Source organism: Leifsonia sp. 10N434 (assembly GCF_056394405.1).
This window is the reverse complement of sequence record NZ_JBFTHV010000004.1, coordinates 1-57,229: the sequence shown is the minus strand read 5'-3', so window position 1 is coordinate 57,229 and position 57,229 is coordinate 1. Positions and strand designations below refer to the sequence as shown.

47 protein-coding genes, 1 pseudogene and 2 riboswitches (1 of these 50 cut by a window edge) are annotated in these 57,229 nt (G+C 68.9%); of the genes and pseudogenes, 19 read left to right on the top strand and 29 right to left on the bottom strand.

Annotated features, from left to right (window positions below):
• The 4 genes from AC1DB1_RS11605 to AC1DB1_RS11590 all read left to right on the top strand — a co-directional run.
• Nucleotides 1–558, top strand: the final stretch of a protein-coding gene (locus AC1DB1_RS11605) for a hypothetical protein (protein ID WP_477200890.1). Its footprint begins 2,286 nt before the window's first position; the window shows 558 of its 2,844 coding nt (coding positions 2,287–2,844); the start codon falls outside the window, past its left edge; it ends in the stop codon at nt 556–558.
• Between the two features lie 39 nt (nt 559–597).
• A complete protein-coding gene (locus AC1DB1_RS11600) occupies nt 598–6,774 on the top strand; it encodes an RHS repeat-associated core domain-containing protein (RefSeq protein ID WP_477200889.1) in 6,177 nt (2,058 codons plus the stop codon).
• Nucleotides 6,775–6,789: 15 nt separating this feature from the next.
• A complete protein-coding gene (locus AC1DB1_RS11595; RefSeq protein WP_477200888.1) occupies nt 6,790–7,221 on the top strand; it encodes a DUF6188 family protein in 432 nt (143 codons plus the stop codon).
• Nucleotides 7,222–9,723: 2,502 nt separating this feature from the next.
• A complete protein-coding gene (locus AC1DB1_RS11590) occupies nt 9,724–9,858 on the top strand; it encodes a hypothetical protein (RefSeq protein ID WP_477200887.1) in 135 nt (44 codons plus the stop codon).
• 133 nt (nt 9,859–9,991) lie between these two features.
• Here the strand turns inward: AC1DB1_RS11590 and AC1DB1_RS11585 are convergent, their stop codons facing one another.
• A complete protein-coding gene (locus AC1DB1_RS11585; protein WP_477200886.1) occupies nt 9,992–10,534 on the bottom strand; it encodes a sugar O-acetyltransferase in 543 nt (180 codons plus the stop codon).
• Nucleotides 10,535–10,614: 80 nt separating this feature from the next.
• Between AC1DB1_RS11585 and AC1DB1_RS11580 the strand changes: the two genes are divergently transcribed.
• Both AC1DB1_RS11580 and AC1DB1_RS11575 read left to right on the top strand, forming a co-directional pair.
• Nucleotides 10,615–11,076 (top strand): phage tail protein, encoded by a 462-nt coding sequence (locus tag AC1DB1_RS11580; RefSeq protein ID WP_271175185.1) that lies wholly within the window; start codon nt 10,615–10,617, stop codon nt 11,074–11,076.
• Nucleotides 11,077–11,120: 44 nt separating this feature from the next.
• On the top strand, nt 11,121–11,687 hold the full coding sequence (locus AC1DB1_RS11575) for a GNAT family N-acetyltransferase (RefSeq protein ID WP_477200885.1): 567 nt from the start codon (nt 11,121–11,123) through the stop codon (nt 11,685–11,687).
• Here the strand turns inward: AC1DB1_RS11575 and AC1DB1_RS11570 are convergent, their stop codons facing one another.
• Nucleotides 11,688–12,068, bottom strand: coding sequence for a hypothetical protein (locus AC1DB1_RS11570; RefSeq protein WP_271175183.1), 381 nt, complete (start codon nt 12,066–12,068; stop codon nt 11,688–11,690).
• 111 nt (nt 12,069–12,179) lie between these two features.
• Nucleotides 12,180–12,836 carry an alpha/beta hydrolase family protein gene (locus AC1DB1_RS11565; protein WP_477200884.1) on the bottom strand — a complete coding sequence of 219 codons (657 nt, stop codon included), beginning with the start codon at nt 12,834–12,836 and terminating at the stop codon, nt 12,180–12,182.
• A 109-nt stretch (nt 12,837–12,945) separates the two neighbouring features.
• Between AC1DB1_RS11565 and AC1DB1_RS11560 the strand changes: the two genes are divergently transcribed.
• Entirely contained in the window at nt 12,946–14,139 is a 1,194-nt protein-coding gene (locus tag AC1DB1_RS11560) for an epoxide hydrolase family protein (RefSeq protein ID WP_477200883.1), read from the top strand.
• 64 nt (nt 14,140–14,203) lie between these two features.
• Here AC1DB1_RS11560 and AC1DB1_RS11555 read toward each other — a convergent pair whose 3' ends face one another.
• Both AC1DB1_RS11555 and AC1DB1_RS11550 read right to left on the bottom strand, forming a co-directional pair.
• Entirely contained in the window at nt 14,204–15,340 is a 1,137-nt protein-coding gene (locus AC1DB1_RS11555; RefSeq protein ID WP_477200882.1) for a chitinase, read from the bottom strand.
• 147 nt (nt 15,341–15,487) lie between these two features.
• The gene (locus AC1DB1_RS11550; protein WP_477200881.1) at nt 15,488–17,923 is read right to left on the bottom strand and encodes an arylsulfatase; all 2,436 of its coding nucleotides are present in this window, start codon (nt 17,921–17,923) and stop codon (nt 15,488–15,490) included.
• Between the two features lie 193 nt (nt 17,924–18,116).
• On the opposite strand from AC1DB1_RS11550, the gene AC1DB1_RS11545 reads away from it, so the two are divergent.
• From AC1DB1_RS11545 to AC1DB1_RS11535, 3 genes are all read left to right on the top strand, one after another.
• On the top strand, nt 18,117–18,947 hold the full coding sequence (locus AC1DB1_RS11545) for a mechanosensitive ion channel family protein (RefSeq protein ID WP_477200880.1): 831 nt from the start codon (nt 18,117–18,119) through the stop codon (nt 18,945–18,947).
• 59 nt (nt 18,948–19,006) lie between these two features.
• The gene (locus AC1DB1_RS11540) at nt 19,007–19,486 is read left to right on the top strand and encodes a nucleoside deaminase (protein WP_271175177.1); all 480 of its coding nucleotides are present in this window, start codon (nt 19,007–19,009) and stop codon (nt 19,484–19,486) included.
• A gap of 99 nt (nt 19,487–19,585) precedes the next feature.
• The gene (locus tag AC1DB1_RS11535; protein WP_271175176.1) at nt 19,586–19,873 is read left to right on the top strand and encodes a DUF4287 domain-containing protein; all 288 of its coding nucleotides are present in this window, start codon (nt 19,586–19,588) and stop codon (nt 19,871–19,873) included.
• A gap of 48 nt (nt 19,874–19,921) precedes the next feature.
• Here the strand turns inward: AC1DB1_RS11535 and AC1DB1_RS11530 are convergent, their stop codons facing one another.
• From AC1DB1_RS11530 to AC1DB1_RS11515, 4 genes are read right to left on the bottom strand one after another with little or no spacing between them, the layout of a single operon-like run.
• On the bottom strand, nt 19,922–20,872 hold the full coding sequence (locus AC1DB1_RS11530) for an NADP-dependent oxidoreductase (RefSeq protein ID WP_477200879.1): 951 nt from the start codon (nt 20,870–20,872) through the stop codon (nt 19,922–19,924).
• Nucleotides 20,869–21,966, bottom strand: coding sequence for an NYN domain-containing protein (locus tag AC1DB1_RS11525; RefSeq protein WP_477200878.1), 1,098 nt, complete (start codon nt 21,964–21,966; stop codon nt 20,869–20,871). Before AC1DB1_RS11525 ends, AC1DB1_RS11530 begins: the two co-directional genes overlap by 4 nt.
• A 43-nt stretch (nt 21,967–22,009) precedes the next feature.
• The gene (locus tag AC1DB1_RS11520) at nt 22,010–23,464 is read right to left on the bottom strand and encodes an aminotransferase class III-fold pyridoxal phosphate-dependent enzyme (protein WP_477200877.1); all 1,455 of its coding nucleotides are present in this window, start codon (nt 23,462–23,464) and stop codon (nt 22,010–22,012) included.
• Between the two features lie 23 nt (nt 23,465–23,487).
• Nucleotides 23,488–24,972, bottom strand: a complete 1,485-nt coding sequence (locus tag AC1DB1_RS11515) for a CoA-acylating methylmalonate-semialdehyde dehydrogenase (RefSeq protein ID WP_477200876.1) — start codon at nt 24,970–24,972, stop codon at nt 23,488–23,490.
• A 151-nt stretch (nt 24,973–25,123) separates the two neighbouring features.
• Here AC1DB1_RS11515 and AC1DB1_RS11510 point away from each other — a divergent pair, with 151 nt between their 5' ends.
• Complete coding sequence (locus tag AC1DB1_RS11510) at nt 25,124–26,713, top strand: PucR family transcriptional regulator (protein ID WP_477200875.1); 1,590 nt, start codon at nt 25,124–25,126, stop codon at nt 26,711–26,713.
• Here AC1DB1_RS11510 and AC1DB1_RS11505 read toward each other — a convergent pair whose 3' ends face one another.
• From AC1DB1_RS11505 to AC1DB1_RS11480, 6 genes are read right to left on the bottom strand one after another with little or no spacing between them, the layout of a single operon-like run.
• Nucleotides 26,714–27,058 (bottom strand): cupin domain-containing protein, encoded by a 345-nt coding sequence (locus AC1DB1_RS11505; RefSeq protein ID WP_477201157.1) that lies wholly within the window; start codon nt 27,056–27,058, stop codon nt 26,714–26,716.
• 5 nt (nt 27,059–27,063) lie between these two features.
• The gene (locus tag AC1DB1_RS11500) at nt 27,064–27,927 is read right to left on the bottom strand and encodes an ABC transporter permease (protein WP_477200874.1); all 864 of its coding nucleotides are present in this window, start codon (nt 27,925–27,927) and stop codon (nt 27,064–27,066) included.
• On the bottom strand, nt 27,924–28,919 hold the full coding sequence (locus AC1DB1_RS11495) for an ABC transporter permease (protein ID WP_477201156.1): 996 nt from the start codon (nt 28,917–28,919) through the stop codon (nt 27,924–27,926). The genes AC1DB1_RS11500 and AC1DB1_RS11495 overlap by 4 nt, the downstream gene beginning before the upstream one ends.
• Entirely contained in the window at nt 28,919–30,097 is a 1,179-nt protein-coding gene (locus AC1DB1_RS11490) for a polyamine ABC transporter substrate-binding protein (RefSeq protein ID WP_477200873.1), read from the bottom strand. The genes AC1DB1_RS11495 and AC1DB1_RS11490 overlap by 1 nt, the downstream gene beginning before the upstream one ends.
• Nucleotide 30,098: 1 nt before the next feature.
• Entirely contained in the window at nt 30,099–31,241 is a 1,143-nt protein-coding gene (locus AC1DB1_RS11485) for an ABC transporter ATP-binding protein (protein ID WP_477200872.1), read from the bottom strand.
• Between the two features lie 25 nt (nt 31,242–31,266).
• Entirely contained in the window at nt 31,267–32,673 is a 1,407-nt protein-coding gene (locus AC1DB1_RS11480) for an NAD(P)/FAD-dependent oxidoreductase (protein ID WP_477200871.1), read from the bottom strand.
• A gap of 217 nt (nt 32,674–32,890) precedes the next feature.
• On the opposite strand from AC1DB1_RS11480, the gene AC1DB1_RS11475 reads away from it, so the two are divergent.
• Complete coding sequence (locus AC1DB1_RS11475; RefSeq protein ID WP_477200870.1) at nt 32,891–33,319, top strand: hypothetical protein; 429 nt, start codon at nt 32,891–32,893, stop codon at nt 33,317–33,319.
• Here the strand turns inward: AC1DB1_RS11475 and AC1DB1_RS11470 are convergent.
• Nucleotides 33,316–34,785, bottom strand: coding sequence for a helix-turn-helix domain-containing protein (locus AC1DB1_RS11470; RefSeq protein ID WP_477200869.1), 1,470 nt, complete (start codon nt 34,783–34,785; stop codon nt 33,316–33,318). The genes AC1DB1_RS11475 and AC1DB1_RS11470 overlap by 4 nt on opposite strands.
• Before the next feature lie 153 nt (nt 34,786–34,938).
• On the opposite strand from AC1DB1_RS11470, the gene aceA reads away from it, so the two are divergent.
• Both aceA and aceB read left to right on the top strand, forming a co-directional pair.
• On the top strand, nt 34,939–36,240 hold the full coding sequence (gene aceA / locus AC1DB1_RS11465; RefSeq protein WP_477200868.1) for an isocitrate lyase: 1,302 nt from the start codon (nt 34,939–34,941) through the stop codon (nt 36,238–36,240).
• A gap of 43 nt (nt 36,241–36,283) precedes the next feature.
• The gene (aceB, locus tag AC1DB1_RS11460) at nt 36,284–37,927 is read left to right on the top strand and encodes a malate synthase A (protein ID WP_477200867.1); all 1,644 of its coding nucleotides are present in this window, start codon (nt 36,284–36,286) and stop codon (nt 37,925–37,927) included.
• Nucleotides 37,928–37,944: 17 nt separating this feature from the next.
• Here aceB and AC1DB1_RS11455 read toward each other — a convergent pair whose 3' ends face one another.
• The 5 genes from AC1DB1_RS11455 to AC1DB1_RS11435 form a co-directional block, all read right to left on the bottom strand.
• Nucleotides 37,945–38,298: a DUF488 domain-containing protein gene (locus tag AC1DB1_RS11455; protein WP_477200866.1), complete on the bottom strand. Its 354-nt coding sequence runs from the start codon at nt 38,296–38,298 to the stop codon at nt 37,945–37,947.
• Nucleotides 38,298–39,131 carry a GNAT family N-acetyltransferase gene (locus AC1DB1_RS11450; RefSeq protein ID WP_477200865.1) on the bottom strand — a complete coding sequence of 278 codons (834 nt, stop codon included), beginning with the start codon at nt 39,129–39,131 and terminating at the stop codon, nt 38,298–38,300. Before AC1DB1_RS11450 ends, AC1DB1_RS11455 begins: the two co-directional genes overlap by 1 nt.
• A 69-nt stretch (nt 39,132–39,200) precedes the next feature.
• Nucleotides 39,201–40,133, bottom strand: coding sequence for a PfkB family carbohydrate kinase (locus tag AC1DB1_RS11445; RefSeq protein WP_477200864.1), 933 nt, complete (start codon nt 40,131–40,133; stop codon nt 39,201–39,203).
• The gene (locus tag AC1DB1_RS11440) at nt 40,126–41,154 is read right to left on the bottom strand and encodes an ADP-ribosylglycohydrolase family protein (protein ID WP_477200863.1); all 1,029 of its coding nucleotides are present in this window, start codon (nt 41,152–41,154) and stop codon (nt 40,126–40,128) included. Before AC1DB1_RS11440 ends, AC1DB1_RS11445 begins: the two co-directional genes overlap by 8 nt.
• Nucleotides 41,151–41,900, bottom strand: coding sequence for a class I SAM-dependent methyltransferase (locus AC1DB1_RS11435; RefSeq protein WP_477200862.1), 750 nt, complete (start codon nt 41,898–41,900; stop codon nt 41,151–41,153). Before AC1DB1_RS11435 ends, AC1DB1_RS11440 begins: the two co-directional genes overlap by 4 nt.
• A 74-nt stretch (nt 41,901–41,974) precedes the next feature.
• Here AC1DB1_RS11435 and AC1DB1_RS11430 point away from each other — a divergent pair, with 74 nt between their 5' ends.
• A complete protein-coding gene (locus tag AC1DB1_RS11430) occupies nt 41,975–42,544 on the top strand; it encodes a carboxymuconolactone decarboxylase family protein (RefSeq protein WP_477200861.1) in 570 nt (189 codons plus the stop codon).
• 86 nt (nt 42,545–42,630) lie between these two features.
• On the opposite strand, the gene AC1DB1_RS11425 is transcribed toward AC1DB1_RS11430, so the two are convergent.
• The 7 genes from AC1DB1_RS11425 to AC1DB1_RS11395 all read right to left on the bottom strand — a co-directional run bounded on the left by AC1DB1_RS11425 (nt 42,631) and on the right by AC1DB1_RS11395 (nt 50,416).
• Nucleotides 42,631–42,990 carry an iron chaperone gene (locus tag AC1DB1_RS11425; protein ID WP_477200860.1) on the bottom strand — a complete coding sequence of 120 codons (360 nt, stop codon included), beginning with the start codon at nt 42,988–42,990 and terminating at the stop codon, nt 42,631–42,633.
• A 63-nt stretch (nt 42,991–43,053) separates the two neighbouring features.
• Nucleotides 43,054–44,640, bottom strand: a complete 1,587-nt coding sequence (locus AC1DB1_RS11420) for an MDR family MFS transporter (RefSeq protein WP_477200859.1) — start codon at nt 44,638–44,640, stop codon at nt 43,054–43,056.
• A 99-nt stretch (nt 44,641–44,739) separates the two neighbouring features.
• Nucleotides 44,740–45,882 carry a cysteine desulfurase family protein gene (locus tag AC1DB1_RS11415; RefSeq protein ID WP_477200858.1) on the bottom strand — a complete coding sequence of 381 codons (1,143 nt, stop codon included), beginning with the start codon at nt 45,880–45,882 and terminating at the stop codon, nt 44,740–44,742.
• Nucleotides 45,879–46,751, bottom strand: coding sequence for a carboxylating nicotinate-nucleotide diphosphorylase (nadC, locus tag AC1DB1_RS11410; protein WP_477200857.1), 873 nt, complete (start codon nt 46,749–46,751; stop codon nt 45,879–45,881). The genes AC1DB1_RS11415 and nadC overlap by 4 nt, the downstream gene beginning before the upstream one ends.
• Complete coding sequence (gene nadB, locus AC1DB1_RS11405; protein ID WP_477200856.1) at nt 46,745–48,310, bottom strand: L-aspartate oxidase; 1,566 nt, start codon at nt 48,308–48,310, stop codon at nt 46,745–46,747. Before nadB ends, nadC begins: the two co-directional genes overlap by 7 nt.
• 1 nt (nt 48,311) lies before the next feature.
• Nucleotides 48,312–49,610 (bottom strand): quinolinate synthase NadA, encoded by a 1,299-nt coding sequence (gene nadA / locus AC1DB1_RS11400; protein ID WP_477200855.1) that lies wholly within the window; start codon nt 49,608–49,610, stop codon nt 48,312–48,314.
• Complete coding sequence (locus tag AC1DB1_RS11395) at nt 49,607–50,416, bottom strand: NUDIX hydrolase (RefSeq protein ID WP_477200854.1); 810 nt, start codon at nt 50,414–50,416, stop codon at nt 49,607–49,609. The genes nadA and AC1DB1_RS11395 overlap by 4 nt, the downstream gene beginning before the upstream one ends.
• 234 nt (nt 50,417–50,650) lie before the next feature.
• Nucleotides 50,651–50,751: riboswitch (glycine riboswitch) on the top strand.
• 1 nt (nt 50,752) lies between these two features.
• Nucleotides 50,753–50,852: riboswitch (glycine riboswitch) on the top strand.
• A gap of 64 nt (nt 50,853–50,916) precedes the next feature.
• On the opposite strand from AC1DB1_RS11395, the gene gcvT reads away from it, so the two are divergent.
• Genes gcvT through gcvP form a run of 3 tightly spaced genes read left to right on the top strand, consistent with a single transcriptional unit; the run spans nt 50,917 to nt 55,423 of the window.
• Nucleotides 50,917–52,086, top strand: a complete 1,170-nt coding sequence (gene gcvT / locus AC1DB1_RS11390; protein WP_477200853.1) for a glycine cleavage system aminomethyltransferase GcvT — start codon at nt 50,917–50,919, stop codon at nt 52,084–52,086.
• 2 nt (nt 52,087–52,088) lie between these two features.
• Nucleotides 52,089–52,460, top strand: coding sequence for a glycine cleavage system protein GcvH (gene gcvH / locus AC1DB1_RS11385; protein ID WP_271175148.1), 372 nt, complete (start codon nt 52,089–52,091; stop codon nt 52,458–52,460).
• Between the two features lie 14 nt (nt 52,461–52,474).
• Entirely contained in the window at nt 52,475–55,423 is a 2,949-nt protein-coding gene (gcvP, locus tag AC1DB1_RS11380; RefSeq protein WP_477200852.1) for an aminomethyl-transferring glycine dehydrogenase, read from the top strand.
• Between the two features lie 128 nt (nt 55,424–55,551).
• Here gcvP and AC1DB1_RS11375 read toward each other — a convergent pair whose 3' ends face one another.
• Nucleotides 55,552–56,361 carry a CPBP family intramembrane glutamic endopeptidase gene (locus AC1DB1_RS11375; protein WP_271175146.1) on the bottom strand — a complete coding sequence of 270 codons (810 nt, stop codon included), beginning with the start codon at nt 56,359–56,361 and terminating at the stop codon, nt 55,552–55,554.
• Between the two features lie 271 nt (nt 56,362–56,632).
• Between AC1DB1_RS11375 and AC1DB1_RS11370 the strand changes: the two are divergent.
• Nucleotides 56,633–57,229 (top strand): annotated as a pseudogene (locus tag AC1DB1_RS11370) (ABC transporter family substrate-binding protein); the annotation flags it as partial.

The following is a 57,229-nucleotide window of genomic DNA, read 5'->3' as shown; positions in this document are numbered from 1 at the left end:
ACGGTCGCCGTCGATGCCGCGATGGTCTTTCCCGGCAGTGCGGTGCCTTCCCCGTTCGTCAACACGCAGACAGCCGTTCCCGCTGTCGACACAACGAAAAGCTTTACCGTTCGCGGTCTCGTGAAGCCGACGTCGACGAAGGTCGGTTCGATCATTTCTCAGTCTGGTGGGACGGCTTCGGGATTTGAATTACGCAGCAGCGGTGGCGGTCATTGGCAGTTCTGCATGACCCCTCAAGGCGCCACCGGAGGATCACCGGCTTGCGTAACCGGTTCCAGCCCGATCGCGGTGGGAACGTACTCGATGGTATCGGGCGTTTGGGACCAGGTGTCTGGGCAACTTCGCCTCGTGGTCAGATCGACGGTGGACAACCAGCTGTCAACAGCACAGGCGTTCTACTCCCCGCCTTCGGACAACAAGAACGCGACCGGGCGGACCGTCGTCGGCGCGGCCCAACTCAACGGTGCACTGGCCGACGTGTTCAGCGGTTCGGTCGCGGGCACGTCCATCGAGCAGGGCGTAATGACCGCCCAAGAGCTCACCTCGCCGTCCCTGTAGAACTTTGCGATCAGCTCAGATAACGGAGTCTTCTCGATCATGACAATCACGACCCCCTTGATGTCGCATCGACGCAGCCGCTGGGTAGCGGCGCTTTGCGCGACGATCGCAGCGATCACTCTCGTGTCCGGGATGATGCAGCCCTCCGCCGCGTCGGCTGCAGGCCACAAACCGGTGATCAAGATCACGAAGCCCGTTCCCGGTACTCACGCCGACGCATTGGGCGGTCGAAAGGCACCGGCATCGTCCAGTTCTGCGAAAGCACCGGCACGGGAGACCCCGGTTCACGCCGATGCCACCGTCGTGCTTCCGACCGCGAAGGCGAAGAAGGCCGTAGCACTCAAGGGCGTCGACAGCCGTCCCGGCACACACATCACCGGCGCGTGGGCAGGCGCCGCGGGCACCGACCTGCAACTGGCTGCGGCCGAGACCGTACCGACGAACGCTAAATCGCATTCGACCCCGACAAAGGTGCGCATAGTTCGCGCGACCACCCTCGACGCGAAGGCAGTCACCAAGGCAGGACTCACCGGATTGGTGTTACAGCTGCGCCGGGCGGATGGAGGAGCCGATGCTGCTCCAGTCGCGGTGCGCATCCCGAAAAGGACGCTTGCGGGTGTGTACGGCGCCGACTACTCCTCCCGTGTCCGCTGGATGCAGGTAAGCGGCACCACGCTAACTACTGCGACCGAAGCGGATGCGGTGCCAGTGCTGGCATCTATCGACCCGACCGACGGGTCCAGTGTTGTTACTCCGATGTTGGCGAAGTCCGCCATCACGATGTTCGCGGCGGCGGCACCCGTCTCAGCGGCAGGGACTGGTGATTTCACCGCTACCTCGCTGAAACCGTCGCAGGCGTGGGATGTGTCGGCGGCGACGGGAACGTTCTCCTGGTCGTACCCGTTTACTCTGCCACCGGCACCGGCCGGCAAAACGCCGGCACTATCGCTGTCGTACGATTCGCAGTCAGTTGATGGGCTCACTGGGTCCACCAACAATCAACCCTCTGCGATCGGTGAGGGTTGGTCGTTGGGCGGCGCCGGCTTCATCGAGCGCAGCTATGTCGGCTGTGCCACCGACGATGGCCCGTCGGGACCAGTGAAGACATCGGGCGACCTCTGCTGGAAAACTGACAATGCGACCGTGTCATTCGCAGGTCACTCCGGCCAGCTGATCAAAGACACCAGTAGTGGCCAGTGGCATCTCCAAGGCGATGACGGGACTCGTTTCGAACAGCTGAAGGGCGCCCCGTGCCCGTCCAACACCACATACGACTCGTCGTGCTGGCGGATGACGACGACGGACGGTACCCAGTACTTCTTCGGTATGTATCAGCTTCCCGGCCGGGTGTCTGGTCAACCCACTACCGGTTCCGTGTGGACGGTGCCGGTTTTCGGCAACGACCCGGGCGAACCGTGCCACGCGGCAACCTTCGCCGCGTCGTCATGTGTGCAGGCATGGCGCTGGAACCTTGACTACGTCGTCGACGTCCACGGGAACGCCCAGGCGTACTACTACAACGCTCAAACCAACATGTACGCCAAGAATGGGACCACGGCGACTAGCTACGTCCGCGGCGGCGAACTCAACCACATCGACTACGGGCTGACTGCCGCAACCGTGTACACCGCCAACGCTGCGAGTGGAAAAGTGGTGTTCACCTATGACACTCGTGGTCGCTGCTCGGACAGTAGCGGTGCAACCTGCACCACTCAGGCGGTGTCTGGTGCCGCCACCATACCGGCTACCCCGACTGCGTACCCGGACATCCCGTTCGACCAGTTGTGCACCACCGGCGCCTGCGCCGGCCTGCTTTCTCCGACCTTCTGGACCACGTCAGCTCTGACCAAAGTGACGACGCAGGCGCTGGTTGCTGGCGCTTACGCCAACGTGGACACGTATGCGCTGGGACACTCGTACCCGAACCCGGGCGATGGTACCACCGCCGCGCTCTGGCTGACCGGGGTGACGCACACAGGGTACGCGGGGTCGACAACACTGGCGGAGCCTTCGGTCACCTTCACTGGTGCTACTCGGCAAAACCGGGTGTGGGCTGTCGACGGGCTGGCACCGCTCGACAAGTATCGGATCACCTCGATTCAGAACGAGCTCGGCGCGGTCACGTCGATCGTCTACTCGGCTCAGGAGTGCACACCGGGCGAAGCTGCTGCGATCATGGCCGCCCCGGAGACGAACACGAAACGCTGCTTCCCGCAATGGTGGTCGCCGCGGGTCACCCCTCCTCAGGAACCGCAAGAGGACCTGTTCCACAAGTACGTGGTCACCGCCGTCACCCAGAATCCGATGACCGGTGGTGCGGGCGCAGCAACGTCGACGACCTCATACGTGTATGGGACGCCGGCCTGGCGGTACAACCCTTCTCCGTTGATCCCGGCCGGTAAGCGCACCTGGTCTATCTTCGCCGGCTTCAACACGACGGAGGTCCGCACAGGCAACTCCTCCGATCCGTCGAAACAGTCCGTCACTCGCTACACCTTCTATCAAGGGCTCGACGGGGATCGCGCTAACGCTGCGGGAGGAACAAAACAGATGTCCGTGGCCGGATCACCGGACTCCCTCTGGTTCGCAGGCCGCACCCGTCAGACCGTTACGACGGCAGGCGTCGGGGGCACCACCCTCTCCACGACGGTAGACACTCCGTGGGCGTCCTCCGTGACGGCAGACGATGGAACGTATACGGCTCGCCACACCGGTACGGGCACGAGCGTATTGACCCAGCCGATATCGGGCGGCGGCAACCGCACGACTACGACCACGACTGCGTTCGACGATGCTACCGGGCTCCCGTTGACCCAGACGGTCGCGCCGTCCGACGCTTCAAGTAAGTGCACCGTAACGGCGTACGCGGATCAGAACCCGACCGCGTGGATCATCGGCGCTGTCAAGCAAGTGACGTCTGCTGCTACTGACTGCGGACACGTCGGTACGGCCACCGCCGACCAGTTCATCAGTGGAACCCGAACCAGCTATGACAATCAAGCCGTCGGAGCCGCACCGACGTTTGGCGACCCAACCAAGATGGAAACCATCACAGGAATTACGGGGACCACTCCCGCCTGGACCACCTCGACCAGCACCGCCTACGACATCCGCGGCCGCTCGGTCAGCGTCAACGACATCCTCGGTCACACCACAACGACCGCATATGCGCCCGCAGCCGGCACGATAGGCCCGCTCACCTCCACAACGGTGACCAACACGGCACCTTTCGGCTGGACAACGACGACAACTTTCGATCCAGCTCGGGGTAGCGCCCTGACCGTTAAAGACCCGAACGCGAACGTCTCCTCCGCCAAGTACGACGCCCTCGGCCGACTCGTGAGCATGTGGAAACCCGACCGACCCCAAGCCACCAACGCATCCACGCCGTCCGCGAGATACAGCTACAGCATGTCAAAGACGGCACCATCGTGGCGGAAAACAGAAATCGCTGGCCCCGGCACCGGCTCATACATCGCGAGCTACGACCTCTATGACGGGCTCGGCCGCGTGGTGCAGACTCAAGCTCCGGCCGCTGGCGCAAACGGCGGCTCGGTCATGGTCGACACCACCTATGACGACCACGGACGGACGACCGTCACGAACAACAAATACTGGGCAACACCCGCAGTTTCAGGCACCCTGTTCGTCCCTGCCAGCCAGCAACAAGTCCCGTCGAAAACTCTCACCGACTACGACACTGCTGACAGGCCGATCAAGACCACGTTGGTCTCCTTCGGCAACGAAATCCAAAGCACCAACACGAGCTACCTTGGCGCCGACCGCGTCGACACAACCCCACCCGCCGGCGGCACCCCGAGCACAACAATCACCAACAGCGTCGGCCAGAAAACCAGCCTCACCCAATACTCTGCTGACACCATCAGCGGTACCGGCCTGAAAACGAGCTACGTCTACAACGCTCAAGGCTCCCTGTCTCAAATGACCGACCCTGCCGGAAACAACTGGAGTTGGGCTTACGACGTCCAAGGACACCAGACAACCGCCAACGATCCCGACGCCGGAACCACTACCAGCACATACGACCTGGCCGGCAACGTCCTCACTACGACGGACGCGCGTGGATCCACCGTCGCCCACACCTACGACGCCCTAAGCCGGAAGACCGGCACGTACGCTGGCAGCACCACTGGCGCGCTCCTGGCCAGCTGGACCTTCGACACGCTCGCCAAGGGCCAACTGGCCTCATCGAGCAGCTACACCGGATCCACCCCCGGACACCCCGGCCTCGCATACACCACCGAAACGACCGGATACGACTCGCTGTACGAACCGTCCGGCACCAAATACACGATCCCGACAGGTGCCCCGGCTTTCGCCGGCACCACCTACACGGTGTCGAACTCCTACACGAATGGTTACCTCGGACTGCAACTGTTCCCTGCTGTGGGTGGGATCGGAACGGAACGGGTCAGCTACCTCTACGACGCGCTTGGCAACACCGTTGCCCTTCAGGGTCTCAGCTACTACGCGTACAACGACTACGATCCCCTCAGCCGAATCGGCCTGATCACCCGCGGTACCAGCAACAGCTTGTTCTCCAGCTACGGGTACGACAACGGAACCGGTGCGATCAGCAACATCGTCGACACGACTCAAATCGGCACCACATTCGTTGACCAGGCCAACCGGCTCTACACCCGCAACCTCGCTGGGGACGTCACGAACATCAAAACGGTGAACCCGTCCAGCACCGACAACCAATGCTTCGCCTACGACCACCTCCAGAACCTCACCGCAGCCTGGACCACCACCGGGAGCAGCTGTCCGACAACCCCGACCAGCACCACCATCGGTGGACCTGCGCCGTACTGGTCCAGCTATACCATCGATCCCGCCACCGGTAATCGGACCAGCAGCACCGCCAACCCGATCACCGCCACAGGAACCGCCTCCACCCGCACCTATGCATACCCCGCGCCGGGGGACCCGAGGCCGCACGCGGTCAGCCAAATCGCCGACAGCGCTGGCACGAGCAGTTTCGGGTACGACGCCGATGGCAACACCACCACGCGGCCTGGCCAGACCCTCGCCTACAACGAGCAAGGCAAGCCCACCAGCATCACCACCGGAACCGCTACCCAGAACAACGTCTACGACGCCGACGGCAACCTGATGCTCGAGGTCGACTCCAAAACGGGCAACACGGCGCACTTCGGCCAAACCGAACTCCACACCCCAGTCGGTTCCAGCACGATCACGGCAACGCGCACCTACAGTGTGGGAGACATCCCGGTCGCCGAACGCATCAGCGCCGTGACCTACTTCATCGGGGGTGACGCGAACCACACCCAAGACATCCAAATGGTGGAATCCACCGGAGCGCTCAGTCGCCGCTACACCGACCCGTACGGCAACGCTCGGGGCGCCGCAGTTGCATGGGCAGCACCCCACGGATACCTCAACCAACCCACCAATTCCACTACGGCGCTTGCCCATCTTGGTGCAAGAGATTACGACTCAGCGCTGGGCAGATTTCTTTCCGTCGACTCTGTTCTCGCGCCGATGAGCCCTGCACAAAACAACGGGTATTCGTACTCGGTGAACAACCCGGTTACGCTGTCGGACCCCTCAGGAAACGAACCGACGGACCCGTCGTGTAAAACCGTCCAATGCCGTAACGCCTACTACGGCGGTCCTCCCGGAAACGCGAACAGTGCTCCACCTGCGGCCGGGAATACTCCGGAATCCAGCTCCGGGACTCGACCGTCCTCGCAAAGTGGCTGCGGCTCTTACTGCTCCGCCTGGGCGCCCCGACAAGAATCGACGGTCGAGCCGGTCAATCCAGAACCTGTGCTGGATGCCATTAGTCTGCTGCCAATAGCCGGAGTACTAGGGAAGCTGCTTCGGGGCGGTCTCGCCGTTAGAAAGCTTGTCGAATCGGCACCAGACCGCCCGGCTGGGGTGCCAGAAGGCTACGTTTCAAGCCCCTCACGGAACGGAGGCACTGTTTGGCGTCCTCGTGGATCGGTCACAGACCACAACTCCGTTCGATTCAGCCCGCCCAGCGAGCGTTATCCCTACGGCAATGTTCGCTTCTACAATGATCACGCCCAACCAATTGACATCAACGGCAAACCAACCGGCCCTGACAAGACGCATTTCCCCATCGACCACAACGGGAAATATCAAATGCCGTCCACCTGGCCAGGTAGCCCTCCGCCGCCTCAGGTCGGTCCGTACCCCCTGCTTTAGACTTCGACGATCGAAATGCAAAGTGACGAGCGAATGGAGATCCGGATGAACGACGCCGAGTTCGAGTCCGGCGCATTTCTTGTAGGCCAGCAGGTGTACTTGGTTAGCTTCGACGCTGCATTGACTCTGTACACGGATAGGAACACGAGCATCAAGATTGAGGGTCCGCTTCGGTTATCGGCAGGCCCGGCTGAGCTGTTCGAAGTTGAGTCGAGCGCATACTCCCAGGCTGCGGGACGTTTGGTATCGCTCTTCTTCACGGTTATTACTGGATCTTGCATCACAGACGACGGCGTTCTCACGTTGTCATTCGACAACGGTGCTTCGATCGTGGTTCCACCCGACCCGCCCTATGAGGCGTGGAGCCTAACCAGTCCTCGGGGTCTCCTGATTTGCCAGGCAAGCGGTGAGGTAAGTTACTTTCCGCCCCCGTCGGCTCAGCCCTGACGGAGCTGACGGACGCAGGAGGCATTCGTCGAATGCTCGGCAACCGTTCGATGATTGGACGGGCGCGACCCGAAATGCGCCTCAATGCGGTAGGTGCCCGAAGGGCGACGAACACGCGCGACGACATCGCGAACTCCTACCGCTAAGCCCAGAATGCTGTTGACAGTCGCGCTGAGGCTGCTGGCCGGACTCCGAAAGCGGAACCCGTCATTCCGAAGGTGGTGAACCCAGCAAGCCGTCGGCGGCAGGAGGCTGTGCGGCCGGGTATAGCTTCTTCTCATCGAACTACAACAGCGATCGATGTGTCCATAACAACGTCCTCCTAGATCGGCAGAAGCGTGAGGACAGTTTCATGGATGGCGTGGGCAACGATAGTAATGTTGCCGGACTCGTCGGAATCGTGTTTCCGTCAGCTGAATTGGTGGCACACTGTGCAGGCGGACTCGCCAGTATGTATGGCTGTTACAACGGCGGACGTCGCGGAGGTCAGTGCGTGGCAGACGTTGTGGGGCTAGGGATTCCGGTCGTCGGTAGGGGTGCGGCATCGATTTTGAGTAAGAACTATCAGGCCGCCTCGATCACATCGCAAGGGATTACAGACTTAGCGGACCGTTTGTATAGCTTGCTCGGCCTCGGAGTTTCGTTCTGGGGAGGTTCGGATGTCCAGCGACAGTAGCGCGGATCGTCCGGTTCTGGCCCTCCTTCCTGGGCCGTCCGCCAGCGGGTTGGCCCATGCAGGGACTCCGCCGTTTCTACTCGCCCTCATCGCCGGAGCATCCCTCGTTCCGATACGGAACAGTCCATTGATCAACGATTTGCCCGTCATCCTAGGGATTGGGATCGTTTTCATCGGATCCGCTGCAGTTGGATTCCTCTTACTCGGTCTTTCAAATCTCAGGGTCAAGAGGGAGCTTGCAGCCGGGTACACGACTGTGCCCGGCCATTCGGAGGTTCCTCGCCTCGACCGCAAAACGGGTCGAGTGCTTAGGTGGGCAGGCGAACCGGAACCCAGCCGAAAGAAAATTGTCGCAATTCGCGGCCGATAGTACGCCCGTGGCCCCCCCGACACGACTCAACAAGCAAGGCTTGGACGTGTCTAGGACATCCGCCAGGGTCGTCACCAGATACGGGCCTTCGCCACATACCTGCGCGGGGTGCCACCAGATGTACGACTGTGACTGAGGACCTGTCGCAAGATACCCACGAATTGTCACCAAATACCCCATGATTTCCGGAGCTCGGCGTCGCCGCGGAGTCTCGTGAGTTCCCACTTGATGCCGGCGCCACGGGAACCCGCGCGGCGGATCCACCTTTAGCTCCTTCTCGAGTGTCCGAAGGATGCGCACGGCGGTGGGAACGGAGACGCCCATTACCGTGGCAAGGAAGGCGGAGGCGATGAGGGTTTTCCTATACGAGGCCTTGATGCCGTGTGAGGCGATGATCGCGAGCGCACGACGGCACTTGACCAGCCGACGATCGCTGACAACGCCCGCGGGAACCGGAGTCGTGACGCGCGCGATCGCCAACCGCGCGTAGGCAAGGCGATTCTTGTACTCACTCTCCGCGGAGCCCTGCCGCGCAACGTGCGTGCGCTGCTCCCGCACCGTGCGCCACCAGTGGGCGTCGTCGGAGACGAGAGCAACTTGATCTGGGGAGCCGAGCGACCGGATCAAGCGGCGGAGGTCATGGGGACGGACGTCTGCGGCGATACCGGCTGCGACGGCGCGGAGGACTGTAACGCGAGAGGAGACGTCTGCATGGCTACGTGAGCGAAGCTGCGGCAGGACGACGGCGGCAACGTCGACCGGTGGAGCGGCATGAGAAGACGAGAAAGCACCCAATGAGGAGCACCTCCGGGACTAAGAGCGAACTGATAACCATCGACAACCTCCCGGCCGCGGAGCGGTCCTGGAAGGGGTGTCGATGGGTTGTGTGTGCGGCAGCTCTCCGAACCCGCAGTGCGTCCACATCACGGGCTCCCTTCGGTCGCCCGCCCGGCGCGTGGCGCGCCGGAGTCGGGGCGTAACCGTGGCGTTGGCATGTGACGAAGCGTGCGCGGCGCGGGGACGTGCCGTCGGCGAGGAGTGACGTAACAGGTGCGACGCGACGAGCGCGAGACGAGTGGCGTGGCGGTGACGCGCCGGATGCGTGGTCGACGCGTGGTTTGTTCGCGGATCGTGGCAGTTCTCTGCGAACTAGGTTAGTTCCCGGCGGACGACCTCGACGATCGCGACCGATACCGTGCGGCGGCGGCCTTGCCCTCGGCACACGGCGGCGCGGCCGGCGATGCGGTCGAGCGCGCTGCTCGGTCGCGCCAGGCCCGCGCAGTCGACGGGTTCCGGCGTTGGGTGCTGCGGTCGAGTCGCGCGGACCCGCCGCGCTCGAAAACCGTTCTACGCGGCGGCCCGTGGGATCGTCGCCTCGCGCCTCGAGGACTGGCGTGGGATCTGGGCGGCCGGCGCCGCCGACGCGGCCAACCGGACCGAGGCGTTCCTCTCCGCGATGGGGACGGGCCGCGCGGACCACCTGAACACAGCACGGCTCGAGACGCGCTCGACTCCGGATGCGCACAGCTACGGAATGTGCGGCTACCTCGACGTCTACGACCTGGCGCCACGGCCGGCGGCTGCGCTCTAGGAGGCTGTGCCGCGCAATTCCGGAACTCCTGGGCGTTCCGGGCTGACTTTCCGGAGTTACACGCGTCAGGACGGCGTGTCGTCTCGGTGTTCCGGAGTTGCGCGGCGTCTTGGCAGCGGGTCGCGCATCGCCCTCACCACTGCCGGCGGACGGAAGCCTTCGTGCCCGTGACCAGGCTCGCCGCCGGCACGTCGTCGGCCACCACGGAGCCCGCGGCGATCACCGAGTCGCGGCCGATCGTGACGCCCGGCAGGATCGTGGCGCCGGCGCCGATCCAGACGTTCTCCTCGACGACGATCGGGCCGCCGGTGAGCCACACGCGGCGTTCCTCCGTGTCGACCGGATGCCCGACCGTGATGAACGTCGCCTTCGGGCCGACCATCACGCGATCGCCCAGCCGGATGCCCGCGTAGTCGAGGAACGTGCAGTTCTGGTTGATGAACACCCGCTCGCCGAGCTCGAGCTTCAGCCCGTTGTCGCTGAAGAACGGCGGGTAGATCGTGACGCGCTCCGGCAGCGGCCTGCCCAGGATCTGCTCGAACAGGTCCGCTTTGCCGACGACGTCGTCGAACGGCAGCACATTGAGTCGGGACGTGAGCTGGGTGACCGCGAGCACCCTCTCGGACATCGCCTGGAACTCGGGACTGTGGATGCGCAGGAGCAGGTCTTTGGTCACCATACGATCCTGGCACCGGGCAGCGCAGCGGCGCGCGATCACGCTACCGTTGGGTGCATTGTTGCTGATCAGGAGGACTCATGCCGTACGTCGTCGACTTCGTGAACGTTTCCACCGTCGGGCTGGAGTCGTCTCCGGTCGCTGAAGCGCTCGCCGGGTTGCGCGCCAACGAGGCCCGCTACTTCAAGAACAAGTACGATCACGTCTTCACGACGACGCCCGCGGACGAGGATCCGGAGACGCTCGACCGGATCGCCCGCATCCTGAAGGAGGAGCGCGACATCGTGATCGCGTCGCCGGCGCTGGAGGTGACGGCGTTCGAGGTCGACGGCATCCGGATGGCCTACGTGTTCTACCAGTCCGGGCTCTCGATCAACGTGATGTACACGATCGACGATGCGGGCAAGCGCGCGGTGGGATTCAAGCTCTCCGACGGTATGGAGGTGCCCGAGGAGCTGGCGGCCTTCAAGTTCGCGCGGCAGAAGTCGAAGCTCGCGGGCACCATCCGCGGCTCGTACTTCGTGATCAAGGGCGAGTACTGAGCCGACTCCGCTCCGATATCGGTGGCCCCGGGTACGCTGCGGACATGTCCATCGACGTACTCCCCGCGACCGGGCGCTGGGACGACTTCGCCGCCTTCATGGTGCCGCGCAAACCCGGTGGCGGCGGCTGCGTCTGCATGTCGTATCGGGATGCTCGGCTCGCCATGCCCGAGCGCGTGGAGTACATGCATGACGAGTGCTCCCGCGAGCCAGGGCCGGGAGTCCTCGTCTACGTCGACGAGAAGGTCGCCGGCTGGTGCTCGGTCGCGCCCAAATCGACATACCGGCGGCTGATGCACTCGCGGACGATCCCGCACCTGGACGAAGAGCTCGATCCCTGGTCGATCGTCTGTTTCGTGGTGCGGGGTGGATTCCGCAAGCGCGGACTCATGCACGAACTGCTCGACGGCGCCGTCGAGCACGCGCGAGCATCCGGAGCGGCGATCGTCGAGGGGTACCCGGTCGAAATCGACGGCGATCGGGTCGACGTGATCAGCGGCTACGTGGGCACGGTGAAACTCTTCGAAGCGCACGGCTTCACACGGCACCAGCTCACGGATGCGCACTCGGGCGGCGCGCAGCGCTGGGTCATGCGACGCGACCTGACCTGATCAGTCCTGCGGGCCCGTGACCTGCTCGCGGATCCGGGCCGCCAGCTCGACCAGCGCATCCTCGTCGCCGGGGCCCTCGCCCGGGAGCTCCGGGCCGGTCGAGAGGTTGTACGCCCGGAGGCCGATGAAGTTGATCGCCGTGAGATAGACGGGGCTCTCCGTCTGCAGCAGGTGGTAGGTGCGATCGAACTCGTCGCTCGGCAGGAAGACGTTGGTGTACGAAGCAGTCACCTCGAGCCAGGCGGCGCGGGGCGTCGGCTCGAACGCGAGGAAGGCCGTGTGCCCGGACTCGGTCGTGAGCCGCAGAACGCGCGTATAGGTGACGACGTCGTTCTTCAGGACCGTGGCGGTGTAGTCGGTGACCTTTTCGCTGAGCGGCATGGAGGCTCCTTACTCTCACGGAGATCGCAGCGTTGCGCCTCGGCACGAAGCCTTCACCCGATCGGCGGAGGTGTCAACAGCAGGCGGGCTCTCTCGGTCGTCCGTCGATGGTCACGCGGACGCGAGCACGTCGTCGATGAAGTCGAGGACCGAGCTCGCGACGAGCTCGGCGACGGCGCGCGCGTTCACGGGCCACGACGCGAGCACCTTCATGCCGTGATCGGCGCCCGGCACCGGTATGACACGGATGTTCGCGCGGTCGGCGGACTCGGAGGCGACCGTCGCCGCGGAGCCGAAGGTGTCCCGTTCGCCCTGCAGCACCATCACCGGGACCTCCGGGGCCAGCAGTTCCTCGAGCCGTGACTTCTCGGGGCGGCCGGGCGGATGCAACGGGAACGCCAGGCACACGACGGCGACGGCATCGACGGATGCGGCGGTGCGGCAGGCGACGCGTGCACCCGCACTGCGACCGCCGACGATCAGGGGAAGCCCGTCGGCGAGGTCGGTCACCGTCGGCGCCGTCTCCTGCCACGCGATATCGAGCGCAGCCGGGCGCGCTGCCACTCGGCGGCCGGCGACGCGCCACGGCTGTTCGTAGCGGGCCACGGTGATGCCCTGCGCCGGGAGGCGGGCAGCCAGCGCGGCGAGGTCGATGGCCCCGATGCCTCCACCCGCTCCATGACCGAGCCACAGCACGGCGCGCGGGTGTTCGGCCGCGTCGACGACCAGCTTGCCTGGACCGAGAGACGTCCGCACATCGATATCCATGACTCCGACGGTACCCGCCGCGCCAGGCGGTGTCCCTTCAGGCGGTGTCCCTTCCGGGCCGTGCGGTCGCGCACTAGCGTTGGCCCGTGGGCGATCGAGGGCAGCGCTGATGATGGACGACCGCATCCGGCCGTTCGCGTATCGGGCGAGCGATCGCGAGCTCGCCGAGCTGCGCCGGCGCCTGCGCCGCACGCGCTGGCCCGACCGCGAGACCGTCGGCGACTGGTCGCAGGGTGTGCCGCTCGCGTTCCTCCAGGACCTCTGCGCCTACTGGGCCGACGGCTACGACTGGCGCGCGACCGAGGCGCGGCTGGCGCGCATCCCGCAGTTCGTGACCGCGATCGACGGTGTGGACATCCAGTTCCTCCACGTCCGTTCACGTGAGCCGGACGCGACGCCGATCGTGCTCACGCACGGCTGGCCCGGGTCGTTCTTCGAGTTCGAGGCGGCGATCGGCGCTCTGACGGATCCGGTCGCGCACGGGGGAGAGGCGGGCGATGCGTTCGACGTCGTCGTTCCCTCGGTTCCGGGGTACGGGTTCAGTGGCAAGCCCGCGACGACCGGATGGGGCATCCACCGGATCGCCGACGCCTGGGCCGAGCTGATGGCGCGTCTGGGCTACCGGCGATTCATCGCGGCCGGCAGCGACTGGGGCACGAGCATCTCCACGAGCCTGGCGCTTCAGCACCCCGACCGGATGCTCGGCATCCACCTCGTCCCGCCGCTGGCGGCCCCTGATCGCGACGCTCCCGACCTCACCCGGGCGGAGCGACAGGCGCTCGCGGAACGCGACGAGCGGAGCGCGACCGGATCCGGGTACTCGGCGGTGCACGCGAGCCGCCCCCAGACGATCGGCTACGCGCTCGTCGATTCGCCGGCCGGTCTCGCCGCCTGGATCGTCGAGAAGCTCTGGGAGTGGAGCGATCGGGACCCGGATGCCCGCAGCGCGCTCACCCGCGACCGGATGCTCGACGACATCACCCTCTACTGGCTCACCGGTACCGCGGCGTCGTCGGCCCGGCTGTATGCCGCGAGCATCGCGGAGGTCACGGAGTGGTTCACCACGGCGAACGGTCCGCCCGTGACGGTGCCGACGGCGGCGACGGTGTTCCCGCGCGAGGTGCCGCGTCCGTCGCGGCGCTGGGCGGAGCGTCGCTTCACGAACATCGTGCACTGGGGCGAGCCGCCGCACGGCGGCCACTTCGGGGCGTGGGAGCAGCCCGATCTCTTCGTCGCGGAGCTGCGCGCCGGCGCCGCGGCGATCGCCGCCGCCCACGGCGCGCCGCCGTCGTTTGCCAGTTGATGCGGTCTCAGCCCCGGTCTCACCGCATCGACTGGCAAATGACGAACGCGCGATGGCCGCTGGGTCAGTACCACCAGCTGGCGAACCGGGCGAAGGCCTTCGAGAAGGCCCACGGTGCCTGAACCACGCCGGAGCAGTCGTTCGAGCCCTTCACGCCGGGGCACGAGCCGTTGTCGCGCTGCAGCGCCCAGAAGCTCAGCATGTTGAGGTGCTTCGCGGTCGCCCAGGTCACGAGGGGCGACGCCTGCGCCACGGTGAACGTCTCCTCGGGCCCGAAGTCGTCGATCCCGTTCATCTGGATGATCCCGACCTTGTGCCAGAGGGCCGCATCCGAGGCGTGCGGAGCGATGGTCGCGCGCAACTGGGTGACGAGGCCGGCCGCAGCGCTCTTCGCGTCGGCGAGCATGTCGTGGGTGAGGCCGTCCCAGTAGTCGAACGTCATGATGTTCACGGCGTCGATCGGCGCGCGGTACTTGGCCGCCGACTGGAGGAGCGCGACGCCGGTCGCACCGAGCCCCTGCGGGGTCGACGGCAGCGTGTAGGCGATCGACAACGGGCGATGCTGCTTCGCGGCCCAGGCCTTCACCTCGACGATGGCCTGGTTGCGGCGGTCGATGCCCGCCAGGTTGCTGAGCGAGTCGACCTCGATGTCGAAGTCCAGCCGCTGCGCCTTGTAGGTCGTGATGACCTTCTCGTACGCGAGGGCGATCTTGTGGACATCCGTGCAGCTGTCGGCGATCTCGGTGTTCGTCGTGTCTGCCGAGTAGCCGCCGAACGAGGGGATCACGTCGCCACCGCGCAACCGGATGCGGTCGATGGCGGCTCCGAACGTGCTCGCGGCGACCGGCGTGGCGGTGTTTCCGGCCCAGTACACGGTGCAGGATCCGGGCGCCTCCGTCTGGAGGAACGCCAGCGAGAGCACCTTCGAACCGGACTTCGCGGAGATGTCGGCGAGGTCGCTCACCGAGGTCACGTCCACGTAGGGCGCCGAGAAATGCGGCGGGAGGGGGAGCGCGGGCAGGATGAACGGCGCATGCGACCCGGCCGAGGCGGCAGTGGAGCCGGCAGCGACAGAGCCGGCGGAGGCAGAGCCGGCAGCGGCTGAGCTCGGGGTGGCGGCGCTGGCCGGTGCGACGGCGGCAGCGACGCAGAGCGCCGCCCCGAGCATCCCGGCGGCCAGAGTGTAGGCGGCACGTTTCATGTACGACTCCCTCGATGTGTACGAGCGCACCGGACCGTCCGCGCACCCGTTGAGCGAATATCACCTTTAGTTAGTAAACCCAACTAACAAACGCCGAATGTAGCAGCAGGTGCATCGCCCCCACAAGGGGGACAGCGAAGAGGGGGTTCACTGCACCACGCGTCGCGAACGCGACGAGGGCCGGGCATCCCGGAAGATGCCCGGCCCTCGTGCGACGCGAAGGGCGCGTCTACTGGTGCCGCATGGCGGCGGCCAGCCACTCCTCGGGGTCGAGGAGATGGCTGTGGTCGTCGAGCCCGAGGTCGATCTGCGCCCAGTCGATCGTGCCGGTGAACGTGCCTTCGGTGTCGTGTAGCCCTCGTAGGCGGGCATCCCGGTGTCGGTGCCGACATCGAGACCCTCATCGAACGAGAAGTACATCGGGTGGGTCCGTTCGACCACGGCGCTGCCCGAGGCGTCGCCGTCGATGAACAGCGTCACGGTCCCGCCCTTGCCGATGCCGCCGCCGTCGTAGGCGAACTCGGCCCGCACCTGGTGGCGTCCCGAGCCGATCCGCTTCTCGGAGAGGGCCGTGCTGCGCAGCAGCCCGCAGAAGTTGTAGTGGAAGCCGAGCTTGCCGCCCTCCGCGAAGAAGGACCAGTCACCGGTGCGACCGCCCTGCGCGAGGATCGCGCCGTCCACCTCGCCCGAGTCCGGGACCACGATCTCCGCGGTCGCCGACCATGACCGGTTCTTCACGTTGATCGCGACGTTCTCGTTGAGCCGCACCATGCCCGGGTACAGCCGCAGGGTGTTGCCGCTGACGAGAGTCGGACGTCCGGCGAACTCCGGATTCATCCGCTGAGCGGCGCGGTCGTCGAGGGGGAGCACGTTGTACCTGGTCGCCTCGATGAGGAAGAGCTGCTGCAGCTCCGCCAGCTTCTCGGGGTTGGACTTCGCCAGGTTGTTCGACTGGGTCCAGTCCACGGTCGTGTCGTAGAGCTCCCACACGTCATCCGAGAAGTCGGGCGCCGCACTCACGACGTCCCAGGGCGTGCGGTGCCGGGTCTGCGCCGTCCAGCCCTTGTGGTAGATGCCGCGGTTGCCCATGATCTCGAAGTACTGGGTGAGGTGGCGCTCGTCGGCGGCCGCATCGTTGAAGCTGTAGGCCATCGAGACCCCGTGCATCGGCACCTGCGTGACGCCGTTCACCGTGTGCGGCTGCGCGAGCCCGGCCAGTTCCAGGATGGTCGGCGCGATGTCGATCACGTGGTGCCACTGGTTGCGCACCTCGCCGCGGGCCGGGATGCGACTCGGCCAGTGCACGATGGTGCCGTTGCGGGTTCCGCCGTAGTGGCTGGCGACCTGCTTGGTCCACTGGTATGGGGTGCACATCGCGTGCGCCCAGCCCACCGCGTAGTGGTTGTACGCCTCGGGTCCGCCGATCTTGTCGAGGTTCTCCTTCCAGAAGTCGACCGTCTCGTACTCGGCCCCGCCGTTGGCGGCGGTCGAGAGCATGAACGCCCCCTCGAGGCCGCCCTCGGCGGAGGCGCCGTTGTCGCCGATGATGTAGATGACCAGGGTGTCGTCGAGCATCCCGAGCTGGTCGATCGCGTCGATCACGCGGCCGGTGTGGTGGTCGGCGTATTCGAGGAAGGCGCCGTACACCTCCATCTGGTGGGCGAGGATCGGCTTGCGCTCCTCCGGCACGTCGTCCCAGGCCGGGATGCCCTCGGAGCGCACCGTCAGCTCGGCTTCCTCCGGCACGATGCCGAGCTGCTTCTGCCGGGCGAACGTCTCCTCACGCAGAGCGTCCCAGCCCTGGTCGTAGCGGCCCTTGTGCTTCTCGATCCATTCCTTCGGCACGTGGTGCGGCGCGTGCGTCGCTCCGGGCGCGAAGTACACGAAGAACGGCTTGTCGGGCGTCAGCGCCTTCTGCTGGTCGATGTACTGGATGGCCTTGTCGGCCAGGTCGGGCATCAGGTGGTAGTCGGGGTCGTTCGGCGGCTCGATGAGCGACACCCCGTCGATCAGTGCCGGCGTCCACTGGTTGGTCTCGCCGCCGATGAAGCCGTAGAACTTCTCGAAGCCGCTGAAGGCGGGCCAGTGGTCGAACGGGCCGGTCGGGCCGCTCTCCCAGACGGGCACCTCGTGGCACTTGCCGAACTGGGCGGTGTTGTAGCCGGACTGCCGCAGGATCTCGGGCAGTGGAACGCACGAGTTGGGCCGCGTGGACCGGTAGCCGGGCGCCGGCGTCGCGGTCTCGGTGATCTGGCCCATGCCGACCTGATGGTGGTTGCGTCCGCTGAGCAACGCTGCACGCGTGGGGGAGCAGATCGCGGTGGTGTGAAAGCGGCTGTACCGCAGCCCGGCGCCTGCCATACGCTCGGCCGTCGGCATCGGCACCGGTCCGCCGAAGGCGCTCGACGCGCCGAAGCCGACATCGTCGAGGAGCACCAGCAGCACGTTCGGCGCCTGCTTCGGTGGCCGCTTCACCTCGATCGGCGGCAGCTTCTCCTCGAGCTTCTTCGCGTCCATCACGATCGGGCCCACATAGGCCTGATCGGGCGTCGGAAGCACCGTGCCTGGCAGATTGTCGGACATACCCCACCCCTCGTCGAAGCGGACCAGCCGGGACGGGAGGCCCGCACCTCGACCCTGGCATACGGGAATATCGGGCGACAAGGGAACGATCGGGGAATACAGCAGACGCGCGGCGAACGGATGGACACCATCCGGTGACCCCGGCTAGATTGCAGCAGACGGGGCGTCCGGCCGGGCGCAGGAGGGGGCGGCAGTGCTTCGTTTCGCGACGCCGGATGCCGCGGGCTTCTTCTCGACCCTCGACCCGTGGGCGGTGGTGTTCGCCATCGTCGCCGTCGTGCTCGGTGTGGTGCTCGGCATTGCCGCGAAGCACGGAACGCTGGCGTTGCTGTCGAAGGTCAACGGCCTGTCGACGGATGCCCGCAACCGCATCGCGCGGTCGGTGCGCCTCACGATCATCCTGCTCGGCATCGGGGTCGCCATTGCGTTCCTCGGGGCTCCCATCCAGCCGGTGATCGCGCTGGCCATCATCGTGGCGGTCATCGCCGTGCTGGCGCTCCGCGGTGTCTCCGAGAACTTCGCGGCGGGGATCGTCATCCAGACGCGCCGTCCGTTCGTGGTCGGCGACGTCGTGGACATCGACGGATACACGGGCACGGTGCGCGAGCTGAACGGGCGCTCGGTGGCGATCGACACGGCGGATGGGCGCGTGGTGCACGTGCCGAACTCCGTCGTGCTCGGGTCGACCTTCGTCAACGACTCCCAGCGCGCCGGTCGCCGTAGCGAGGTCCACGTGCGCGTGGGGCGCGCACCGAGTGAGACGCCCGCCGACCTCGCAGAGCTTCTCGCGACGGCCTGCGCGTCCGCCGACGGCGTGCACCGGCGCGAGGATGTGCGCGTGCTGGTCGACACCGTGGAGCCGAAGCGGGTGACCCTGCTGGTGCAGTTCTGGCACCATCCGGCCCACGGGCCAGCGGTTCGCTCCGCGGTGGTGCAGACGCTCGCCGCCAAGCTCTCCGACCGGGAGGCGACCGTCAGCTCGGCGGAGTCCGCCGCTCCGGTACCCCCTCCACCCGCCATCTGACGAAGCCGACACGTCGCCCACTGACGAGGCGCGACGCGATCCCGACCGAGGAGACCAGCATGATCGACGACACCGACGTGGAACGGCTCGCCCGGGCGGTCGAACTCGCCCGCGAGGCGCTCGAAGCCGGCGACGAGCCGTTCGGCTCTGTGCTCATCGCTCCGGACGGCCACGTGTTGTTCGAGGACCGCAACCGTGCCGGCGGCGGCGACGAGACGCGGCATCCGGAGTTCGAGATCGCCCGCTGGGCCGCCGGCAACCTCACACCAGACGAGCGGGCGTCCGCGACGGTCTACACCTCGGGGGAGCACTGCCCGATGTGCTCGGCCGCGCATGCCTGGGTCGGTCTCGGGCGCATCGTGTACGCCGTCTCGAGTGCGCAGGTCAGCGGCTGGCGGGCGTCGTGGGGGCTCGCGGCCGGGCCGGTCGCGGCGCTGCCGATCACCGTCGTGGCGCCGGACATTCCTGTCGACGGGCCGGTGGCGCGGTACGAATCCGAGGTGCGAGAGCTGCTGCACCGTTCCGCCGTCCGCGCCTGACCGCTACAGTCTGATCAGCGCTCGCTACGGGCGCTCGGTCTCGTGACAATCACCGAGGGGTGTCACGCGACCGCGTCACGACCACGAGGGGGAGACCGCATGTCGTTCCAGGCATATCTCGACAACATCGAAGACAAGACCGGCAAGACGCCGCGCGAGTTCGTCGAGCTCGCGACCGAACGCGGCTACGGGCCCGGCACCAAGGCCGGCGAGATCCTCGACTGGTTGAAGACCGACTACGACCTCGGGCGCGGGCACGGCATGGCGCTCGTGCACGTGATCACGAAGGGTCCGACGATCAGCGAGAAGTTCGTCGGCGACGACGGCGTGCACCGCGACGAGTCCGTCACGCTCTGGCTCGACGGCAAGGCCACCAAGCCCCAGTAACGCGAGCGCCGCGACCCGCCGCGACCGGCCGTAGCGCCGCGACCCGCCTCAGTGCCGCGGCGAGAGCAGCGCCAGCTTGCCGCCCGGGTGACCACTCTGCAGAAACGTGAGTGCCTCGCGCGCATCCGGCAGCGGATACGTGCGCGCGATCGGCACGACGAGTTCGCCCTCTCCTGCGCGGCGCAGCAGGTCGGCCCGCACGCTGTCGCGGTACTCCATGCTCTGCGGCTGCCGCCCGTTGATGGCGACGAAACCGTTGCGCTCCGCACGGGGCCCGGCCGCGATGGTGACGATGCGCGACCGGTCGTCGACGAGCTCGAGCGACGCATCCACCGCTTCGTCGGTGCCGATCGCGTCGAGCGCGGCGGCGAACCCGTCCGGCGCGGCGTCTCTGGCCCGCTCGACCAGTCCGTCTCCGTACGTGATCGGGATGCCCCCGAATCGGCGGACCTCGTCGAAGCGCGCCTCGCTCGCGGTGCCGACGACCCGCACGCCGAGCGCTCGGGCCTGCTGCAGCACACTCACGCCGACAGCACCGGATGCGCCGTGCAGCAGCACCGTCTCACCCTCGGCCGCTCGGACGACGTGGAGCATCTGCGATGCCGTCGACCCCGCCAGCAGCAGGTTCGCCGCCTCGGGGAAGCCCAGCCCGTCGGGCTTGGCCAGCACATCGCCGGCGGGCACCGTGAGCTCGGTCGAATAGCCGCCGCTGATCCGGAACGCGACGACCGGGTCTCCGACGCGTCCGCCTCCGGTGGCGATCTCGGTGTCAGGTCCGATGGCCGAGATGATCCCGGCCACCTCGTACCCGATCGGCACCGGCAGCTCCAGCCCGGGGTTCGGCATCGACACGTGCTTGTAGTCCGCGGGGTTGACCCCGGACGCCCGCACCCGGATGCTGACCTCGCCCTGGCCGGGAGCCGGCACCTCGCGCTCGATGAACTCCCAGTCGTCGAAGCCGCCGAAGCGGGTGGCCACCCAGCCGTGCGCCGTGGTCATGACGACGACGCCCGTCGCGGGGTGCGCTTGCGGGGCGGAGGGGGCGACTGCGGCTTCGAGCGCAGCAGGAGAGCGGTCGTGCTGTCGTCGAGGTCGACGAGTTCGTCGCGCGACTTCAGGAAGTCACTGAACGACCGGAAGCCGAGCGACTTCTCGCTGAACGACGGATCCATGCGCTTGATCTGGGACTTCACCGACGAGCTGTGCAGCCACTCGGCGTCGTCCTTCTCGTGACCGAGCTGCATCGCGCGCTCGAGCAGGCGGGTCGCGGCGGCCTGCCGGTCGGCGATCGACTCCTGCTCCTCCACCGGCTGCTCCTCGACGGCGGCGGGGGCCGTCTTCGGGGTGCGGGTCGATTTCTTGCGAGGCGCTTTGGCCGGCGCGGCGGTCTCCGCAGAGTCGCTGCCCTCCGCGCCGGAGGCGGCGCCCCCGGCGGTGCCCTCGGCCACCGGTGCCACGTCGCCGGCGGCGACGAGCGACTCCTCGACCTCGTCGAGCGTCTGGTCGGTTCCCGCATCGATCGGGGCGACACCGGGCAGGTCGTCGTAGATCACGAACTCGTCGCACGCGGCGGCCAGCGCCTTGCTGGTCGAGCCCGCCATCCCGATGCCCACCACGTAGCGGCCGAGCCGCTTGCAGCGCTGGGCGAGCGCGATGTAGTCGGAGTCGCCGGCCACGATCACCACGTGGGTGAGGTCGGGCAGGCGGAAGAGGTCTTCGACCGCGTCGACGGCCAGGCGGATGTCCGCACCGTTCTTCGCGTACGCGGCCGCCGGGAACAGCTGGACGAGGTCGACCGCGCGGGCGACCAGCTGCCCGCGGTAGTCGGCGTTCACCGCGGCCGACCAGTCGGCGTAGGCGCGGTCGAGCACGAGGGTGCCGAACGACGAGGCGAAGTCGATCACCGCCCCGAGGTCCACGGTCGCCTTCTGGAGGCGCTGGGCGATCTTGGGATCCGTGGCCATGCCGTCTGCGCCCGCCTTGGCGCGATCGCGCTGGAACTGGCTGCGCCCGTTCACCTGGTCGTAGCGCGAGATCACGATGTTGTCGAAATCGATGTAGACGGCGACGCGGCCGTCACCTGGTTGACTCATGACCCCAGTCTGGTCGATGTGCGCGGCCGGCGCACACCGACGGCTACCGGACGTGCCCGTCGGCCACCGTCAGCGCATCGTCGATCGCCGCCAGCCCGCGGCGCAGTTCGTCCTCCTCGATCACGAGCGGCGGCGCGATGTGCATCCGGTTGAAGTGCGTGAACGGCCAGACGCCCGCCGCCTTGCACGCGGCGGCCACGGCGCCCATCGGCGCGGCGTCCGCTCCCGTGGCATTGAACGGCACGAGCGGCTCCCGGGTCTCCCGGTCGCGCACCAGCTCCAGCGCCCAGAACAGCCCACGCCCGCGCACCTCGCCGAGCGAGGGGTGCGTGTCGAGCCACGACGTGATCTCCGGCTCGATCACCCGGGACCCGAGGTCGCGGACGCGCTCCAGGATGCCGTCGCGCTCGAACACCTCGAACGTCGCGACACCGGCGGCGCAGGCCAGCGGATGCCCGGAGTAGGTGAGGCCGCCCTGGAACGGCACGTCGTCGAAGAAGTCGGCGATCCGGTCGGAGATCACGACGCCGCCGAGCGGCACGTATCCGGAATTGACCCCCTTGGCGAAGGTGATCAGGTCGGGCACCACATCGAAGGCGTCGACGGCGAACCACTCGCCGATGCGGCCGAAGCCGACCATGACCTCATCGGCGATGTAGACGATGCCGTAGCGGTCGCACAGCTCGCGCACCCCGGCCAGGTAGCCGGGCGGAGGGACCAGCACGCCGTTCGTGCCGACCACCGTCTCGATGATGATCGCGGCGACGGTCGCAGCGCCTTCGAGCACGATGACGTTCTCCAGGTGCTCGAGGGCACGCTGCGTCTCCTCCTGCGGCGTCGTCGAGTGGAACGCCGACCGGTACAGGTAGGGGCCGAAGAAGTGCGCGACCGACCCGTCGCTCGGCTCGTTCGCCCACCGACGCGGGTCGCCGGTGAGCGAGATCGCGGTGGACGTGCCGCCGTGGTACGAGCGGTACATCGACAACACCTTGCGGCGTCCGGTGACCCGGCGTGCCATCCGCACCGCGTACTCGTTGGCGTCGGCGCCGCCGTTCGTGAAGAACACCCGGTTGAGCGTTCCGGGCGCGACCCGGGCGATGCGGCGCGCGAGCTCGCCGCGCACGTCGTTCGCCATCGACGGCTGGATGGTCGCCAGCCGGCCCGCCTGCTCCTGGATGGCGCGCACGAGATCCGGATGCTGGTGGCCGAGGTTGAGGTTCACCAGCTGCGAGCTGAAATCGAGGTACGCGTTGCCGCGATAGTCCCAGAACGTCGAGCCGGCGCCGGCGGCGATGGGCAACGGGTCGATCTGGGCCTGCGCGCTCCAGGAGTGGAACACGTGGCTGCGGTCGTCGCTGCGCACCTGCGTCTCGGCGTCGCGGTCGCCGAACGGGTGCGAGACGCCGTTCCGATCGGTGAAGCCGTCGCGGGCCGGAGCGGACGGAGCGGACGGAGCGGACGGGGCGGACGACGTGCTGGTGTCGATGGTGTCGGTCATGGCAGGCCTCTCACGGTGCAGGATCAGGAGTTTCCGGGGAACGCGAGTTCGATCTTCGACTGCAGCGGGTCGGGCCAGCGCGAGGTGACGACCTTGCTGCGCGTGTAGAAGTGGAACGACTCCGGCCCGTAGATGTGCGCGTCGCCGAAGAGCGAGTTCTTCCAGCCGCCGAAGGAGAAGGCGCCGATCGGAACGGGGATCGGCACGTTGATGCCGACCATGCCCACCTCGATGTCGAACTCGAACTGGCGCGCGGCGCCGCCGTCGCGGGTGAACAGCGCGACGCCGTTGCCGTACTGGTTCGCATTGACCAGCGCCACGGCCTCCTCGAAAGTGTCGACGCGGACGACCGACAGCACGGGGCCGAAGATCTCGTCGGTGTAGACCTTCATGTCGGTGGTGACGTCGTCGATGAGACTCACACCCACGAAGAAGCCGTCGGAGTCGAATTGCTTCGCGGTGCCGTCGACGACGACCGTTGCGCCCTCGGCACCGGCGCCCGTGACGTACGACGCCACCTTGTCGCGGTGCTCGCGGGTGATCAGCGGACCCATCTCGCTCGCCGCGTCGGTGCCGTCGCCGATCACGAGGGAGTCGAGGCGGCGCTCGATCGCGGGGACGAGCCGGTCGCCGACGTCGCCGACGGCGACGAGCACGCTCACCGCCATGCACCGCTCTCCGGCCGAGCCGTAGGCGGCGGAGACGGCGGCGTCTGCAGCGGCCTCGATGTCGGCGTCCTCGAGCACGACCATGTGGTTCTTGGCACCGCCGAGCGCCTGGACGCGCTTGCCGTTGGCGCTTGCGCGCTGGTAGATGGCACGCGCGATCGGAGTGGAGCCGACGAAGCTGACGGCGTCGACATCCGGGCTGTCGAGGAGGGTGTCGACGGCGACCTTGTCACCGTGCACCACGTTGAGCACGCCGGCAGGGAGCCCCGCCTCGCGGAACAGCTCGGCGAGGTAGACCGACGCGCTCGGGTCCTTCTCGCTCGGCTTGAGCACGACGGTGTTGCCGCACGCGATCGCGCTGGCGACCATCCAGAGGGGCACCATCACGGGGAAGTTGAACGGCGTGATGCAGGCGACGACGCCGACCGGCTGCTTGACGCTGTGCACGTCGACTCCCGAGGAGACCTGCTGGCTGTACTCGCCCTTGAGTTGGTTGATGAGGCCGGAGGCGAACTCGACGTTCTCGAGTCCGCGACCGATCTCGCCGGCCGCGTCGGAGAGCACCTTGCCGTGCTCACCGGTGACGATGGCGGCGAGCTCGCCCGACCGCTCGGTGAGCAGGTGACGGAGGCGGAACATCACGTCTGCGCGCTTGGTGAGGCTGGTGGCGCGCCAGCCGGGGAGGGCGGCGCGGGCGGCCGCGATGGCCTGCTCGACGTCGGCGGCGCTGCCGAGCACGACGTCGTGTCGGCGCTCGCCCGTCGCCGGGTTGAAGACGGGTCCGGTGCGGACGGGGTCGCCGGTCGCCTGACCGTCGATGTAATGGCGGATGAGGGCCACGCGGCTTCTCCTCGGTGCTTGTCGGACGGATTGCCCGGATGGAACTGTAGGCTTACATGCCAATGATCACAGAGAGTGAGGCGAGTGGTCGATGCCAGAACGTCGCACGTTGGAGCCCGACAGAACAGATCGTCCGGACGAGGCGGCGACGGTGCTCCTCCCCACGGTGCGTGAGATCCTGCGGTACGACGACGTCGCGCGGGCGCTGCCGGAGGTGCTGTCCGGCGATGCCGCCCTCGATCGACCGGTTCGCTGGGTGCACGTGTCGGAGAGTGCGCAGTCGGCCCGCCTGATCAGCGGAGGCGAGCTGCTGCTCTCGACGGGTGTCGGCTGGCCTTCCGACGAGCGGGAGCTGGCCGCGCTCGCCGACCAGCTGATCCGCGACGACGTCGCCGGCCTCGTGCTCGAGCTGAGCGACCGGATGCCCGCAGCGCCGCGCGCGCTGGTCGCCGCGTTCCAGGCAGCCGGTCTCCCGTTCGTCGTGCTGCACCGCGAGGTCCGCTTCATCGCCATCACCGAGGCCGTGCACTCCCGCATCATCGACGACCAGATGGTGGCGCTGCGCGCCCGCGACGAGATCCACGCCCTGTTCACCGAGTTGAGCCTGCGCGGGAGCCCTGCGGACTTCATCGTGTCGCAGGCCGGCCGGGCGCTGGCCGCGCCCGTCGTGCTGGAGGACGTCAATCATCAGGTGATCGCCGCGGAGACCCTCGGCGCCGCCGACGACGCCCTCGACGACTGGGAGCACCGCTCGCGGGCCGCCCACCGCGGCGACGGCGACGGCTGGCTGATCACGCCGGTCGAGGCCAGGGGGATGCGATGGGGTCACCTGATCGCGCTGCCGGGGGAGCCGCATCCGGCCGGCCGGTCGAACGTGTTGGAGCAGGCGGCGGTGGCGCTGGCGCTCAGCCGCCTCGCCGACCGCGACGACGACGAGTGGACCCGCCAGAGTCACGATCGGCTGCTCGGTGCGTTGCTCGGGCGCCGCTTCGCCAGCGAGAGCGGCCTCGTCGCCCGCGTCGAGGCGGCCGGATTCGCGGTGACGGGTCGCACACTGATCGGTTCGGCGGTGGCGGTTCGAGCGGCCGGTGCCGATGCGGCGCGTGTCGTCGTGGCCGCGCTGACCGCGGCCAGGGAGGCCGGCGCGGACGCGCTCGCCGCCGCCCACCCGTCCCAGAACCGGGGAACGGTGGTGCTGGCGCTCTCGGTGCGCCGCGGGCGCCCGATCACCGACGCCGTGTTCGGGGACATCGCCCGGGCGGTCGCACGGGAGCTGCGGGCGCCGGAGAACGAGGTGCAGCTGGCGGTGGGATCGGAGGCTCCGGGCATCCCGGGGCTGCTGGCCTCGATCGAGGAGGCGACCGAGCTGCTCGGCCGCGCGGACTCCGGGCGCGGGCGAACAGCCGTGGTGCACCGGGTCGAGCGCCGGCCGCTGCTGCGGCTCGTGAACGCGATGGGAAGCGATCCGCGCATGCAGGAGCACAGCGAGCAGATGCTGCGCCCGTTGATCGAGTACGACCTGGCCAACGGCGGGGACCTCTTGGAAGTGCTGCGCGCCTATCTGACGCATCCGGGTAATCGCACGCGGGCGGCGGGGGCGAGCCACCTCTCCCGCTCGGTGTTCTACCAGCGGATCGCGCTGATCGAGGACCTGCTCGGGATGGACCTCGACGACGGCGAGACCCTGAGCGCCCTGCACGCAGCCCTGCTCGCGCGGCGTGCGGACGGGTACCCGCGCTAGCTACGCCAGGTAGACCTTGCGCAGCGTCTCGGTCACGGTCCAGGTGGTGCGGTCGCCCTCGGTGAGCCGCACGATGTCGCCCGGTCCGATCGCCAGCACCACTCCGGATGCCTCGAAAGCGATCGTCGCCCGCCCGGCGACGACGACGAACAGCTCGTCCGCCTCGACGTCGGTCATGGCTCCAGTTGTCATCTCCCAGACGCCGACCTCGAGACCGCCGAACGTTCCGAGTTCGACGAGCCCGGTCGCCGGCTCTCCCGAGACCCGTTGGTCGTCCTGAACGATCTCGTGAGCCAGCGGAAGGGCGGCCGCGCCGATCAGCGCTGTGGTCTCGAAGGCGTCCATCCCGGTCACGCGCTCGCCAGGGTCTTGGCCATCTCTTCGGTGTTCGCGCCACCGCGCCGCAGCACAAGGGCGACCACCGCGAGGGCGACGAGCGTCAACACGAACATCACGGCCGAGACCGCCGCGATCTCTGGGCGCAGTCCCACCCGCAGCGAGCTGAAGATGTACACCGGCCAGGGCGTCGAGCCGGGCACCTGCACGAAGCTGGAGACGATCGTGTTGTCCAGGCTGAGAGTGAACGACATCAGCGCGCCCGCCCAGATGGCCGGGCTCGCGACGGGCAGGGTGATCTGCCAGAACCGCTTGAGCGGCGGCGCGTACAGGTCGGCGGCCGCCTCCTCGAGCGACTCGTCCATGCCCTGCATCCGGGCCCGCACGATGAACGTGACGACGGCGACCGACAGCACGGCGTGCGAGACGACCAGCCGCACGAGACCGTCGCTGAACATCCCGATCCCGAAGTCGGTGCCGAGGCTGACGAACCAGGGGAGCATCGACACCGCGTCGACGATCTCGGGGGTGAACAGGGTGATCGAGAGCAGCAGCGTCGCCCACAGCACCCAGGAGGTGCGCGCCTTCGACCGGGCGAGGGCGAGACCGCCGAGCGTGCCGAGGATCGTCGACAGCACGGCGGCGCCCAGGGCGGCCTCGAGTGAGGTGACCACCGACCCGCGGATGACCGGGTTCGCCCAGGCGTTCGCGTAGGCGGTGACGCCGAAGCCCTGCCAGGTCGCGAGCAGCCGCCCGGTGTTGAACGAGTAGACGAGCATCACGACGATCGGAAGGAACAGGAAGGCGAACACCAGCACGCCCCAGACGGTGAGTCCGATGTGCACGCCATCACGGCGCCGGGCTCGCTTCGCGCTCATCGCGCGTCTCCCGTCGCGACTGCCGTCAGGTCGACACTGCGCGACCTTCGCAGCGCCCAGCGGGCGATCAACAGCACGGCCCCGACGATGACGACGGCGGCCGCGATGAAGAGCATCAGCAGCACCGCCATCGCCGAGCCGAGCGCCCAGTTCTGCGCGGTGTTGAACTGGCTGGCGACGAGCTGGCCGACCATATTGCCCTGAGCGCCGCCGAGGACCGAGGCGGTCACGTAGTCGCCCATCAGCGGGATGAACACCAGCAGACAGCCGCTGGCGATGCCCGGTGCCGCCAAGGGGAGGGTGATCTGCAGGAACGTGCGCACCCGGTTCGCGCCCAGATCGGCGCTCGCCTCGCGCAACGGCTGACCGGCGCGATCCATCGCGACGTACAGCGGCAGGATCATCAGCGGCAGATAGTTGTACACGACGCCCAGCTGCACCGCGGCCTGGGTGTACAGGATGTCGAGCTTGCCGTGCAGGAGTCCCATGCTCTGCAAGGCGTTCGAGAGGAAACCCTGCGGGGAGAGCACGATCTGCCAGCCGAGGGTGCGCACCAGGAAGTTCGTCCAGAACGGCACGAGCACGAGGGCCAGTGCGAGCGCCCGGTACTGCGGCTTGAGCTTGACCGCGAGCCAGTAGGCGAACGGCACAGCGATGACCAGGCAGATCGCGGTGCCGAGCAGCCCGATCTTCAGAGTGTTGAGGAACGTGCCGAGGAACGTCGCATCCAGCGCTTCGCCGTAGCGGGCGAAGGAGAGCTTGTCGTTGGCGTGCGCGGAGAACAGATCGGGCTTGTAGCCGAAGCTGTACCAGAGCACCAGCGCCAGCGGGATGATGAAGAAGAACAGCACGAAAGCCCAGGTCGGGAACCCGGCGATGGTGGTGCCGGAGACCCGGAGTCGCCGTCGTTTCCGGGGCGGCACGGGCGGAATGCCGGTCGCCGGTGCGGAACGCTCCGTTCCGAGCGGGGTGTCGGTGAGCGCGGTGGTCATCACGAACCTGCCTTCGCCATCATGCGGTTGACGATCGAGACGAGGCGCTCCGCCGCGTCGTTGAGCTCGGCCGGGGTGAGCCGTGAGATGACCTCGGCGGAGGGGAAGACCAGTTCGGGGAGGTCGAAGCCCTCCTCCTTCGCTCGTTCCTCCAGGCCCTTCACGCCGGTCGAGTAGCCGATGTAGTCGACCTCGCGGTACGACGCGTCCGGCTCGAGCATCGCGTCGATGAATGCGTAGGCCGCATCCGGATGCTGGGCGCCCGTCGCGATCGCCCACGTGTCCATCCAGAGGTTGGCCGTCGGTGTCGGGTACACGAACTTCCAGTTCTTCGGGATCGTGTCGGTCGCGAGCATCCCCTGGCGAGCGTCGCCGTTGAAGGCCTGGATGAGGGAGAAGGTGCCCTCGGGGATGCCGCTGGTGACGGCGGTCGAGTTGAACGCCTTCACGTGCGGGGCGAGCGTGTTCACCAGGTAGGTCTCGCAGGCGTCGAGGTCGGCCTTCTTCGTGGTGTTCGGGTCGATGCCATGGGCGCCGAAGTACATGCTGGTGACCTCCCACGGGTCCTCCAGCACGGCCACGTTCTTGCTGGCCTCGTGCTGCGCGGCGTCGAGGAAGTCGGCCCAGGAGCGCATCGGCCGGGTGATGACATCGGTGTCGTAGGCGAAGCCGGTGGTGCCCCAGTCTTTGCAGACCGTGTAGCGGTTGCCGGGGTCCCACGACTGGTTCGTGTAGAGCGGGTCGAGGTTGCCGATGTTCTTCAGCCGGGAGTGATCGAGCTTCTGCAGCAGGCCGTTGGCGACCATCATCGGCACGTAGTTGCCGGTCGGCACGACGATGTCGTAGCCACTGGTGCCTCGCGTGGCGCCCAGCTTGGCGATCATCTCCTCATTGGAGCCGTAGCTGTCGAGCTGCACCGTCACGCCGCTCTTCTTCTGGAAGGCGTTGATGTTCGCCGGGTCGTCGTAGTCGCCCCAGCTGTAGACGTTCAGCTGGCTCTCGAGCGTGCCGTCCACTCGCGCGGAGGCGCCGAACGCGGTCTGCCTGCTGCAGGCCGTCAGCACGAGTCCGGCGCCGGCCACGGCGAAACCGCTGAGCAGGGCCCTGCGCGTGAGACGGGAGGAGCCGACCTCGGGGATGAGCGCGACGACGTCGGCGGCGCGGCGGGAGCCCCGCATCTCAGGCGGCCTCGTCGTCGCGGGCGGCGTCGCGTGGCTCGTCGGCGGGGAAGACGTGGAGGTCGGCGTCGCTCCAGCCGCACCAGACGGTGTCGCCCGTGCTCAGCTGTTCGGCCGGGGCCGGTGGGCGGCGCGAGAGCAGTTCCTGTCCGCTCGCGGTCACGACGACGTATTGGATCACGTCGCCGAGGAACGAGATGCCTGCGAGCGTGCCGCGCACGGCGGTGGTGCCCGGCCGCGTGGCGCTCACGGAGACGGCCTCGGCGCGGACGGCGACGCGCACCCGGCTGCCGGAGGCGCCCGGCGCATCGGGCACTCCCGCCGACCGGACGGCGCCGTCGGCTCCGAGCAGCGCGCCGTCGGGCTGCACCGTCGCGTCGATGAAGTTCTGCTTGCCGATGAATCCCGCGACGAAAGCGTTCGCGGGCGCCGCGTACACGGCCTCGGTCGTGCCGACCTGCTGGATCGTGCCGCCCTGCATCACCACGATGCGGTCGCTCATCGACAGCGCCTCCTGCTGGTCGTGCGTGACGAACACGAATGTGATGCCGAGCTGGCGCTGCAGCAGCTTCAGCTCGATCTGCATCTCCTCGCGCAGCTTGCGGTCGAGGGCCGACATCGGCTCGTCGAGCAGCAGCACCTTCGGGCGGTTCACCAGCGCCCTGGCCAGGGCGACGCGCTGCTGCTGGCCGCCCGAGAGCTTCTGCGGGCTCCGGTCGGCGAAGCCGCCCATCCGCGCCATGTCGAGCGCGTCGCGCACCCGCGTCGCGACCTCCGAGCGCGGAACGCGCTTCTGCCGCAGCCCGTAGGCGACGTTCTCGGCGACCGTCATGTGCGGGAACAGCGCGTACGACTGGAACACGGTGTTGACCGGGCGCTTGTACGGCGGGATGTCGAGGACGCTGGCGCCGCCGACCTCGATGTCGCCCTCATCCGGATGCTCGAACCCGGCGATCATCCGCAGCAGCGTGGTCTTGCCGCAGCCCGACGGGCCGAGCAGCGAGAGGAACTCGCCCGACTGCACGTCCAGGTCGACGCCGGCCACCGCCGTCGCATCGCCGAAGCGCTTGGTGATGCCCCGCAGCCGCACCGAGCCGTCGGCATCGGGGGCGGTCGGGGCAGAGTTCTTCTGGGTGAGGGTCATTCGGGGTCTCCTCGCGGGCGGCGGGTCAGGAGTCGAAGCCGAGTCCGACGGCGTCGAGGGTCTTGAGGAACAGATTGCGGGTGCCTGCGTTGTGGTCGGCCCGGTCGAGGGACCAGCGGGTGAGGTTGATCCCGATCGCCGCCGCCGGCTCGGGCGGGAACGGCAGGGGGCGGCTCTTCACCATCGCGAGCTCGGTGCGCTCGGTGCTGCGGCCGGCGAGCAGGTCGAGCATGACCTTGGCTCCGAAGTGCGTCGCCGCGACACCGAGTCCCGTGTAGCCGGTGGCGTACGCGACGCGGCCGCCCCTGGCGGAGCCGAAGAACGCGCAGAACCGGCTGCAGGTGTCGATCGCGCCCGCCCACTTGTTGGTGAACCGGATGCCCTCCAGCTGCGGGAACGTCGTGAAGAAGTGCTCGGCCAGCCGCTCGAAGGTGACCGGCCGGTTCTCGTACTCCTCGCGCACTCGGCCGCCGAAGTGGTAGATCGCGTCGTAGCCACCGAACAGGATGCGGTTGTCGGCGGACAGGCGGTAGTAGTGGAACTGGTTGGCCGAGTCGCCGAGGCCCTGGCGGCCGGACCAGCCGATGGACGCGAGCTGCGCATCCGTCAGCGGCTCGGTCATGAGCACGTAGTCGTAGACGGGCACCGTGGCCAGCCGGTTGCGCTTGAGCAGGGACGGGAACACGTTGGTGGCGAGGGCGGTGCGCTGGGCGGCGACGGTCGCCAGCGGGGTGCGGAGCGTGGTGCCGTCGCCGATCGACTCGACCGGGGTGTGCTCGAAGATCTCGACGCCGGCGGCGACGCAGGCGCGGGCGAGGGCGCGGGCGAGCTTGGCCGGATGCACGAGCGCGGAGTCGCGCGTTCGGAGCAGCCCCGCGAGATAGCTGGGGGAGTCGACCTGCGCCCGCACGGCCTCGGTGTCGAGGAAGACGGCGTCGTCGCCGTTCGCCGCCTCGCGGAGCCAGTCGACCTGGTAGGGCTCGGTGGCGATGTCGATCGCTCCGTTGCGCTCGAAGTCGGCATCGAGCGCCAGCTCGGAGACGGTGCGCTCGATCTCGTCGAGGTTCTCCATGCCGAGGCGCTGCAGCTGGTCGAACTCCTGAGGGAACCGGCTGAGCCCGTTGTCGTCGCCGTGCGTGAGGCTGGCCTCGCAGAATCCGCCGTTTCGGCCGGAGGCGGCCCAGCCGATCCGCCGGCCCTCGAGCAGCACGACGCGCGCGGTGGGATCCTCCCGCTTGGCGAGCAGCGCGGTCCACAGCCCCGAGTAGCCGCCGCCGACCACCACCAGATCGCAGGCGAGGTCGGCCGTCAGCCGCGGGTACGCGTCGCCGGGCGCGTCCTCGATCCAGAACGTCGCCTGACGCGTGCCGTCGAGCGCATGCCGCACGGCCGATGCGTCCGGACGCATCCTCTCGAAAACGGTGTCACCCACGGATCGGTACCCGCCCCTCTGTCGGTTTGTGACATTCTCGCAAGCCTCACCGAACCGTCCCGACGGATTCCGTCGCGAAATCGTGACCATTCCATTCATTCCGTCCGAGGGGTGCGCTCCCTAGACTCTGCAGTGCTGCACACTTCGTACTTCTTCGTGCACCAGCTCGAGTTCGGGGGAAGCCATGAGACATCGGGTCTCCATCATCATTCGGAGCGTGGCGGGGGCCGCGGTGATCGTCGCCGGCCTGTCGCTGGCCGGATGCGCCGGGTCGCCGGCTGCATCGCCGTCGCCTGCGCCGACCGTGACGGTCACGGCCACCGCGACCGCGACCGCGACGGTCACGGCGACCCCGGCTCCGGTCGCCGCCTCACCGGACGACGCCATGACGCCGCTAGCGGCGTGGACCGCCTGCGCGGTGCTGGGCGCTCATGAGTATCTCGCGCAGGCTCCGAGCACGGAGCTCCGGCCGTACAACGCCGCGCAGCCTCCGACGAAGAACCCCGACGGGTCCTACCAGGCGATCGTCGGCATGACTCTTCCGCCCGGCACGCACGAGGGCGTGGGCAGCGTCATCGCCATCTGCACGATCGGCGGGACGCTCGGCACGCCGACGCTCATCGACTTCACGCTGAAGGACATCTAGCCGTTCGACCGGCCGGCGGGCGCGTGCCGCTCGAGGAACGTGTAGACCTCGGTGGCGTCGACGCCCGGGAAGGTCCCCGTCGGCAGGGCCGCCAGCAGACTCGTCGGGGTGCGCGCGCTCGGCCATGACTGGCCCTCCCAGGTGCTCGCGAGCGCGGCGGGAGCGCGGCGGCAGCACGCCTCGTCCGGGCAGGTCGAGACGGCACGGTGCGCGGTCTCGCGGCCGCGGAACCATTTGACGTCGGCGAACGGGACGCCGACGCTCACCGAGTAGTCGCCTTCCTTGGCCTTCTCGATGCGTGAGGTGCACCAGTACGTCCCCCGGGGCGTGTCGGTGTACTGGTAGTACGGGCTGAACCGGTCGGCGACATCGAAGACCGTGCGGGCGGTCCAGCTGCGGCACACCGGTGTCCCCTCGATCGCGCCCAGCGCATCCGACGGGAAGGCGACCGCGTCGTTCTCGTACGCCTTGATGATCGTGCCCGACTCGTGCACCTTCATGAAGTGCACCGGGATGCCCAGCCGGGCGGTCGCGAGGTTGGTGAACCGGTGCGCCGCCGTCTCGTACGACACGGCGAAGGCGTCGCGGAGGTCCTCCATCGAGATACGGCGGAAGTTCTTGGCCTCGGCGAGCAGGGCGACGGCGTCGCGCTCGGGCAGCAGCAGGGCCGCCGTGAGGTAGTTGGTCTCGACGCGCTGCCGCAGAAAATCGGCGTAGTTTCCCGGCTCGTCGTGGCCGAGCAGATGCGACGCGAAGGCCTGCAGGATCGGCGACCGCGAGTCCCGCGAGGCCGACTGCTCGGTCGGCAGGTAGATGCGGCCGTTGCGCTTGTCGGTCACCGAACGGGTCGAGTGCGGCAGGTCGCCGACGTAGTGCAGCGAGTAGCCGAGGTGGTCGGCCATCTCGGAGACGGTCTGCTGCGAGACGGGGCCGCCGGCGTGCCCGACCGAGGTGAGCAGCGAGGCCGCGATCTCCTCCAGCTCGGCGAAGTAGTTGTCGCGGGCGCGCATCGTTGCGCGCAACTCGGCGTTCGCCCGCCTGGCCTCCTCGGGGGTCGCCGCTCGCTCGCGGTGCAGGCGCTCCACCTCCTGGTGCAGCGTCAGGATGGCGCGGAGTCCCGCATCCGTCTGGGCTTTCGACACCCGCACGGGCTCGATGCCGAGGGCCGCGAACACCGGCCCGCGCTGAGCCCGCTCGACCGCGATCTCGAGGGCGGCGCGCTCATCCGGAGGCGTCGGATCGAGCAGGTCGTCGACCGTCACCCCGAGCGCGGCGGCGATCGCGCGCAGGAGGGCGAGCCTCGGCTCGCGGTTGCCGTTCTCGATCGTGGACACCTGCGACGGCGCACGATCGATCGCCTGCGCCAGTGCCTCCAGCGTCAGGCCGCGCTGCACGCGATAGGCGCGGATGCGCCGGCCCAGCGTGAGGGCGTCCACATTCACGTCGTCGTCGACGGTGTCGGTCATGCAGCACATCGTGACACCCCCGCGAAGTTCTGGCAAACAGAAGAACACGGATTCTTCTGCCGGGCTTTCTTGGCCGGGACGTGTGCAGCCCGCCCAGGATCGAAGTCACCCAGCCGATTCGATCGACCACACCACACGACCACGGAGGTCAGGATGAGCACTCAAAACACCCGCCCCGGCGACACCGTTCAGACGGCGGCCGAGCTCCAGCTCGAATGGGATGCGGACCCGCGTTGGTCGGGCATCCGCCGCGACTACACCGCCGCCGACGTCATCGCCCTGCGCGGTCCCGTTCGTGAGGAGCGCACGCTCGCCCGTCGGGGCGCCGAGCGGCTCTGGGACGCCATCCGGAGCAGTGACGACACGGCGTGGATCGCGGCGCTGGGTGCGCTCACCGGCAACCAGGCCGTTCAGCAGGTGCGCGCCGGGCTGCAGGCGATCTACCTCTCGGGCTGGCAGGTCGCCGCCGACGCGAACCTGTCGGGGCAGACCTACCCGGACCAGAGCCTGTACCCCGTGAACTCGGTGCCGGCGGTCGTGCGCCGCATCAACAACGCGCTGCTGCGCGCCGGCCAGATCGAAGGCACCGACGGGCCGGTCGCCGACTGGATGGCACCGATCGTCGCCGACGCCGAGGCCGGTTTCGGCGGCCCGCTCAACGCCTACGAGCTCATGCACTCGATGATCGAGGCGGGCGCGTCCGGCGTGCACTGGGAGGACCAGCTCGCCAGCGAGAAGAAGTGCGGGCACATGGGCGGCAAGGTGCTGGTGCCGACCGGCCAGCACATCCGCACGCTGAACGCGGCCAGGCTGGCGGCCGACGTCGCGGGCGTTCCGACGATCGTGATCGCACGCACGGATGCGCTGGCCGCCACGCTGCTCACCAGCGACCACGACGAACGCGACCGTCCGTTCCTGAACGGCGAACGCACGGCGGACGGCTTCTACGAGGTGCGCAACGGGATCGATCCGGTGATCGCCCGCGGCCTCGCCTACGCGCCGTACGCCGACCTGCTCTGGGTGGAGAGCGCCGAGCCCGACCTGGAGCTCGCCCGCGCCTTCGCTGAGCGCATCCATCGCGACTTCCCCGGCAAGAAGCTCGCGTACAACTGCTCGCCGTCGTTCAACTGGAAGTCGCACCTCGACGACGACCAGGTCGCGCGATTCCAGCGGGAACTCGCCGGCTACGGCTACGCCTTCCAATTCATCACCCTTGCGGGCTTCCACGCCCTCAACCACTCGATGTTCACGCTCGCCCAGGACTACGCCGCTCGCCAGATGAGCGCCTACGTCGACCTGCAGGAGGCGGAATTCGCCTCGGAGCGCGACGGCTACACCGCCACCCGCCACCAGCGGGAGGTCGGCACGGGCTATTTCGACCGCATCGCGACAGCGCTCAACCCCGACAGCGCAACGCTCGCCCTGGTCGGCTCCACCGAGGAGCACCAGTTCTGATCGTCCGGCACGACCCGCACCACCGACACGAGAGAAGAAGACCATGATCGAGATCACCGGCAGCACCGGCGAACGCTTCGACGAGATCCTGACCCCCGAGGCCATCGCCTTCATCGACCACCTGCATCAGGCCTTCGCCGGCCGCCGGCAGGAGCTCCTGCTCGAGCGGCTGCGCAAGCGCACCGACGCAGCGAACGGCCGCGATCCGAAATTCCTCACGACGACGGCCGCCATCCGGGAGGACCCGACGTGGAGGGTCGCGGGCGCGGGTCCGGGGCTCGCGGACCGCCGGGTCGAGATCACCGGACCGACCGACCCCAAGATGGCGATCAACGCCCTCAATTCCGGCGCTCGGGTGTGGCTGGCCGACCTGGAGGACGCCACCAGCCCCACCTGGGGCAACGTGATCGGCGGCCAGCTCTCGCTGCACGACGCGGTGCGCTCGAACATCCGGTTCACGAGTCGGGAGGGCAAAGAGTACCGCGTCACGACGCCGCCGGAGCTCACCCCCACCATCGTGATGCGCCCCCGCGGCTGGCACCTCGTGGAGAAGCACCTGAGCTTCACCGACCGGTCGGGGCGCACGTCGCCGGCGAGTGCGTCGCTCGTCGACTTCGGGCTGTACTTCTGGCACAACGCCCACGAGCTGGTGGCCGCCGGGCGCGGGCCGTACTTCTACCTGCCCAAGCTGGAGAGCCACGAGGAGGCGCGGCTCTGGAACGACATCTTCGTGTTCGCCCAGCAGCGCGTCGGCATGGCCACGGGCACGATCCGCGCGACCGTGCTGATCGAGACGATCCAGGCGTCGTTCGAGATGGAGGAGATCCTCTACGAGCTGCGCGAGCATTGCGCCGGCCTGAACGCCGGGCGCTGGGACTACATCTTCTCGATCATCAAGACGTTCCTGGCGCGCGGCCGGCGCTTCGCCTTCCCCGATCGAGACCGCATCACTATGACGGTCCCGTTCATGCGTGCGTACACCGAGCTGCTGGTCGCGACCTGTCACAAGCGGGGCGCCCACGCGATCGGCGGAATGAGCGCGTTCATCCCGAACCGCCGGGATGCCGTCGCCACCGAGCGCGCCCTGGCCCGTGTCGCCGATGACAAGCGGCGCGAAGCGGGGGACGGGTTCGACGGCACCTGGGTCGCGCATCCGGATCTGATTCCGACGGCGCTCGCCGAGTTCGACGCGGTGCTGGGGGAGCGGCCCAACCAGGTCGACCGGCTGCGCGACGACGTGAGCGTGACGGCGGGCGACCTGCTCGACGTCGCGACGGCCGGCGGCACGGTGACCCTCGACGGCGTGCGCGCCAATGTCTCCGTCGCGCTGCGCTACATCGAGGCGTGGCTGCGCGGGATCGGCGCGGTGGCGATCGACAACCTGATGGAGGACGCGGCGACCGCGGAGATCTCGCGCTCGCTGCTGCGCCAGTGGATCGAGAACCGCGTCGTCACCGATGAGGGCTGGCCGGTCGACCGCGAACTGGTGACGGGCATCCTCGACACGGAGCTGGCGGCCCTGCGGGAGACACCCGGCAGCCGGTTCGACGACGCCGCTGAGGTGCTGCGCGAGGTGTCGCTCGGCGAGGAGTTCCCCACCTTCTTGACGATCGGTGCGTATGCCAGGTATCTGGCCGACGATGACGCCGACGATGAGATCGACGAGGCGCTCGCCGTGGCCGTCTGACCCGCCGCGACACGCAGTCAGCCGGCGGCGGGTGCTTCCAGGAACTCCACGAGCACCACGCCCTGGTTGTGCTGCGTGTCGCGCGCTCCGATCAGCACCGTGACCACGGGATGCTCGCGCCCGATCGCACGGAGCCGCTCGACGGCGGGGTTCTGCTCCAGCTCGGCCTCGTAGCGCGCGCGGAACTCCTCGAACCGGGGCGCCTCGTGGTTGAACCACTCCCGCAGCTCCGTGGACGGGGCGACCTCTTTCAGCCAGAGGTCGAGGTGCGCGCGCTCCTTCGAGACGCCACGTGGCCAGAGCCGGTCGACGAGCACCCGGTACCCGTCGTCCGGCGTCGGTTCGTCGTAGATGCGGGCGATCCGGAACATCAGCGCGGCTCCTCGGGAAAGACGATCTCGGCCTCGGCGCCGGCCGCGAGCGGGAAGGTCGCCAGGAACGTGACCCCCTCCGGACCGCCGTCGAAGCGGGCGACCCGCTCGCCCTCCGGTTCGAAGAACACGTCCCCGGGGCGCAGCACGCGCTCTTCGCCGCCCTCGAGCTGATAGACGGCCGAACCCCTCTCGATGCTGCCGACGACCGGGCCGTTGTGCACGTGCAGACCGGCGGCGACACCGGGCAGGATGCGGATGCGCCTGGTCTCGAGCCGGGCGACGGACACCGGATGCGCGAGTACGGCATCCTGTACGGTCACCCGGGTGACCGGCTCGGGGCCGGGTCCGCTCGTCGGCGCCCCCGTCCCCGCCGGGTCGGGGGTCACGGTCTTGGAGCCGACGACCTCGCCGAACAGCTTCTCGCCGGTCGGGGCGAAGCCCATGCGCAGGTAGAACTCCTCGGGACCGCCGTCGCCCTGTTCCCAGAGCACCGTGATCCGCTCCACCCCGCGTCGCCGTGCCTCGGCCTCGAGCGCGTCGACGGCGAAGCGTCCGACACCGCGCCGCTGGGCGCCGGCAGCGACGTTCAGCCGCCAGATGCCGGCGCGGAACTCCGGCACGTCGTTGCCGGGATCGAAGTTGCCCATGATGAACCCGACGACCTCGTCGCCGTCGAGCACGATCCGCGGCCACGCGGTAGGGGTGACATAGGCCTCGGCGAGGGAGGTGGCGACGGGGGCGACGAAGCGCTCCTGGCCGGGCGCGAGCTGCAGGCGCACGGCGGCGTCGACGGTGTCGGGTGTGACCTCTGCGATCGTGAGCGGCGACATGGTGCGATCGTAGCGGCGGCCGCCGTCACAAGGGTGGGAAGGGCGGCACAGCGCTGCCCTTGCCGCCGGTCAGCGGGCGAGCAACGCGTCGATCTCCGTGGCGGTCGGAGCCGTCGCCGGCCCACGGCGGGTGACCGCGATCGCGGCGGCGGCGTTCGCGCGCCGCGCGGCCGCGGCGAGGTCGTCGCCCCGGGAGAGCGCCGCCGCCAGCACGCCGCCGTGCGTGTCACCGGCTCCGGTGCTGTCGACGGCGTCCACCGTGAAGCCGGGCACGTGCACAGGAGGTGCGCTCACCTGGTCGGTGATCCAGCATCCGTTCGCCGCGTCTCGCACGACGACCGCCCCCGTCGGCCGGATGCGCGCGCGAAGGGACGTCGCGGCGGCCGGCAGATTTCCCGTGCCGGTCAGGATGCGGGTCTCGCGCGCGTTGGCCGTGAGCAGATCGGTGCGTGCCAGCACCCGGTCGAGCAGGTCGCCGTCGAGCTCGTCGGCCAACGGCGACGGATCCACGATCACCCGCACGCCGGCGGGGAGTCCGTCGAGCCAGCCGGGTAGCGCGGCCGCGTTCGCCGGGTGCGCGAGGCTGTAGCCGGAGACGAAGACGAGGTCGTCCGGCGCGACCGGAACACGGTCGAGGTCGGCACGGGTGAGCCGGCCCTCGGCCCCGACCGATGTCACGAAGGTCCGTTCGGCGGTGCCGTCGACCAGCACGACCGAGAAGCCGCTGTCCACGTCGTCGAGTCCGGCGCTCACGATCTCCACTCCGCTCGACGCCAACGCGGCCCGCACCACCGTGCCGAACGGCCCGGTGCCGTACTGCCCGGCGAAGACGACGGGCAGGCCGTCGCGTTCGGCGGCGAGCATCACGGTGAGACCGCCGCCCGCTGTGACCAGCGTCGTGCCGGCGATCGTGTCCCCGCCGGGCTCGGGGAGGGCGTCGATGCCGAGCACGAGGTCGGCGACGACGTTGCCCGTGAACACGAGACGCGGCTGCTCAGTCATCGGACGCTCCCTGTGCGTCGCCGCCCCGCGACCGGATGCGCAACAGCCCGTCGACGAGCGCCGGCAGCGCGAGGTCGTTGACACGCTCGACCGTCGCGACCGCCGCCTCCGGCCACGCAGCCGCTCCGCGCGTCGCGCCGAGCACCGCACCGGCCATCGCGGCGATCGTGTCGGTGTCGCCGCCGAGCGATGCGGCGAGACACAGCGCCTCCCACGCGTTGTCGGCGAGGGCGGCGATCGTCATCGCGGCCACGACGGACTCCTGCGACGCCACCGACGTGCCGACCAGCTGCACGAGCGCCTCCGCCCGGCGGTCCTCCGCGAGCGCCGCCAGCATCGGGATGCTCCAGCGCAGCCGGGCGGCGATATCCGCCCCGGCGACCCAGTGGCCGCGGCGCGCGCCGAGTGCCGCTGCCGCGATGCCGAGCCGGACGGCCTCGTCGGTGTCGGCGCCGGCGACCCCGGCGCTCACGGCCGCTCCGACGGCCGAGGCGCCGGCGATCCCGAGCCCGGTGTTGTGCGTGGCCACGCTCGTGCGCGCGACCGCGTCGACGAACGCGTCGAGGTCATCCGCGCCCATCGCGATGCCGAGCGGGGTGATGCGCATCGCCGCGCCGTTGGTCGTGCCGAACCGGCCGGCCTCGGCGGCGGGAACGCCCCTGGTCAGTCGATCGAGCGCGGCCTTCGTCGACGGCCCGAGCAGGTCCAGGGACCCCCGGGCGCGCATCCGGTTCTCCCACGCGAGCAGCGCCCGCGCGAACGTGTCCGCGTCCACGCGACCGTCGCCGTCGATCAGCAGTTCGGCCAGCAGCACGGCCTGCTCCGTGTCGTCGGTCACCGAGCCCGCCGGCATCCCGGCGGCGATCCGCTGGTGCGGACCGGCGTCGACGAACCCGGTGATTCGCCCGTAGTCCGCGGCGATCTCGTCGGCGGACATCGACTGGGTGGGCATCCCGAGCGCGTCGCCGATCGCGAGTCCCCGGAACGCCGCGATGGCCCGATCACGCTCGGCGGCGGTCATCGGGACGATCCGACGGCCTCGGCCTCGACGATGAGTTCGCGGGAGTCGTGGGCGACCGATCCGCCGTTCCAGTCGCCGTGGATGCGGCGGACCGCGAAGCCGGCGGCGCCCAGCGACGCGCGCAATTCGTCCTCGCTGCGGAAGCGCAGCGTGCCCCGGTCTTCCAGATGTTCTCCCGTCGCCCAGAGATAGTGGCCGGTCAGCGACACCACGCCGTCGGCGACCTCGGTGACCTCGTTCCAGGCGGTGAGCGGACCGTCGACCGCGCTCAGCTCTGTGCGCGAATCCTCCGGCGTCCACTCGAGCCACGCTGCAGCGAGCGGGTTGCGGCTCTCGAACACGAGCAGGCCGCCTGGACGCAGCGCGGCCCGCAGGTCGTCGAGGGTCGCGGACCATTCGGCGTCGGCCACGAACACCTGCGCCACGTGCCCGGTCATGATCGCGAGATCGGCCTCCCCATTCGGCAGGTCGGCGGAGGTGCCCTGGATCCACTCGACGAGGTCACCGCCCTCCCGCGCGCGTGCGATGTCGAGCATCGCTCCCGCAGGGTCGACGCCGATCGTCCGATGGCCCTGACGGGCGAGTTCGACGGTGAGCAGACCGGTGCCGCAGCCGAGATCGACGATGGTCGCGCCCGGATGCCCGGCACCGACACCGAGATAGAACGCCGTGTCAGCGCCGAACGGGTTGAGGTCGTCGTACAGCGCGGCGAGGCGCGAGTCGGTGTAGCTGGCGTCGGGTGTCATCGGATCCACGCTAGCGCTGGGCCCGCGGCGGTGCGAGCATGAGTTCGGATGCGCCAGCACGCGAGGAGGCGATCATGACGATCATCGAAACGCCGGACGAAGACGAGGTCACGGGCGAGGTCGCGCGGATCTACGCGGCCGACATCAAGGACCTCGGCTATGCGGCGGGCCATACGCGGGTGATGAGCGTGAACCCGGAAGCGTACGCCGGCTGGGAGCAGCTCATCCGGGGCATCGTGTCGCAGCTCGGGAAGCGACGATACGAACTGGTGACGCTGGCGGCGGCGCAGGCGCTGCACTCGACGGACTGTCGTCTGGCTCACGGGCGCAAGACGCGCGCCCTGATCGACGACGAGCAGCTCGAGCGGATCGCCCGCGACTACCGCGACGCGGGTCTGTCCGAGGCGGAGGTGGCGATGATGGAGTACGCGGAGCGCGTCGTCACGGCGTCGGCCGACATGACGGAGGCCGACAGCCTTCGGCTCCGCGAGCTCGGCTTCACCGATCGCGAGATCGTGGACATCACGCTCGCCGCGTCCGCCCGCGGCTTCTTCAGCCGATCGTTGCAGGCGCTGGCGGTCGAGCCCGACACGCCGCCCGACCTGCCCGAGCGTCTCCGCGGCGCGCTGCTCGCGCCGCTCTGACCCCGCGCCCCCGACCCCGCGAAAGGTGCGATCCGTCGCCTATTCGCCCCGAATGAGCGACATTCGGCACCTCTCGCCGCGCCAGGTCAGGCGAGCTCGCCGAGCCGGTAGTCGACGATGGTGCGCAGTGTGGCGGAGCTGAGCGGCGCATCCGGCGCGAAGTGCAGCGTCGCGCCCGTGATGCTCCCCTCGGCGAGCTCTCCCCGAAGCGCCGACGCGGCGGGCGGGCTCATCAGCAGCAGACTGCATTCCTTCGCCGTGGCCGAGAGCCCGACCAGGTCCTTTCCGCGCACGCGGAAGATCGGCACGCGGTATTTGATGACCTGCTCGGACTCCGGCACGATCTCGGCGATGCGGTCCCGCACCGTACGCAGTGCGCCCGCGAACGGCTCATCGATGTTGTCGAGATACTCCTCGACCGTGTCTGCGTCGACTCCTCGTGCCATGCGAACACCGTACGCCGGTGCCGGAGGCAGTGCGCGTACCTCAGCTCAGCGCGCGTACCGGGCTCAGTGCGCGAACGCCCCTTCCGGTGCGATCACGTCGGCCGGCTTGCTGATGAAGAACGACCCCACCACCGCGAACAGCGAGATGATCGCCGCCGCGAGGAAGGCCATGCTCACGCCTCCCGCCGTCGCCTGGTCCACCGACTCGCCGGCGGCCACCAGGGTAGCCGTGTGCGCCGAGAAGATCGCGATCAGCAGGGCGGTTCCCGCGGCGCCGGCGACCTGCTGCACCGTCCCCACGATCGCGCTGGCGTGGGAGTACAGGTGCGGCGTGACCGCTCCGAGCCCCGCCGTGAACAGCGGAGTGAACATCAGGGCGAGCCCGACGCTGAAGCCGACGTGGGCGGCGAGGATGAGGTAGGGCGACGTGTGATCGGTGACCATGGTGAGGGCCCAGAGCACCACGCTGACGATGATCGCGCCCGGCACCACCAGCACACGGGGGCCGAACCGGTCGTACAGTCGCCCGACGAACGGCGCCATGACGCCCATCACGATTCCGCCCGGGAGCAGCAGGAGCCCGGTCGCCAGCGTGTCGAGGTGCAGAACGTGCTGCAGGTACAGCGGAAGAATGATGATCACGCCGAACAGCGATGCGGTGCTGATCGCCATGAGCACGATGGCCACCGTGAAGATGCGGGAACGGAACGTGCGCAGGTCGAGCAGCGCGCGGTTCTGGCGCTGCAGCAGCAGCTGACGAACGATGAACCCCGCCAGCGACAGCACACCGACTCCGAGCGACACCCAGAGCACCACCGATGTTCCGGCCCCGCCGTCGGTCACGCCCGTCTGGCTGAGCCCGTAGAGCAGGCCGCCGAAACCGAACGCCGACAGGATGACGGAGAACACGTCGAGCTTGACCTTCTCCGGCTCGGTCACGTTCTCGACGAACTTGATGCCGATCAGCAGCATCACCACGGCGATCGGCAGCACGATGAGGAAGATCCAGCGCCAGTCGAGGTAGTTGAGGATGAAGCCCGAGATGGTGGGGCCGATCGCCGGCGCGACCGAGATCACGATCGAGACGTTTCCCATCGTGCGGCCGCGCTTGTTCGCGGGCACCAGGGTCATCAGGGTGGTCATCAGGAGCGGGAGCATGATCGCCGTGCCCGACGCCTGGATGACCCGGGCGCCCACCAGCACGGCGAACCCGGGCGCGAGCGCCGCCGTGAGCGTGCCGATGGAGAACAGCGACATCGCGGCGATGAAGATCGACCGCGTGCTGAAGCGCTGCAGGAGGAAGCCCGTGATCGGGATGACGACCGCCATGGTGAGCATGAAGGCGGTCGACAGCCACTGCGCGGCCAGTGCGTCGATCTTCAGGTCGTCGATCAGGGTCGGGATGGCGACCGACATGATCGTCTCGTTGAGGATCACGACGAAGGTCGCCGACAGCAACAGCCAGATCACCCGGTTGTTGCGCTTGGTGTGATCGGGAGCAGTGAAGTCGGGGGCAGTGTGAGCGGGGGAGGCCTGCCGCGTCGTGCCCCCGTCGCGCACGGCGGCGTCGGCGGCGGAGCCGTCGACGCGGAGGTCGGCGGAGGCGGGGTCGGCGAGCGCTTCTGGCGCGGGTGAGGTGTTCTCAGTCACGCGTTCCACAGTATCGACGGGTGCTGACATCCGGGGTTTCGTCGAGGTAAACGATCGGTCCGTTCACTCTCCGCGTAACCCATGCATTCGCATTGCGGGTCAGCGGCCGAGGCCCGCCACGGTACGCACCGCATCGGCGACAGCAGGGGCGACGGCGGCAAGCGTCGTTTCGTCCACTTCCGGTCCCCAGGAGAACCGCACCGCGGTGCGCGCCAGATCCTCGTCGACGCCGAGCGCGAGAAGCACGTGCGAGGCATCGTCGCTTCCCGCGGCGCATGCCGACCCGCTCGACGAGACGATCCCACGCCGCTCCAGTTCGAGCAGCACCGTCTCGCCGTTGGTGCCGGGGAACACGAATGATGCCACACCGGGAAGCCGCGACGACGGGTGCCCGGTGAGTCGCGCATCCGGCACCTGGGCGAGCACGGCGGCGACGAAGGCCTCGCGCGCCGCTGTCGCCCGAGCCGCGTTCTCGGCGCGCGTCGCGAGCGCGAGGCGGGCGGCTGTGGCGAGCGCGACCGCTCCTGCCACGTTCTCGGTGCCCGAACGGCGCCCCCGTTCCTGGCCGCCGCCGTGCAGCACGGGTTCGAGGGGAAGCCGGCCGCTCGCATAGAGCGCCCCGATGCCTTTCGGTGCCCCGATCTTGTGCCCGGAGACGCTGAGGGCGTCGACGCCGAGCGTCTTCACGTCGAGGTCGAGCCAGCTGGCCGCCTGCACGGCGTCGGTGTGGAACGGGATGCCGTGCCGGTGCGCCAGCGCGGCCAGTTCGGAGATCGGCTGAACGGTGCCCACCTCGTTGTTGGCGAGCATCACGCTCGCGAGCGTGGTGTCGGGGCGCAGCGCGGCGGCGAAGACGGCGGGATCGACGAGCCCGTCGGGGCCGACCGTCACCGTGGTCACGGTGAAGCCGTGGTGCCGCACCAGGTAGTCGACCGATTCGAGAACGGCCTCGTGCTCGATCGGCGTCGTCACGATGTGCCGCCCGCGTGGCGATGCCAGGGCGATCCCCTTGATCGCGAGGTTGTCCGCCTCCGTCCCACCCGAGGTGAAGGTGACCTCCGACGCCCGGCAGCCGAGCCACTGCGCGACGGTCGCCCGGGCATCCGCCAACGCCCGGGCCGCCGACTCGCCGACGGTGTGGTGGCTCGACGGGTTGCCGAAGTCGCCGGTGAGATACGGCCACATCGCTTCGAGCACCTCGCGGCGGACCGCAGAGGTGGCCGCCGCGTCGAGGTAGATCACGGCGTCGCCGGCTCCCCGGCCACGATCACGTCGAGCCCGAGGTCGAGCGACCGGACGCTGTGCGTGAGCGCGCCCACCGAGATCACGTCGACGCCCGTCTCGGCGATGTGCCGCACGGTGGAGAGGTTGACGTTTCCGCTCGCCTCGACGACCGCGCGGCCGCCGATGATCGCGACGCCTTCGCGCAGCTCTTCGATCGAGAAGTTGTCGAGCATGATCGTGTCCACGCCCGCGGCGAGCACCGGGGCGATCTGGTCGATGCGGTCGACCTCGACCTCCAGGTGCGTCGTGTGCGAGAGCTGCGCACGCACGGCGAGCAGCGCATCCGTCACCGACAGACCGGATGACGCGGTGAGCACCGCGAGGTGGTTGTCTTTCGCCATCACCGCGTCGGAGAGGGAGAACCGGTGATTGTGGCCGCCGCCGGAGCGCACGGCGTGCCGCTCGAACGCGCGGAGGCCCGGCGTGGTCTTGCGGGTGTCGACGATCCGCGCGGAGGTGTGGGCCGCCTCCCGCACGTACTGCGCCGTGAGGGTCGCTATCCCGCTCATCCGCTGCACGAGGTTGAGCGCGACGCGTTCGGCCTGGAGCACCGACCTGGCCGGGCCGCTGACGGTCGCGAGGGTGTCGCCCGCCTCGAAGTCGTCGCCGTCCGCGACCGCGAGTTCCACGGTGATGGCGGGGTCCGTCAGGGTCATCGCCGCGGCGAAGACGGCGCCGCCGGAGAAGGTGCCGGGCTCGCGCGCGGCCAGGCGGGCCGTGGCATATGCCGATTCGGGAATGAGGAGTTCGGAGGTGATGTCGCCCCAGGGCGCGTCCTCGGTCAGAGCGGCGCGCACGACCGTCTCGATGATCTGAGTGGTCAGCATGGAACGGTCACCTCGGCGTCGGCCGCCACCGTACCGCTCACCGAATGGTGTGCGGGTCCGGCGGCGGGGAAGGGGAAATCGGAACGGAAGTGCGCGCCGCGCGACTCCTCCCGCGAGAGGGCGGCGTCGACCACCAGGCGCGCGAGGTCGAGCAGGTTGGCGTCTTCTCGTTCTGCGCGGCCGGCCGGAGCGTCCGGCGCCGTCCACTGGGCGAGTCGCAGGCGGGCGCGTTCGAGCGTCTCGCGGGTGCGATGGAGACCGGCGGCCTCCCAGAGCAGGGTCTGGAGGGCGGCACGGTCGACGGTGGTCGCATCCGGGGCGGTGGCGAGGGGCGCGATGGTCGCGTCGCCCGCGTCGCGGAGCCAGGTCGGGCCGCCCCACTCGGCCGGCGCAGGCACGCCGTCGGCGAGGTCGGCTGCGGCGCGATGTGCGAAGACGATGCTCTCCAGCAGCGAGTTCGAGGCGAGCCGGTTCGCGCCGTGCGCGCCGGTGCAGGCCACCTCGCCGACCGCGTACAGGCCCGGGAGGGTGGTGCGCCCTGCGGTGTCGGAGGCGACGCCGCCCATCCAGTAGTGGGCCGCCGGCGTCACCGGGATCGGCTGCCGCGACCAGTCGAGCCCGGCCGCCCGGCAGGCCGCGTCGATCGTCGGGAAGCGCCGCGCCAGGAAGTCGGCGCCGAGGGCCGTCGCGTCGAGCAGCACCGGCTCGCCGTCCTGTGCGGCCATCTCGACGGCGATCCCGCGGGCGACCACGTCGCGCGGGGCGAGTTCGGCGTCCGGATGCACGTCGAGCATGAACCGCTCGCCCGCCCGGTTGAGCAGCACCGCGCCCTCACCGCGCACGGCCTCCGAGATGAGGAACGAGCCTCCGGTGGCCAGGGCGGTCGGATGGAACTGGTAGAACTCGAGGTCGGCCAGGGCGGCTCCGGCGCGCCAGGCGGCGGCGACCCCGTCGCCGGTGGTGACCGCCGGATTCGTCGTGTGCGCGTAGAGCCGGCCTGCGCCGCCGCTCGCCAGGATCACGGCGTCGGCCTCGAGTGTCTCGAGCGTGCCGTCGTCGCGCGAGACGACCACGCCCCGCACCGTACCGTCGCCGACGACGATCTCCGTGAGGAACGCGTGCTCGACCACCCGGGCTGCCGAGGCCAGCACGGAGCGCACGAGCGCCCGCTCGATCTCCGCCCCCGTCGCGTCGCCGCCGGCGTGCAGCACGCGGGCCGACGAGTGCGCGGCCTCGAGCCCGCGGGCGAGCTCGTCTCCCGCGCGGTCGAAGGCCACGCCGAATGCGATCAGATCGCGGATGCGCGCGGGACCCTCCGCGCAGAGCACCTCGACGGCTTCCGGCACGGCCAGTCCGGCGCCGGCGCGGAGGGTGTCGGCGATGTGCGCCTCGACCGTGTCGTCGGGGAACACGGCAGCAGCGATCCCGCCCTGGGCGTACGCCGTGTTGCTCTCCGACAGCTCGGCCTTCGTGACGACCGTCACCCGGTGGCGACGGGTCGCCTCCAGGGCGGCGACGAGCCCGGCGACGCCGCTGCCGACCACCACGATGTCGGCCATGTCAGGCCGCCATCGTCGTGTCGGGGCGTGCCGCGAGCATCCGCTCCAGCGCGACGCGGGCGGGCACGGCCACCTCGGCCGGCACCGTGATGCGGTTGAGGACCTCGCCGTGCACCAGTCCTTCGAGCACCCAGGCCAGGTACCCCGGGTGGATGCGGTACATCGTCGAGCACGGGCACACCACAGCGTCGAGGCAGAAGATCGTGTGCTGCGGGTACTCGGCGGCCAGCCGCTGCACCAGGTTGATCTCGGTGCCGATCGCGAAGGTGGAGCCGGCCGGTGCGGCCTGGATCGCCTTGACGATGTAGTCGGTCGAGCCGTACTCGTCCGCGGCGTCGACGACCGGCATCGGGCACTCGGGGTGCACGATGACCCGCACACCCGGATGCTCGGCACGCGCCTGCTCGATCTGGCCGACGGTGAAGCGCTTGTGCACCGAGCAGAAGCCGTGCCACAGGATGACGCGCGCGTCGGACAGCGTCTCGACGTCGTTGCCGCCGAACGCCTTGCGCGGGTTCCAGAGCGGCATCTGCTCGACCGGGACGCCCATCGCCTTGGCGGTGTTGCGCCCGAGGTGCTGATCAGGGAAGAAGAGCACGCGCTGGCCGCGCTCGAACGCCCACTTCAGCACGGTCTCGGCGTTCGACGAGGTGCAGACGATGCCGCCGTGCTCGCCGCAGAAGCCTTTGAGCGCCGCCGACGAGTTCATGTAGGTCACGGGGATGACCGGGACGCGTCCCTGGGCATCCGGCTCCGTTCCGTACAGCGCCTCGAGCTGCTCCCAGCACTCGGTGACCGAGTTGATGTCGGCCATGTCGGCCATCGAGCAGCCTGCTGCGAGGTTGGGGAGGATGACCGCCTGCTCCGGGCGCGAGATGATGTCGGCCGTCTCGGCCATGAAGTGCACGCCGCAGAAGACGATCGCCTCGGCCTCCGGCTTCGCCTTCGCGGCGTTCGCGAGCTGGAACGAATCGCCGACGAAATCCGCGTACTGCACGACCTCGTCGCGCTGGTAGAAGTGGCCGAGTGTCACGACGCGGTCGCCGAGCGTCGCCTTCGCCGCCATGATGCGGTCGTGCAGTTCCTCCGGGCTCGCCGTGCGGTACTCCTCCGGCAGCTCGCCCTGGCGCGGCGCGGCGGCGGGGATCGGGTCGGCCATGGAGGCGCCGGGACCGTACGACGGAAGCAGCGAGTCGAACTCCCAGGGCGCTTCGACCAGGTCGGGGGTGCAGGTGTCGCCCTCGAGCTCGCCGCGCGCGATGAGCTGGATGGTGGTGTCGACCGAGGCGGTGATGCTCATTTCGCGTGTCCTTCGTCTTCTTCCGATGCGGTGCTGCCTGTTGCGGTGCTGCCTGTTGCGGTTGGTGGTGCGTCGAACGGGTGGCGCTGACGGGGGAGGGGCCCCTGGTCGGCGAGGTCGATCGAGCCGTTGTAGCGGTAGAGACGCGGCGGCCGGTGGCGCGTGCCGGTGAGGTACTGGTCGGTGGCGACCACGGTTCCCGAGCCCTCGATGGTGCGCCGGAAGTTCGCCGGATCGAGCGCACGGCCGAGTACGGCTTCGTGCACCTCGCGCAGCTGGGCCAGCGTGAAGGTCTCGCCGAGGAAGGCGTGCGCGATGCGGCTGTACTCCATCTTGGTGCGGAGCCGCCAGAGTGCGTAGTCGACGATGAGGTTGTGGTCGAAGGCCAGCTCGGGCAGGTCGTCCGCGGGGAACCAGCGCACGTTCTCGCCGACGCTCGCCCGCTCCGCCTCGTCGCTGCGCACCAGTGCCCAGTACACGATCGACACCACGCGGTCCGCCGCGGTCGAGCGGCGCACGTCGCCGAACGCGTAGAGCTGCTCGAGGTAGCGCGGGCGCAGACCGGTCGTGTCGTGCAGGGTGCGGGCCGCCGCGAACGGGAGGTCCTCATCCACGTGCAGCGGGCCGCCCGGCAGGGCCCAGCGCCCCTCGAACGGACTCCGGATGCGTCGGACGAGCGGCAGCCACACCTGCGGCACGTCGCCCGTCTGTTCGTCCGTGCGCAGCGCGAAGATGACCGTCGAGACGGCGAGCAGCGCGCTCACCGGCTCGTGCGCCCGTGCCTCTGGGTTCTCGCTGGACGACATCGCCGCTCCATCCGGGTAAGAGTCAGAATGACCCTAAGTGTGATCCGATCTTAGTGTCATCTCGACCAGAACTCCAAACCCGCGGCGACATCCGGTGAAGAAGCGCTGCGCATCCGGCCGGCATCGCGCCGTCATCCCACCCCACGATGGTCCGGATGCGGGGCCGCGGTCGGATATGCTGGCTTCGTTCGCGCCTGCGCGCGGACGGCGAGTGCAACTGAATACTGGGCCATCGAGGCCGATGCGGGAGAGCCGGAGCGCAGAGCGTGCGTCACCGGCACCGAAGGAGCAATCCTCCCCGACAATCTCTCAGGTACGCGTACCGCATCGGACTGGCCACTCTGAAAAGCAGAGCAGCGCACCAACGCTGTTCTCGCCCACGGTGAAAGCCGCGCCTGTGCGCGGTGAAACTCTCAGGCCGGATGACAGAGGGGGAGTTCTCACGCCGCCGAAAGGCGAGCGCCCAACTCCCGGCGACGGCCGGCGGAACCGGAGAACTCATGACCTCGAACGACGCGGAACGCTTCTCACCGCTGCACGACGCCCATCAGGATGCCGGCGCCTCCTTCACCGACTTCGCCGGCTGGCAGATGCCGGTGCGCTATTCGAGCGATCTGGCCGAGCACCACGCGGTGCGCACGGCGGCCGGGCTCTTCGACCTCTCGCACATGGCGGAGATCCTCGTGCTCGGGCCGGAGGCGGGCGCAGCCCTCGACTACGCGCTCGCCGGGCGCCTGTCGGCCATCGGCATCGACCAGGCGAAGTACAGCCTCCTTCTCTCGCGCTCCGGCGGCATCATCGACGACCTCGTCGTCTATCGCACCGGCGACGACCGGTACATGATCGTCGCGAACGCCGCCAACCGCCACCAGGTGGTGGAAGAGCTGCGCGACCGCACCGCCCCGTTCGACGCCGAGGTCTACGACGAGAGCGACGACATCGCGCTCATCGCCGTGCAGGGCCCGGCGAGCCTCTCCATCCTGCTGGCGACCCCCGGCTTCGCGGTCGAGGGCGGCGCGAACGACGGCGACGACTTCGGCGACCGCCTCGCGTCGCTCAAGTACTACTGGTCGCTTCCCGCGCTCTACGAGTCGCACCCGATCCTCATCGCGCGCACGGGCTACACCGGCGAAGACGGCTTCGAGCTCTACCTCGCCCCCGACAACGCGAGGCAGCTGTGGGATGCCCTGCTGGAGGCCGGCGCCGAGCAGGGCCTGGTGCCCGCCGGGCTCGCCAGCCGCGACACGCTCCGTCTCGAAGCCGGGATGCCGCTGTACGGCCACGAGCTCGGCCTCGACACCTACCCGGCCCAGGCCGGCCTCGGGCGCGTCGTCAACCTCGCGAAGGACACCGACTTCGTCGGCCGCGCGGCGAGCGAGGATGGCCCGGATGCCGAGGCACCCGTGCTCGTGGGGCTGATGGGTCACGGCAAGCGCGCGGCCCGCGCCGGCTACCCGGTCTACGCGACCGACGCGACCGACGGCGCCGACGAAAAGGTCGGCGTCGTCACCTCCGGCGCCCTCTCGCCCACCATCGGCGTCCCCATCGCGATGGCCTACGTAGCGCCGCGCTTCGCCCGGCCGGGAACCGAACTGCACGTCGACGTCCGCGGCACGCGCCTCGGTTTCACCGTCACCGCCCTTCCCTTCTACAGCAGAAAGAAGAACTAGCCATGGTCGCACCCCAGGATCTGCAGTACACCGCCGAGCACGAGTGGGTGCTCGTCGATGGCGACACCGTGACCGTCGGCATCACCGCCTACGCGGCGGAGAAGCTGGGCGATGTCGTGTTCGTCGAGCTTCCGGAGGTGGGCAGCACGCTCGCCGAGGGCAAGGTCGTCGGCGAGATCGAGTCGACCAAGTCGGTCGGCGAGCTGTTCGCCCCGGTCGACGGCACCGTCACCGAGATCAACGACGCCGTGGTCGACGCGCCCGAGCTCGTCAACACCGACCCGTTCGGCGAGGGCTGGCTCGTGAAGGTCGCCTTCACCCAGCTCCCCACGCTTCTGAGCTACGACGAGTACGCCGCCATCACCGGCGAGTAAGGCTGACACTTTCGATGACCGACCTCTTCCAGACGCGTCACATCGGCACCGACGGCGACGCGCAGCGCACCATGCTGTCCGCCCTCGGCTACGAGAGCGTGACCGACCTCGTCACCGCCGCCGTCCCCGAGTCGATCCGCGTCGCCGACGACGCCGGATCGGTGCTGCCACCGGCCGCGAGCGAGCGCTCCGCCCTGCGCGAGCTTCGAGCCCTCGCCTCGCGCAACACCGTGAACCGCTCGATGATCGGTCTCGGGTACTACGGCACGATCACCCCGGCGGTCATCAAGCGCAACGTGCTCGAGAATCCGAGCTGGTACACGGCGTACACGCCGTACCAGCCCGAGATCTCGCAGGGCCGCCTGGAAGCGCTGATCAATTTCCAGACCATGGTCTCCGACCTCACCGGTCTCGTCACGGCCAACGCCTCGATGCTCGATGAGGGCACGGCCGTCGTCGAGGGCATGCTGCTCGCCCGCCGCGCCTCCAAGTCGAAGAGCGCGCGGTTCATCGTCGACGCCGACACCTTCCCCCAGACGCTCGCGCTGCTGCGCAACCGCGCCGACGCCGTCGGCATCGAACTCGTCGTGCTCGACCTCGCCACGACGGCACCGGATGCCGCGGAACTGTCCGACGCCTTCGGCCTCTTCGTGCAGTATCCCGGTGCATCCGGCCGGGTCTGGAACCCCGCCGAGGTCATCGCCACGGCGACGGCCGGGGGAGCGATCGTCGTCGCCGCGGCCGACCTCCTGGCCCTCACCCTCCTGACCTCGCCGGGCGAGCTCGGGGCCGACGTCGCGGTCGGGACCAGCCAGCGCTTCGGCGTCCCGATGGGCTTCGGGGGACCGCACGCCGGCTACATGGCGGTGCGCGCAGGACTGGAACGTCAGCTCCCCGGCCGCCTGGTCGGCGTCTCGCAGGATGCCATCGGCAAGCCCGCCTACCGCCTGACCCTGCAGACCCGCGAGCAGCACATCCGCCGTGAGAAGGCGACGTCGAACATCTGCACCGCCCAGGTGCTGCTCGCCGTGATGGCTGCGATGTACGCCGTGTACCACGGCCCGCGCGGACTCAAGGTGATCGGTCAGACGGTGCACGCCTCCGCCGCGATCGCGGCCCGCGTGCTCCGCCAGCACGGGGTCGACGTCGTGTCCGAGTCGTTCTTCGACACCATCCAGGTGCGGGTCGCCGACGCGGCGGCCACCGTCGCCGCAGCGCATGAGCGCGGCATCCTGCTGCACGCGGCCGGCGACACCACCGTGTCGGTCTCGTTCGACGAGGAGACCGCCGCCGACCTCGGCTCCGGTTCGCCGCTGCTCGCCGAGCTGCTCGAGATCTTCGCGCCGGATGCCGGCGAGCCGGCCGCGGTCGACGCCGATCCCGCCGTGTTCGAGTCGGCGGACTCCGGTTGGTCGGCCTACGCGCCGCTGAGCCTCCGCTCGTTCGACGCGTCGCTCGCGCGCACCAGCGACTACCTCACGCATCCGGTCTTCAACACGCATCACTCCGAGACGGCCATGATGCGGTACCTCAAGTACCTCGCCGACAAGGACTACGCGCTCGACCGCGGCATGATCCCGCTCGGGTCGTGCACGATGAAGCTCAACGCGGCGACCGAGATGGAGGCCGTGACCTGGCCCGAGTTCGCGGCGCTGCACCCGTTCGCACCGCGCGAAGACGTCGAGGGCTCGCTCGCCCTCATCGACCAGCTGGAGACCTGGCTGGCCGATGTGACCGGCTACGACTCCGTCTCGCTGCAGCCGAACGCCGGAAGCCAGGGCGAGCTCGCCGGGCTGCTGGCCATCCGCGGCTACCACCGCTCGCGCGGCGACCTGCAGCGCACGGTCTGCCTCATCCCGCAGAGCGCGCACGGCACCAACGCGGCGTCGGCTGTCCTCGCCGGCATGAGCGTCGTCGTCGTCGCCTGCGACGAGCTCGGAAACGTCGACCTCGACGATCTGCGTCTCAAGATCGCCGAGCACGCCGACACCCTGGCCGCACTGATGATCACCTATCCGTCGACGCACGGCGTCTACGAGCACGAGGTGGTCGCGATCACCCAGGCCGTGCACGACGCCGGCGGCCAGGTCTACGTGGACGGCGCGAACCTCAACGCGCTGCTCGGCTACGCCCGCTTCGGCGACTTCGGCGGCGACGTCAGCCACCTCAACCTGCACAAGACCTTCTGCATCCCGCACGGCGGCGGCGGCCCCGGCGTCGGTCCGGTCGCGGCGAAGGCGCACCTCGCGCCGTTCCTGCCCGGCCACCCGCTCGCCCAGAGCGCCGAGCACTACCTCGCCGGCGGCGGCGTCGTCGAGCACGCCGGGGGACCGGTCTCGGCCGCGCCGTACGGCAGCCCGAGCATCCTGCCGATCAGCTGGGCCTACGTGCGCATGATGGGCGCCGAGGGGCTGCGCGACGCGACCGGAGCCGCCGTGCTCGCGGCCAACTACGTCGCCGTGAAACTCCGCGAGCACTTCCCGGTGCTGTACGCGGGCGACAACGGACTGGTCGCGCACGAGTGCATCCTCGACGTCCGCCCGCTGACCGAGTCGACCGGCGTGACCGTCGACGACGTGGCCAAGCGCCTGATCGACTTCGGCTTCCACGCGCCCACCATGAGCTTCCCGGTCGCGGGCACGCTGATGGTGGAGCCGACGGAGAGCGAAGACCTCGGCGAGCTCGACCGGTTCGTGACCGCGATGGTGGCGATCAAGGCCGAGGCCGACGCCGTGGCGGCGGGGGACTGGCCCTCCGACGACAACCCGCTGCGCAACGCGCCGCACACGGCGGAGTCGGTCATCTCGGGCGAATGGGAGCACGCGTACACGCGCGAGCAGGCCGTCTACCCGGTGCCGGGACTGGTGCGCAACAAGTACTGGCCCCCGGTGCGCCGCATCGACCAGGCGTGGGGCGACCGCAACCTGTTCTGCGCCTGCCCGCCGCCCGAGGCCTTCGCCTAGCCTCTCCCGTCCCGTCCCGTCCCGCCCCGCCCGCATCCCGCGGCACACGCAATCGAGTCCGAACTTGTTGCACCCGACACTCGGCGTGTCGGCGCAACAGGTTCGGACTCGATTGCGTTGGGGCGGGCTCAGCCGAAGATCTGGGGCCACCAGGCGACGGCGAGCGGGTAGCCGACGAACGACACGATGTCGATGATGACGTGGGCGACCACCAGGGGCATCACCCGGCCCCAGCGCGTGTAGCACCAGCCGAACACGACGCCCATGATCGCGTTGCCGACGAACGGCCCGAACCCCTGGTACAGGTGGTAGCTGCCCCGCAGCACCGCGGCGGCCAGGATGATCGTCCAGCGGTTCCAGCCCAGCTGGCGCAGCCGGGTGAAGAGGTAGCCGACGATGATCACCTCCTCCTGGAGGCCGGCGCGCAGGGCGGCGAAGATCAGGATGGGCACCGTCCACCAGTGGGTGTCGAGCGGTGAGGCCTGAACCTGCACGGTGATGCCGGCGACGCGGCCGAGCGCGTAGAGCAGGATGCCGGGGATGCCGATCGTCAGGAAGAGGAGCACCCCGCCGCCCAGATCGCGGCCCGGCTGCGTCAGGTCGAAGCCGATCCGGCGGAAGCCGCTGGTCTCGACACCCGGCGCCGGTCGCCGCCAGAGCAGGAAGATCACCAGGGCGACGGCGAAGAGCGGGAACAGGTTGCCGAGGAACTGGTACGTGAAGTCCAGCCACTCGCGCGTGCTCTGCGAGGGGTTGACCGCCGCCGACTGGTCGGCCAGCGGCGTCTTGTCGGTGACACGTGCGATGATCTCGACGATCGAGTAGATCGCGGATGCCCCCAGCGAGAGCCCCAGGACGATCGCGATCTCCCACCAGAGCCGCGGCCGATCGGCGCGCGCGACCGGAACCTCGGCGGCCCAGCGGTTCTCACGACTCATACAGGCATCCTGCCAGGTGGGTGCGCCGACCGCAGGGAGGCGCTGGAGGTGTCTCAAAACCGGCGAACCGCTCGTTTCGTTGCGCAGGGCGGCGCAAAACAGCCGCATTCGTGTGCGCGCTGCAACATTCCGCCAACTGAGTTACCACTGTGTAACGTTTTCCTGCCCCGTTTTGCATTCGCTGCGTGCGATACCTAGGGTCATTCTTATCCAGCGCGGCACGGGCACGCTCGCACGCCTATGCCGTCGCACACTTCGCACAGGAGGAACATTGCACATCAAGGGAAGAAAGGTCAGGTACGCGGTCAGCGCGGTCGCCGTCGCCGGCGTCGCAGCTCTCGCACTCTCTGCCTGCACCACGTCCGGTAGCTCGTCGACTCCGTCGGCTGCCAAGGGCGGCACTGTTACCGTCGCAGTCGTCAACGACCTGACGTCGCTGAACTCGCAGACGCCGCAGGGAAACCTGGACACCAACGGTCAGGTCGGTTACCTGGATGGCTCGTATGGTTCGGGTTTCCAGTACATCGATGACAACTTCAAGATCGTCCACGACAACACGTTCGGCAAGTTCGAGAAGACCTCGGATGACCCGCTGACGGTGAAGTACACGCTGAACAAGGCGGACAAGTGGTCCGACGGCCAGCCCATCACTGCTGATGACATGGTCCTCGGTTGGGCGATGCAGTCCGGCTACTACGACTCGGCGACGCTGGACCAGAACACGGGCAAGGTCCTGAAGGGGACCCAGTACTTCACGCCTGCTGCCGGTACCGCTGGCATCGACCAGACCGCGTACCCGGAGGTCAGCGATGACAACCAGACGATCACCTTGAAGTACGCGAAGCCGTTCGTGGACTGGGAGCTGTTC

Bases quoted from the DNA above. Each gene is read 5' to 3' on its own strand.
- AC1DB1_RS11600 (WP_477200889.1), top strand. From the start codon at position 598: ATGACAATCACGACCCCCTTGATGTCGCATCGACGCAGCCGCTGGGTA.
- AC1DB1_RS11595 (WP_477200888.1), top strand. From the start codon at position 6,790: ATGCAAAGTGACGAGCGAATGGAGATCCGGATGAACGACGCCGAGTTC.
- AC1DB1_RS11590 (WP_477200887.1), top strand. From the start codon at position 9,724: ATGGGGACGGGCCGCGCGGACCACCTGAACACAGCACGGCTCGAGACG.
- AC1DB1_RS11580 (WP_271175185.1), top strand. From the start codon at position 10,615: ATGCCGTACGTCGTCGACTTCGTGAACGTTTCCACCGTCGGGCTGGAG.
- AC1DB1_RS11575 (WP_477200885.1), top strand. From the start codon at position 11,121: ATGTCCATCGACGTACTCCCCGCGACCGGGCGCTGGGACGACTTCGCC.
- AC1DB1_RS11570 (WP_271175183.1), bottom strand. From the start codon at position 12,068: ATGCCGCTCAGCGAAAAGGTCACCGACTACACCGCCACGGTCCTGAAG.
- AC1DB1_RS11565 (WP_477200884.1), bottom strand. From the start codon at position 12,836: ATGGATATCGATGTGCGGACGTCTCTCGGTCCAGGCAAGCTGGTCGTC.
- AC1DB1_RS11560 (WP_477200883.1), top strand. From the start codon at position 12,946: ATGATGGACGACCGCATCCGGCCGTTCGCGTATCGGGCGAGCGATCGC.
- AC1DB1_RS11555 (WP_477200882.1), bottom strand. From the start codon at position 15,340: ATGAAACGTGCCGCCTACACTCTGGCCGCCGGGATGCTCGGGGCGGCG.
- AC1DB1_RS11550 (WP_477200881.1), bottom strand. From the start codon at position 17,923: ATGTCCGACAATCTGCCAGGCACGGTGCTTCCGACGCCCGATCAGGCC.
- AC1DB1_RS11540 (WP_271175177.1), top strand. From the start codon at position 19,007: ATGATCGACGACACCGACGTGGAACGGCTCGCCCGGGCGGTCGAACTC.
- AC1DB1_RS11535 (WP_271175176.1), top strand. From the start codon at position 19,586: ATGTCGTTCCAGGCATATCTCGACAACATCGAAGACAAGACCGGCAAG.
- AC1DB1_RS11530 (WP_477200879.1), bottom strand. From the start codon at position 20,872: ATGACCACGGCGCACGGCTGGGTGGCCACCCGCTTCGGCGGCTTCGAC.
- AC1DB1_RS11525 (WP_477200878.1), bottom strand. From the start codon at position 21,966: ATGAGTCAACCAGGTGACGGCCGCGTCGCCGTCTACATCGATTTCGAC.
- AC1DB1_RS11520 (WP_477200877.1), bottom strand. From the start codon at position 23,464: ATGACCGACACCATCGACACCAGCACGTCGTCCGCCCCGTCCGCTCCG.
- AC1DB1_RS11505 (WP_477201157.1), bottom strand. From the start codon at position 27,058: ATGGACGCCTTCGAGACCACAGCGCTGATCGGCGCGGCCGCCCTTCCG.
- AC1DB1_RS11500 (WP_477200874.1), bottom strand. From the start codon at position 27,927: ATGAGCGCGAAGCGAGCCCGGCGCCGTGATGGCGTGCACATCGGACTC.
- AC1DB1_RS11495 (WP_477201156.1), bottom strand. From the start codon at position 28,919: ATGACCACCGCGCTCACCGACACCCCGCTCGGAACGGAGCGTTCCGCA.
- AC1DB1_RS11490 (WP_477200873.1), bottom strand. From the start codon at position 30,097: ATGCGGGGCTCCCGCCGCGCCGCCGACGTCGTCGCGCTCATCCCCGAG.
- AC1DB1_RS11485 (WP_477200872.1), bottom strand. From the start codon at position 31,241: ATGACCCTCACCCAGAAGAACTCTGCCCCGACCGCCCCCGATGCCGAC.
- AC1DB1_RS11470 (WP_477200869.1), bottom strand. From the start codon at position 34,785: ATGACCGACACCGTCGACGACGACGTGAATGTGGACGCCCTCACGCTG.
- aceA (WP_477200868.1), top strand. From the start codon at position 34,939: ATGAGCACTCAAAACACCCGCCCCGGCGACACCGTTCAGACGGCGGCC.
- aceB (WP_477200867.1), top strand. From the start codon at position 36,284: ATGATCGAGATCACCGGCAGCACCGGCGAACGCTTCGACGAGATCCTG.
- AC1DB1_RS11455 (WP_477200866.1), bottom strand. From the start codon at position 38,298: ATGTTCCGGATCGCCCGCATCTACGACGAACCGACGCCGGACGACGGG.
- AC1DB1_RS11450 (WP_477200865.1), bottom strand. From the start codon at position 39,131: ATGTCGCCGCTCACGATCGCAGAGGTCACACCCGACACCGTCGACGCC.
- AC1DB1_RS11445 (WP_477200864.1), bottom strand. From the start codon at position 40,133: ATGACTGAGCAGCCGCGTCTCGTGTTCACGGGCAACGTCGTCGCCGAC.
- AC1DB1_RS11440 (WP_477200863.1), bottom strand. From the start codon at position 41,154: ATGACCGCCGCCGAGCGTGATCGGGCCATCGCGGCGTTCCGGGGACTC.
- AC1DB1_RS11435 (WP_477200862.1), bottom strand. From the start codon at position 41,900: ATGACACCCGACGCCAGCTACACCGACTCGCGCCTCGCCGCGCTGTAC.
- AC1DB1_RS11430 (WP_477200861.1), top strand. From the start codon at position 41,975: ATGACGATCATCGAAACGCCGGACGAAGACGAGGTCACGGGCGAGGTC.
- AC1DB1_RS11425 (WP_477200860.1), bottom strand. From the start codon at position 42,990: ATGGCACGAGGAGTCGACGCAGACACGGTCGAGGAGTATCTCGACAAC.
- nadC (WP_477200857.1), bottom strand. From the start codon at position 46,751: ATGCTGACCACTCAGATCATCGAGACGGTCGTGCGCGCCGCTCTGACC.
- nadB (WP_477200856.1), bottom strand. From the start codon at position 48,310: ATGGCCGACATCGTGGTGGTCGGCAGCGGCGTCGCCGGGCTCGTCGCC.
- nadA (WP_477200855.1), bottom strand. From the start codon at position 49,610: ATGAGCATCACCGCCTCGGTCGACACCACCATCCAGCTCATCGCGCGC.
- AC1DB1_RS11395 (WP_477200854.1), bottom strand. From the start codon at position 50,416: ATGTCGTCCAGCGAGAACCCAGAGGCACGGGCGCACGAGCCGGTGAGC.
- gcvT (WP_477200853.1), top strand. From the start codon at position 50,917: ATGACCTCGAACGACGCGGAACGCTTCTCACCGCTGCACGACGCCCAT.
- gcvH (WP_271175148.1), top strand. From the start codon at position 52,089: ATGGTCGCACCCCAGGATCTGCAGTACACCGCCGAGCACGAGTGGGTG.
- gcvP (WP_477200852.1), top strand. From the start codon at position 52,475: ATGACCGACCTCTTCCAGACGCGTCACATCGGCACCGACGGCGACGCG.
- AC1DB1_RS11375 (WP_271175146.1), bottom strand. From the start codon at position 56,361: ATGAGTCGTGAGAACCGCTGGGCCGCCGAGGTTCCGGTCGCGCGCGCC.